We start from the raw sequence: 56357 nt of genomic DNA on the forward strand, positions 1-56357 counted from the left end.
CGGCAAAGCTCAGCGGCTGGGTTAACGCCGTCTCGGCGTGGGGGTCGGCACTCGCTGCCGACGTGTTCTGATCTTGCTGGGGTGGCGCATCCTGCACGGTTTCGACGGCTTCGTCCAGTGCGACATGCGTCGCAGCGGGCGGTTCCTCAGCCAATGCTGCTTCGTCGGCGGCCACCAGCGTGTGCATGGGCGGCAAGGCATCCAGCGTCTTGAGCCCGAAGTCGTCCAGAAAGCTGCGCGTCGTGGCATACACGGCGGGACGCCCCGGCACGTCGCGGTGACCGACGATGCGTACCCAGCCCCGCTCCATCAGCGTGCGAATGATCGAGCTGCTGACGCTGACGCCCCGCACTTCTTCGATATCGCCCCGGGTCACCGGCTGGCGATAGGCAATCAGCGCCAGGGTTTCCAGCAGGGCACGGGAGTAGCGCTGGGGGCGCTCATCCCACAGCCGCGACACCCAGTGCGACAGCCGCGGGCGAATGCGCAGCTGAAAACCCGAGGCCGTTTCGACCAGTTCCAGCGCCCCCTCCTCGTGGCGCCGGGCCAACCGCGCGAGGGCGTCGCGCAGCGCCTTGCGAGACGGGCACTCATCCGCCAGAAACAGCGTCTCCAGCCGCTCCACGGGCAGCGGTTCTCCGGCCGCCAGCAGCGCGGCTTCGACAATATCGTCCAACGTGGTGTCTCTCACCGTGACTCCTCGTCAGGTTCGAAGGCAGACTCTTCGTCCGCAGGGTCATCACTTTCCCGCGCAAAGGGGTCCTCGTCCTCATCGGCCAGCGCCGCCTGCCGAGCACGCACATGGATCGGCGACAGCGGCGCGTTCTGGACGATTTCGATCATCGACTCCTTGGCCAGCTCCAGAATGGCCATGAACGTCACGACGACCCCTGCCCGCCCCTCCTCCAGGGAGAACAGCGCTTCAAAGGGGGTATAGCGCCCATGGGTGCCATCTTCGTGCAAGCGCTCCATGATCTTCAGCATGCGCTCCCGGGTCGAGAGCACCTCTCGACTGATCTGGTGGGCCTGAGCCAGCTCGGCCCGCTTGAGAATGTCCGACAGCGCGCCCAGCAGTTCGTCCAGCTCGACATCGGGATGAATCACGCGGGTTTCCAGCGGTGGCAGGCCCGCCTGCACGCTGAACCAGTCCCGGCCCACCCTGGGCAGGGCATCCAGCGCTTCAGCGGCCTCCTTGAGACGCTCGTACTCCTGCAATCGGCGTATCAGCTCCGCCCGGGGGTCCTCTTCTTCCTCGCCTTCCGCCTTGGGGGGGCGCGGCAGCAGCGTGCGTGATTTTATCTCGGCCAGCATGGCCGCCATCAACAGGTACTCGCCGGCCAGCTCGATCTCCATGGCCTTCATCATCTCCACGTACTCGATGTACTGATGGGTGATCACCGCCACGTTGATACGCAGAATGTCGAGATTCTGCCGACGAATCAGATACAGCAGCAGATCCAGCGGCCCCTCGAACGCTTCCAGGAAGACCCGTAGCGCCTCGGGGGGAATATAGAGATCTTCCGGCAGCTGCGTAATGGGCTCATCGAACAGGCGCCCAAGGGCCTCCACGGTGGGCTCCACCGTAGAGGGCATCGCGTCTTGATCCGGCACGGCGCTGGGCGTCTCGCTCACGCGGGTCGAGTCCTTGTCAGTTGAAAACGGCAGTGTAACAGCGCTCCATCAACGCGGCATCTCGGCCGCCTCGGCGGCTTTACGATAGCGGCCCTGATAGTCGAACAGCTTGTCGCGGATTTGAAAGTGGCGGCCTACCTTTCTGCCCACCACAAAGTCGGGATGGCGCAGGCGAGACTGGGCAGCCACCACGTCGTCTGGCGTTGCTGGCTGCCACGGCACGCCCGGCGCGCGCAGGTGGGCGCGCAAGAAGACCGCATAAAAGGCACGGCGCTGGGCGGCGGTTTCCAGGGCAAACCATTCGCTCAGGCTGGCACCGTCTTCGTCATGGTAGGTCACTTTGAGGCGCGGCAAGCCGCGCCCGTTGGTGGTCGCCTCCAGCTGCATGCCGCTCACCCGCAGCACTTTGGCGTCCTTGAGCCGCAGCGCTTCCTTGAGCTTGTCATCGGCATCCACCAGCAGCTTCTCGCAGCCATGGCAGCGGCGGGCAGCGATATCGTTCTCTGCCCCACACGCATCGCAGACCTTGAAGCGAAAGCGAAAGGTGCACTGGCTACGGCGTCCGGCGTCGTCCTCCACCAGCCCCTGGCAGCGGCGGCCAAAATGCTCGATCACCAGCTCGCCGTCGCGCTTGCCCCAGAACAGGTTGGCATGCCCACACTCGGGGCACTCGACCTGCACCGGCTCGCTATCGCTGTCGGGACGCGGCTCGCCTACCTCAGGGGCATAGAGGTCCCAGGGGTTGCCTGCATAATCCAGGATCAGGCACGCCTCCTTCCCCGGCGAGAGGCGCAGTCCGCGCCCCACGATCTGCTGATAGAGGCTCACCGACTCGGTGGGGCGCAGGATCGCGATCAGATCCACATGGGGGGCATCGAACCCGGTGGTTAATACCGCCACGTTGACCAGATACTTGAGCTTGCGCGCCTTGAACGCATCGATCAGCGCGGTGCGCTCGGCGGAGACCGTCGCGCCGGTGATCAGCGCGGATTGGTCGGCAGGCAAATACCCCATGATCTCTTCGGCGTGGGCCACCGTCGCGGCAAAAATCATCACGCCCTGGCAGTCGGCCGCCTGCTCGACCACTTGGGCAATGATGCCCGGCGTGGCGCGACTTCCGGCCACCACCCGATTAAGCTCTTCTTCCCGAAACAGCCCGCTGGAAGAGGGAGCAAGCGCCGAAAAGTCGTACCCCTCAATGGCCATGTCCAGCCGCCGAGGGGCAGTCAGAAAACCCTGCTTGACCATCAGGCGCAGCGGCTGTTCGAACACGCAGTCGGTGAAGAAACTCTCTTCTCCTCCGCGCACCATACCGTGGTAGTGGCGGTGGTAGATAAACCCCTGGCCCAGCCGAAAGGGCGTGGCGGTGAGGCCGAGAATCTTCAGCTGCGGATTTTGCCGCTGCAGATGGTCGATCACCTGGCGGTAGCTGGAATCCTCCTCCAACGACACCCGATGGCACTCGTCGATTACCAGCAGCGTGAAGCTGGCGTCGTTGAACTGCGCCAGGTTGCGCACCACCGACTGGACCGAGCCAAACACCACCTGCCGACTGGCCTCCTTGCGCTTCAACCCGGCACTGAAGATATCCGCTACCAGGCCATAGGCCTGGTACTTGGCGTGGTTCTGCTCCACCAGCTCGCGAACGTGGGCCAGTACCAGCACCCGCCCACGGGCCAGCCTTGCCAGCTCGGCAATCACCAGCGACTTGCCGCTGCCCGTGGGCAGCACGACCACCGCTGGGTCGCTGGTGGCGCGAAAGTGGTGAACCACCCGCTTGACCGCTTCCTGCTGGTAGGCGCGCAGCTGCGGCGGCGCCTCAGGCGAGAAAGGCGGCCCGGAGGCCGCCTTTTCAGGGTATGTCATGGCACACCAGCCTCATGCTGCGCCTGCTCATCAACCCAGCCATACCCGCGCATTGCGGAACAGCCGCAGCCAGGCGCCATCCTCGGTCCACTCTGCCGGACGCCAGGAGTTGGTCACTGCCCGCGTCACCCGCTCCGGGTGAGGCATCATGATGGTCACACGGCCATCTGGCGTGGTCAGCCCCGTGATCCCCGACGGGGAACCATTGGGGTTGGCCGGATAGCGAGTGGTGACCTGACCGTAGTTGTCGATGTAGCGCAGGGCAATTTGGCTGCTCGACTGCATGCTGCGCAGGTGCGCCGTATCGCGGAACTCGGCACGCCCTTCGCCGTGGGCCACGGCGATGGGTAGCGTCGAGCCTTCCATGCCGGCCAGCAGAATCGAGGGGCTTTTCTCTACCCGCACCATGGCCACGCGGGCTTCGAACTGTTCGGATTCGTTGCGCACGAAGCTGGGCCAGTTTTCGGCGCCCGGGATCAGCGTCTTGAGCTGCGACAGCATCTGGCAGCCATTGCACACCCCCAGCGAGAAGCTGTCGTCCCGGGTGAAGAACGCCGCAAACTGCTCGCGGGCGCGTCCGTTGAACAGCACCGACTTGGCCCAGCCGCCGCCTGCCCCCAGCACGTCGCCATAGGAGAAGCCCCCACAGGCCACCAGGCCCTGGAAGGTATCCAGCGAGACACGACCTTCCAGGATGTCGCTCATGTGCACATCCACCGCATCGAACCCGGCCTTGTGGAAGGCCCAGGCCATTTCCACTTGGCCATTGACACCCTGCTCACGCAGGACGGCCACCGCTGGCTTGGCAGTGTTGACGTAAGGCGCGCTGATGTCGTCATTGACATCGAAGGTCGGCGCAGCGCTGAGACCGGGGTCACGCACGTCGAGCAGGTTGTCGAATTCGTTCTTGGCGCATTCGGGGTTATCGCGCAGCGCCTGCAACCGGTAGCTGGTCTCGGCCCAGGTGCGCTGGGTCAGCTGACGGGTGGTTTCCAGCAGCGGCTCTTCGAACAGCGTCACGCGCACCTGATCGTCGTAACGCGGGCGGGCAATCACCCCGCAGGTTTCGATACCGGCCATGGCGAACTGGGTCAGCACTTCTTCGGTGTGCTGGCGATTGACCTGGATCACCGCCCCCAGCTCTTCTGCAAACAGCGCATTGAAGGCTTCCACCGGCTCGTCGATCAGCCAGTCGAGCTTGATTTCAAGACCGGCATGTCCCGCAAAGGCCATCTCCAGCAGCGTGACCAGCAGGCCACCGTCGCTGCGGTCGTGGTAGGCCAGCAGCTTGCCATCCCGGTTCAGGCCCTGAATGACCTCGAAGAACGCTTTCAGGTCCTCCGGGTCGTCCACGTCGGGGCATTCGTCGCCCACCTGGCCATACACCTGGGCCAGCGCCGAGCCGCCCAGGCGGTTCTGGCCGTTGCCCAGGTCGATCAGGATCAGGTCCGACTCATCCTGCTCAAGGTTGATCTGCGGGGTCAGCGTGGCCAGCGCATCGGTGACCGGCGCAAAGCCAGTGACCACCAGCGACAGCGGCGAGGTGATGCTCTTCTCTTCGGCATCATCGCCCTCCTGCCAGGCGGTACGCATCGACATGGAGTCCTTGCCCACCGGCACGGCAATCCCCAGCGCCGGGCACAGCTCCATACCAACCGCATGCACGGCGTCGTACAGCGCCTGGTTTTCGCCGGGGTGGTCGGCGGCACTCATCCAGTTGGCGGAGAGCTTGATGTCCGAGAGCTTGGCGATCGGCGCGGCGGCCAGGTTGGTAATCGCTTCTGCCACCGCCAAACGGGCGCTGGCGGCCGGGTCGATCAGCGCCACCGGCGGGCGCTCGCCCATGGCCATGGCTTCACCGGCATGGGTATCGAAGCTGGCGGTGGTCACTGCCACGTCGGCGACCGGCACCTGCCAGGGGCCGACCATCTGATCACGAGCCACCTGGCCTGTGATCGAACGGTCGCCGATAGTAATCAAAAAGCTTTTCGAGGCCACCGTGGGCAGACGCAGCACCCGGTCCATGGCTTCGCGCAGGTCCAGGTTGTCGAGCATCACGCCGGAAAGCTCGGGCGTCTGGCGCTCGAACGAGCGGGTCATCTTCGGCGGCTTGCCGAACAGCACGCTCATGGGCAAATCGACGGGTTTGGTTTCGAAGTGGCCATCGCGCACTTCCAGATGGTGCTCTGCCTGAGCTTCGCCCACCACCGCATAGGGGCAGCGCTCGCGTTTGCACAGCGCCTCGAAGGTGTCGAGGTCTTCCGGGGCCACGGCCAGCACGTAACGTTCCTGGGCTTCGTTGCACCAGATTTCCAGCGGGCTCATGCCCGGCTCGGCGTTGGGCACGGCGCGCAGGTCGAACAGGCCGCCACGGTTACCGTCCTTGACCAGCTCCGGCAGCGCATTGGAGAGACCACCGGCACCCACGTCGTGGATGAAGCGAATGGGGTTTTTCTCACCCATTGCCCAGCAGCGGTCGATCACTTCCTGGGCACGGCGCTCGATTTCCGGGTTTTCCCGCTGCACCGAGGTAAAATCCAGATCGGCGCTCGACTCCCCCGACGCCATGCTGGACGCCGCACCGCCGCCCAGACCGATCAGCATCGCCGGACCGCCCATCACGATCAGCTTGCCGCCCACCGGAATCTCGCCCTTCTGGACGTGCTGGGCACGTATGTTGCCGTATCCACCGGCAATCATGATCGGCTTGTGGTAACCGCGACGTTCGATGCCATTGGCACTGAGGGCATCCTGCTCGTAGGTGCGGAAGTAGCCGGTCAGGTTGGGGCGGCCGAACTCGTTATTGAAGGCCGCGCCACCAATCGGGCCTTCCAGCATGATGTTGAGCGCCGACTGCATGCGCTCGGGTTTGCCGTAATCGAAGGCCTCCCAGGGCTGCACGAACTCGGGGATACGCAGGTTGGAGACGGTGAAACCCGCCAGGCCCGCCTTCGGTTTGCCGCCGATACCGGTGGCGCCTTCGTCGCGGATCTCGCCGCCGGAGCCGGTCGCCGCCCCCGGGAAAGGCGCAATCGCCGTGGGGTGGTTGTGGGTTTCCACCTTCATCAGGATATGGATCGGCTCCTGATGAGCGTCGTAGTGAGCGCGCTCACCCTCTGCGCCGGTCAGCGGCGTGGGGAAGAAACGACCGCCGTGACTGCCCTTGATCACCGCCGCGTTGTCACTGTAGGCCGACAGCACGTTGTCCGGTGAGGTGGCAAAGGTGTTCTTGATCATCTTGAACAGCGAATGGCTCTGGGCCTCGCCGTCGATGATCCAGTCCGCGTTGAAGATCTTGTGGCGGCAGTGCTCCGAGTTCGCCTGGGCAAACATCATCAGCTCCACGTCGCTGGGGTTGCGCCCCAGCTCGACGAAGGCCGCCACCAGATAGTCGATCTCGTCGTCTGCCAGCGCCAGACCCAGCTCCCGGTTGGCGACTTCCAGCGCGGCACGCCCGCCCTCCAGAATATCCACGCTGCCCAGCGGTGCCGGTGAGTGGTGGGCAAACAGCTGGCTGGCCGCCGCCGTGTCGGCCAGCACGTTTTCGGTCATGCGGTCGTGGAGCAGTGCGCCGATGGCGTCCCACTGCTCTGCCGTGGCCGTGCCACGCAATGCGACGCGGTAGTCGACGCCGCGCTCGATGCGATGGATCTGGCTCAGCCCGCAGTTATGGGCGATGTCCGTGGCTTTGGAAGACCAGGGCGACTGGGTGCCCAGGCGCGGCACCACCAGAAAACGCTGGGCTTGTTCGAGGGGTTCCTGGGCGGCTTGGCTGCCGTAATCGAGCAGCCTGGCCAGCCGTTCCTGGGAGGCGGTATCGAGCTCTTCGTGGTGGTCAATGAAGTGGACGTAGTGGGCGGATAGCGCTTCCACCTCTGGAACACATTCACGCAACACCGTTAGCAGCCGTTCATGACGGAAGGCAGAAAGGGCGGGCGCGCCTCGAAGTTCGAGCATATCTGGGAGCCTCTAAAGCAGGAAGAGTCGAGCAGGAAATCACCGGGCCGCTAAGCGACCGACACACGGACTGCGCACTATGATACTGGAAAGCGGCGGCCACACGAAATCAACAAGGTGACACGGCGATAAAGGCTGGGTATCGTGGCAGCTCGTCCCACGCCGACAAGACACCATGCCGACATTGATTTGCCGACATTTTAGCGCCTTTTATCGGGCATATTTCGCGATGATCGCGACTTTGTTGCTGGTTTTGACACCGCGCCCATCGACCTTTCCCGACGGCGAACACCTCGCCCGCGTGCTGGCCAAAGACTTCATCACCGTACATACCCGCAATACCCCCACCACCTACTACGAAGGCCGCCAGGGGCCAACCGGGTTCGAATATGAACTGATGCACCGTTTTGCAGACGCCTTGGGGGTCAGCCTCAACCTGAACGCCAGCCACCACCCGGATGGTGTCTTGCCTGCCGTTCGCGAACAGGGCGACCTGGGGGCGGCGTCGCTGCCGCTGATGGCCGATACCCCCGGCATTCACTACACCCGTCCGATCATCGAGATGCAGCCACTGGTGGTCTACCGGCGCGGCCTCTATGGCATCAACGCACCCGAAGATCTCGTCGGCCTGTCCATTGGCACCCAGAGCGAAGCGGGCACCAGCGGTGCTCTGAAAGCCCTGCAAAGCGACTATCCCAACCTGAGCTGGAAAGAGTCCAACGAACTGGAAGTGGCCGAATTGATGGCCAGGGTAGAAAACGGTACCCTGGATGCGGCCATCATCTTCGATCACCAATTTCGTTTGAACCGGCTGTTCTTTCCCAATGTCGAGCGCGGCTTTTATCTGGGCGAGCCCCTCTCGCTGGTCTGGGCGCTGCCCAGCGGGCGCGGGCTGGGGCTACTCGAGGCGGCCAACCAGTTCCTGCAGGAGCTGCATGAAAACGGCACCCTGGACCGCCTGATCAGCCGCTATTTTGGCCATGACGATTACCTGGAGTACGTGGGCACGCGCACGTTTCTGGACCATCTGGATGAGCGCCTGCCCCGCTACACCGAGCTCTTCAAGCAGGCCGCCCGAGACACGGGGTTCGACTGGAAACTGCTGGCCGCCGTGGGCTACCAGGAGTCCCACTGGGACCCTAATGCCGTCTCCCCCACGGGGGTGCGTGGCCTGATGATGCTGACCAACCCCACGGCCAGTGAGATGGGCGTCACGGACCGCACCGATGCCGCCCAGAGCATCGACGGCGGTGCCCGCTATCTGCGCAGCATCAAGGACCGCTTACCGGACAGCATCACCGGCGAAGATCGCCTCTATATGGCCATGGCGGCTTACAATGTGGGGCTTGGCCACCTGTATGATGCCCGCAACATTGCCGAGCGACGCGGCGGCGACCCCAACCTGTGGCAGGACGTGCGTGCCGCGCTGCCGCTGCTGCAGCAACGCGAGTGGCACAGCCAAACGCGCCACGGGTACGCCCGTGGCGGGGAGCCGGTGATCTACGTGCGCAACATTCGCCGTTACTACGAAATGATCGAATACGTGGAGCGCAGTCGACAGCAGTTTTTCCAACTGGAGCAGACACCGGCCAGTGAAGAGCCGCTGCTGCTGTTCGAGATCGTGCCACCGCTCACCCCGTGATACCGGGACGGCGCTAGCGCTTGTCGGCAAAGAACTGCTTGAGCAGCTTGCTGGCTTGCGCCGCCAGCACCCCGCCGGTGACGTCGATATGGTGATTGAACCAGGGCTGGGCGAGCAGATTGGCCTTTGATTCCACCATTCCTGCCCGTGGCTCGGCGGCAGCGTACACCAGCCGCTGAATGCGGGCATGCACCATGGTGCCGGTGCACATCATGCAAGGCTCCAGGGTCACGTAGAGCGTACAGCCCTCCAGACGGTAGTTGCCCAGCCGCTGCCCGGCATCGCGCAGCGCACGCACTTCCGCATGACCACTGGGGTCGCAGCTGGACAGCGGCGCATTGTGGCCCACCCCGACGATCTCCCCCCCGGCGTCCACCACCACGGCCCCCACCGGTACCTCTCCGGCGGCCATCGCCAGGTGCGCCTGGTCCAGCGCGCGGTGCATGTAAAATTCATCGCTGCGTATCAAGACAAACTCCGTTAAGGTAGCGAAACGATCGTTTCAATGGCGTGATCGCCAAACGCTGAGGGCGGCCTCCTCAGTGATCAAGCAGACAGCACCAAGGATACCGAGAATGAACGATGCGCTGAAGTCACTGGTTAGCTTGCTGGAGCTGGAACCCCTGGAAGAGACGCTGTTTCGCGGCCAAAGCCAGGACCTTGGGTTTCCCCAGCTGTACGGTGGGCAGGTACTTGGCCAGGCGCTGGCCGCCGCCGCCCGCACCGTCCCCGAGGAGCGTCGCCCTCACTCCCAGCACGGCTACTTTCTGCGCCCCGGTGACCCCCATCGCCCGGTGGTTTACCAGGTCGATACCATTCGCGACGGCGGCAGCTTCACCACCCGCCGAGTCACCGCCATTCAAAAGGGGCGGCCCATCTTCTTCTGCAGCGCCTCGTTTCAAAGCCCGGAAGAGAGCATCAGCCATCAGCGCGCCATGCCTGACGTGCCCACACCCGAAGCGCTGCTGGAGAGCGGTGACGCCAAACATGCTCGTTTCCCAGGCCACCCCATCGAGTTCCTGCACCTGAAGAACAATCCGGACAGCGCCTCGCCTGCCGGGCAGTGCCTATGGTTCCGGTTCGCTGGCGGCCCGCTGCCCGACGACCCCGCGCTGCATCGCCACCTGCTCTCCTACGCGTCGGACTTCAACCTGCTGACCACCGGGCTGATCCCTCACGGCATCAAGTACACGGACCCTAAGCTGCGCATCGCCAGCCTCGACCACGCGCTGTGGCTGCACGAAGATACGCGGCTGGACGAGTGGCTGCTGTACGCCATCGACTCTCCCTGGAGCGGCAGTGCCAGAGGGCTGGCGCGAGGCCATATCTATCGCCGCGATGGGCAGCTGATTGCCTCGACGGCACAAGAGGGGCTGGTACGCTACCCGCTCACCTGATACCCGGCACCCATACGAACACCACACACGACAACGCCCGCAGAAAGCGGGCGTTGTCGTCATGGCGTCTCGAACAGCCAATCTCGTGTCGAGCGGCGCTTAACTGCCGTAGACATCGTCGATGGTCTTGAGCGGATAGTGCGCCGGGTAGGGCTTGCGGGCAACCCCGGAGTCCACCGCCGCCTGGGCCACCGCCGAGGAGACACGCTCCAGCAGGCGAATATCGACCGGCGTGGGGATGATGTACTCACGACCAAAGCTCATCTCGGTACGCTCGTAGGCGTTCAGCACTTCCTGGGGCACCGGCTCGCGGGCCAGATCTTTCAGCGCATGCACGGCGGCCAGCTTCATCGCTTCATTGATGCGCGTGGCGCGTACGTCAAGCGCCCCACGGAAGATGAACGGGAAGCCCAGCACGTTGTTGACCTGGTTCGGGAAATCCGAGCGGCCGGTGGCCATGATGACGTCCGGGCGCGCTGCCCGAGCCACATCCGGATGAATTTCCGGGTCCGGGTTGGTGCAGGCAAAAATGACCGGATCCGCCGCCATCTTCTTCACCTGCTCGGCAGACAGCAGCCCGGGGCCAGACAGGCCGATGAACACGTCGGCACCGTCGATGGCGTCGTCCAGGGTGCGCATGTCGGTATCACGGGCGAACTCGGCCTTGTACTCGTTGATGCCATCGCGGTCGGTGTGAATCACGCCGCGACGGTCGAGCATGACCAGATGCTCTTTTTTGGCGCCACAGGAGATCAGCAGGCGCATGCAGGCAATCGCCGCCGCACCTGCGCCCATGCAGACGATCTTCACGTCTTCGATGCGCTTGCCGGCGATATCCAGGGCATTGAGCATACCGGCAGCGGTGACGATGGCCGTGCCGTGCTGATCGTCATGAAACACGGGAATGTTGCAGCGTTCGATCAGCGCCTTTTCGATTTCGAAGCACTCGGGGGCCTTGATGTCTTCCAGGTTGATACCGCCCCAGGTATCGGCGATGCGTGCCACGGTATCGATGAACGCCTGCGGATTCTCGGCATCCACTTCGATGTCCACCGAGTTGATGCCCGCAAAGCACTTGAACAGCACGCCCTTGCCTTCCATCACCGGCTTGCTGGCCAGCGGCCCCAGATTACCCAGGCCCAGAATGGCACTGCCGTCTGAAATGACCGCCACCAGATTTCCCTTGCCGGTATAACGGTAGGCATTTTCCGCTTCGCGAGCGATTTCGCGAACCGGTTCAGCCACCCCCGGGCTATACGCCAGGGCCAGATCCCGCGCCGTCGCGGTGGGCTTGGTCAGCTCCACGGAGAGCTTACCGGGGATCGGTTTAGCGTGATAATCCAGAGCTGCCTGCTTATTTGCATCCGTCATGGTCAAGGTCCAATCAGCCTAAAGTAGAAAAGTCATATCAGAATATAGAAAAAACCCAAGCGTCTCAAGCAGGTAGTCAACCAGCCTCTGAAACGTGCGTTTTAGCGGCTTTTCCCATCCATTCGGAACTTTTCAGCTTCATTTGCTGCAACTTATGCATAGCACCCTGACCCATAACGGTTTCGTTATGGATGCACTGCAGCATAAGCTGGAAATAGATTCCAAAACTGCACACGAACTTATCCACACCCGCCGCGCGATAGCGGCTGTGGACAACGTCGCAACAGGAGGCTCAGGGCCATGGCTTCATCACACAGCGTTCGGCCAGCGTTCAGATGCCGGTGCCGCCAGGGAGCGGCCAAATAAGGCAGGGACAAAAAACCCACGCCGTAGCGTGGGTTTTTGCACAGGGCACATGGCGTGCCTGCGATGGGCTGAATCCGTCGGGATCAGCCGCGCTTGACGGCAGCGCCAAAACGCTTGTTGAAGCGCTCTACGCGGCCACCAGTGCTCGCCTGCTTCTGCTTGCCCGTGTAGAAGGGGTGGCAGTTGGAGCATACGTCCAGAGAGAAGTCCTGACCAGAAGTAGAACCAACCTGGAAGCTGGCACCGCAAGAGCAGTTGGCGGTGACCGTGTTGTAATTCGGGTGGATACCTTGTTTCATCTTGAGCCTCATGAGCTATATGCCGCCACCTGATCCGCTGCCAGGCACCGCATACGGGTGTGAAAAACTGCTAACCGGTTAACCGCTCGATCCGATAGATTGAGAGCGGCCGCGCATTCTAGCAAACTAAACGCCGGAGGCCAATTGTCTGATTCTGTTTCTTCCCCGCCCGTCACGGCAGAGCGTACTCCGGGCGCTTTTCAGGTGCTGAAAGTGGCCTTGCCATCGCCGCTGCGCCGCCTGTTCGACTACCTGCCAGCACCCCGCGCGCCCGCCTGCGGCTGGCTGCCGGGGCTGCGGGTGCGGGTACCGTTTGGCCGCCGCGACGTGGTGGGGGTCGTCGTTTCTCTGGCTTCCGGCAGCGAGCTGCCCCGCGCCCAGCTGCGCGCGGTCAGTGAAGCGCTTGACGACGCGCCGCTCCCCGAAGACTGGCAGTGGCTGTGCCAGTTCACCGCCCGCTATTACCAGCACAGCCTGGGCGACACCATGCAGCACGCCATGCCCGCACGCCTGCGCCAGGGCCACCCCATGGCGGGCCGCACGCAAACCCTGTGGCATGCGCGTCAGGGCGATGACACGCCGCTACAGCGCGCGCCGCGGCAGGCCGAGCTCTACCGCCTGTTGCGCCAGCACCCCCACGGGCTGGCAGGGCGGGCCATCAGTGCCCACGGGTTCACCCGTGAACAGCTCCAGGCGCTGCAAAAAAAGGGCCTGGCCGAACCCCAGGAGATCACCCTGACGGCGGGGCAGCCCGTCTCCGGCAGCTTGCTGGCAACGCCGTCATTACCCCTCAACCGTGAGCAGGCCACGGCCCTGGCAGCGCTGCACGAAAAGCTGGACGGCTACCACCCGTGCCTGCTGGAAGGCGTGACCGGCAGCGGCAAGACCGAAGTCTACCTGCAGTTGATCGAGGCGCTGGCCGCCAAAGGCAAGCAATCGCTGGTGCTGGTACCCGAAATCGGCCTGACGCCGCAAACCCTGGCGCGCTTCAAGAGCCGCTTCCGGGTGCCCGTGGTGGCCCTGCATTCGGGCCTCACCGACCCGGAGCGCCTGGACGTCTGGGAAGCCGCCGCCAGCGGGCGCGCCATGGTCATCATCGGCACCCGCTCGGCCATTTTCACACCGCTGGCCAAGCCTGGCGCGATCATCGTCGACGAGGAGCACGACGGCTCTTACAAGCAGCACGACGGGCTTCGTTACCACGCTAGGGATCTCGCCGTGGCCCGGGCACACCACCACCAGATCCCACTGCTGCTGGGTAGCGCCACCCCTTCGCTGGAAAGCCTTCAGCAAGCGCTCTCGGGCGTCTATCGGCACCTGCGCCTGACCCAGCGCCCCAGCCGCCACCCGCCCGCCAAGCTGGAACTCCTGGACATGCGCCATCAGCGTCGCCAGGGAGGCCTTCTGCCCGGCGCGCTGCAAGCCATCCGCCAGACGCTGAAAGCCGGCAAGCAGGCGCTGGTCTTCATCAACCGGCGCGGCTTTGCCCCCAGCCTGGCGTGCCACAACTGTGGCTGGCTGGCCGAGTGCCATCAGTGCGATGCCCGCATGACGCTGCACAGACAGCCCCCTCTGTTGGCCTGCCACCACTGTGACAGCCGACGCGCCCTGCCTGATGCCTGCCCCGAGTGCGGCAGCGGCGACCTGCGCGCACTGGGGAGCGGCACCGAACGTACCGAAGAGACCCTGCAGGGGCTCTTTCCTGACACCGTCGTACACCGTATCGACCGCGACAGCACCCGCAAGAAGGAGAGCTTCGAGCAGGTGCTCAAGGAGATCCATCGCGGCGAGCCCTGCCTGCTGGTGGGCACGCAAATGCTGGCCAAGGGCCACCACTTGCCCCATGTCACCCTGGTCGTGGTGGTCAATGCCGATGGCGGCCTTTATGCCGCCGACTTCCGCGCGCTGGAGCATAGCGCCCAGCTGCTGGAGCAAGTCGCTGGCCGAGCCGGGCGGGCCGCTCATCCAGGCCGCGTGCTGGTGCAGACCCTGCACCCCGACGACCCCCATCTGGGCCAGCTGGCCGAACATGGCTATGGCGCCCTGGCCCGCAACCTGCTGGAAGAACGAAGGCTGGCACAGCTTCCCCCGTTCTGTTTCATGGCGCTACTGCGCGTCGAGAGCCCCCAGGAGCCTGCTGCCATGGCGCTGGCTCAACAGGCTGCACAGGCCTTGCGCCAGTGGCTCACGGATGCCAACCTGCCGGTACGCTGCCTGGGGCCAGTGCCAGCCCCCATGGAGCGCCGCCAGAATCGCTACCACCTGCATGTCATGATCACGGCCCAGAAACGCAGCCACCGACACACGGCGGCCCACTGGCTGGTACAGTGGCTGGAAGCTCATCGCGATGCGCGCAAGGTGCGCTGGTCCGTGGACATCGACCCGCAAACACTGGCCTAGCCATGGCAACGCCCGCGACGCCCAGCCTGCCCCGGCCTGGAATACGGCTTTGAAACTGCGCGCCAATTGCCGATAATGGCCGCTTTGACGCTGCACCATTTGGGCGCTTGCACACGCCGCCACCGAAGACACCCGGATATTGACATGAAAGACACGATTATTGCTTTGCTCGAAGGCGCCGTTGATGCGCTCAAACACCAAGGCGTGCTGCCCAACGATGTACAGCCGGCCATCAAGGTCGACCCCACCAAGGACAAAGCCCACGGCGACTACGCCACCAACCTGGCCCTGATGCTGGCCAAACCCGCCAGCATGAAGCCCCGAGAGCTGGCCGACGCCCTGGTAGCCGCCCTGCCCGCCAGCGACGCCATTCAGAAAACCGACATCGCAGGCCCCGGCTTCATCAACTTCTTTGCCGCCGCCGATGCCGCCGCCCAGATCGTTGCCCAGGTGCTGGATAGCGGCGACGCCTTTGGTCGCAGCCTGATCGGCAAGGGTGAAAAAGTGCAGGTGGAGTTCGTCTCGGCCAACCCCACGGGCCCGCTGCACGTGGGCCATGGCCGCGGCGCGGCGATTGGCGACTGCCTCTGCCGCCTGCTGGAAGCCAGCGGCTATGACGTCACTCGGGAGTTCTACTACAACGACGCGGGCGCGCAAATCAACAACCTCGCGCTCTCCGTGCAGGCCCGTGCCAAGGGGCTGGGCCCCGAGGATGAGAGCTGGCCTGCCGATGGCTATCGCGGTGAATACATCGTCGATGTGGCCAACGATTACATGGCCGGAAAGACGGTCACCGCCGACGACCGCAAGGTGACGGCCAAGGCCGATGCCGACGACCTGGAAGCCATTCAGGCGTTCGCCGTGGCCTGGCTGCGCCGCGAACAGGATCTGGACCTCAAGGCCTTCGGCGTCGAATTCGACGTCTACTTCCTCGAATCATCCCTCTACGAGGACGGCAAGGTCGAGGCCACTGTCGAGACGCTGGTCGCCAACGGCCACACCTACGAGCAGGATGGCGCACTATGGCTGCGCACCACCGACTTCGGCGACGACAAGGACCGCGTCATGCGCAAGCGTGAAGGCGGCTACACCTACTTCCTGCCCGACGTGGCCTACCACCTGAACAAGTGGCAGCGCGGCTTCAAGACCGTGATCAACGAACAGGGCGCCGATCACCACTCTACCGTTACCCGCGTACGTGCGGGCTTGCAGGCACTCGGCGTGGGCATTCCGCAGGGCTGGCCCGACTATGTGCTGCACCAGATGGTCATGGTGACCCGCTCGGGCGTGGAAGTGAAACTGTCCAAGCGTGCAGGCAGCTACGTCACCATACGCGACCTGATCGACGAAGTCGGCCGCGATGCCACCCGCTTCTTCCTGGCCGCGCGCCGCGCCGACTCGCAGTTGACCTTCGATATCGACCTGGCGCGCTCCCAGTCCAACGATAACCCGGTGTACTACATCCAGTATGCCCATGCTCGGGTATGCAGCATGCTGCGCAAGGCCGAAGAGGCAGGCCAGCCCTTCGACCACGGCGTGGCGATGGCCAACCTGGCGCTGCTGGATAGCGATCAGGAAAAAGCCGTGCTCAACCGCCTGGCCCGCTACCCGGAAGTGGTCGAACATGCGACCCGCAACCGCGAGCCCCAGCAGGTGGCCCAGTATCTGCTGGATCTGGCGGGCGACTTCCACACCTGCTACAACGCCGTCAAGGTCATGGTCGAAGACGACACGCTGCGCAACACCCGCCTGGCGCTCGGTCTGGCCACGCGTCAGGTGCTGCGCAACGGGCTGGATCTGATGGGGGTCAGTGCCCCAGAGGAGATGTAATTCATGGCCAGCCCGCGTAACAAGCCGTCCCGTCGAGGCGCCACCTCGCAGCGTAAATCTGCTCGCCGCTCCGGCGACGGGTGGCGTATTCCCGGCTGGCTGTGGGGGGTGGCCGGGGTGGCCGCTGGCTTCTTCCTGGCGCAGCATCAGCACGGCACCGCCCCGTGGCAGGAGCAGAGCAGCACGCCCCAGGCCACGGTGCTGCCCAAGCCCTCCAGCGATGAGCGCGGAGACGCCCAGGGCACTGGGCAGGCAGCCTCGGCAGAGCCTGCCATGCCCACCTTCGAGTTCTACACGCTGCTCCCCGAAACCGAAGTCATCGCTCCGGGCGGCGCCATTCCGGCCAATATCACTCGGCCGGAAATCGCCGAGACTGCCGCAGAGGCCGCCAGCGACGCAGCAGCCTCGGACGACACGTCGCCAGGCAGCAGCGCCAACGACCCGATTGCTCAGGTCATTGCCGCCAACACGCGGCCCAACGAGCAGGCCGCCGTGGCGGCTACCCAGCCGCCTGCCGCTAGCAGCACTAGCACCAGCAGCAGTTCCAGCACGCCGAATCGCTACATGCTGCAAGCCGCTTCGTTTCGCGACCTCAGCGACGCCGAGCAGCTGCGCGGCCGGCTGCGCAACCTGAGTTTGCTGGCACAGATCAGCGAAGTGCAGGCCAATGGCGACACCTGGCACCGCGTGCAGGTGGGCCCTTACGAGGATACCCGGGAGCTGAACCGCGCCCAGGACCTGATGAGCACTCAAGGGATCGAACCCCTGCTGATACAGCTGCAGAACTGATCCATCCCCTGACCGCGCCTGAAGGCGCGGTTTTATCACCTGGCTTTCTCGAGCGGGCGGTTGATTTTTCATCAGCCGCCCGCATTTTGTTGGGAATCGCTTTTTTTACGGCCACCCAGGGTGGCCGATCAGTCATCGGGAGCGCGTCTCCCCCAAGGAGTTATCTCCATGACCACCATTGTCTCCGTTCGCCGCGGTAACCAGGTCGCCCTTGCTGGCGACGGCCAAGTATCGCTGGGCAACACCGTGATGAAAGGCAACGCCAGCAAGGTTCGCCGCCTCTATCGCGGCAAGGTACTGGCCGGTTTTGCCGGCGGCACAGCAGATGCCTTTACACTGTTCGAACGTTTCGAAGCTCAGCTGGAGAAGTACCAGGGCCATCTCACCAAGGCGGCCGTGGAGCTTGCCAAGGATTGGCGCACCGACCGCGCCCTGCGCCGCCTGGAAGCGCTACTGGCCGTGGCCGACCACAGCGCCTCGCTGATCATCACCGGCAACGGTGACGTGGTCGAACCCGAACGCGGCATCATCGCCATCGGCTCGGGGGGCAACTACGCTCAGGCCAGCGCCCGCGCGCTGCTCGAAAACACCGATCTCTCCGCCCGTGAAATCACCGAAAAATCCCTGCAAATCGCGGGTGACATCTGCGTATTCACTAACCACCACGTCACGCTCGAAGAGCTGAACATCGACGACCGTTGAGGCCCCTTTATGACTCAGATGACACCCCGTGAAATCGTCCATGCGCTGGACCAGTACATCATCGGCCAGCAGGATGCCAAACGCGCCGTTGCCATCGCGCTGCGCAACCGCTGGCGGCGCATGCAGCTCGACGATGACCTGCGCCCGGAAGTCACCCCCAAGAACATTCTGATGATCGGCCCCACCGGCGTGGGTAAAACCGAAATCGCTCGCCGCCTGGCCAAACTGGCCCGTGCGCCCTTCATCAAGGTCGAAGCCACCAAGTTCACGGAAGTGGGCTACGTGGGTCGCGACGTGGAATCGATCATCCGCGACCTGATGGAAGCCGCCATCAAGATGGTGCGCGAGCACGCCAAGGAAGAAGTCGGCCACCGCGCAGAAGATGCCGCCGAAGACCGCGTTCTCGATGCGCTGCTGCCGCCGCCCCGCGGCCAGGAAGAGCAGCCCCGGGACGATAACAGCACGCGCCAGCTGTTCCGCAAGAAACTGCGCGAAGGCCAGCTGGACGACAAGGAAATCGACATCGAAATCACCGCCCAGAGCCAGGGCATCGACATCATGACGCCGCCGGGCATGGAGGAGATGACCAGCCAGCTGCAGAGCCTGTTCTCCAACATGGGCCAGCAAAAGCGTGAAAAGCGTCGCGTTACCGTCAAGGAAGCCCTGGTGCTGCTGCGTGACGAGGAAGCGGGCAAGCTGGTCAACGAAGAGGAGATCAAGGCCCGCGCCGTCGAGGCCGTCGAGCAGCACGGCATCGTCTTCCTGGACGAGATCGACAAGGTGGCCAAGGGCAGTGGCCAGTCCAGCGGTGGTGAAGTATCACGCGAGGGCGTGCAGCGCGACCTGCTGCCACTGATCGAAGGCTCCACGGTGTCGACCAAATATGGCATGGTGAAGACCGACCATATCCTGTTCATCGCCTCCGGTGCTTTCCACTTGGCGCGGCCTTCCGACCTGATCCCCGAGCTGCAGGGTCGCTTGCCCATTCGCGTTGAGCTGGATGCCCTTACTCCCGGCGATTTCAAGCGCATCCTCACCGAGCCTTCCGCCTCGCTGACCAAGCAGTATCAGGCGCTGCTGGGCACCGAAGGGCTGGACGTAGAGTTCACTCCCGACGGCATCGAGCGCATTGCGGAGATCTCCTGGCAGGTCAACGAAGGGACCGAGAACATCGGCGCGCGCCGCCTGCACACGGTCATGGAGCGGCTGCTGGAAGAGGCCTCGTTCAAGGGCGGCGATATGGATAGCCCGCTGGTGATCGATGCAGATTACGTTAACGCGCAGTTGGGAGAACTGGCGGTAGACGAAGATCTCTCCCGCTATATTCTGTAACCTCTGCCGCACCCCGACACCTGGCCACCCCGGCCAGGTGTCGCTCGTGCCTGAGCGACGTCACGCCAACCATGAGTGCCCCGACCATGAACGCCTCCAACACCCACACGTCTACCCACACCCCCTCTACTCCCGATGCCCCGGTCCCCACCCGAGTGCACTACCACAAGCAGGCCCGCGAGTTGGAACTCGGCTACGCCTCGGGGGACACCTACCGGCTGCCCGTGGAGCTGCTGCGCGTCTACTCTCCCTCTGCCGAAGTGCGTGGCCACGGTGGCGACACGGCGGTACTGCAAGTGGGCAAGAAGGACGTCGGCCTGCAGAACATCACCCAAGCGGGTAACTACGCCCTCAAGCTGCACTTCGACGATGGCCACGACAGCGGCCTCTACAGCTGGAACTACCTGCACGACCTCGCGACGCATCAACACGCTTACTGGAACAACTACCTCGAGCGGCTGGAAGCAGCGGGTGCCTCTCGCGAGCCTGCGGGCATTCAATTCAAGCAGCTGTGACGCCACGCCCCAGTTGAGGCGCAGACAAAGCAGGCTCGAGAAGGCTACAATGTTGGCCATCAATGATTGCGATGACCTTATGGTCGACTACTACCGCCTCGAACTCGGGAGCTGAAGCCCCATGAGCCCCACGGAAAAACGCACCACCCATTTTGGCTACCAGGAAGTCCCGGTCGACGAAAAAGCCTCACGCGTCGCCGATGTTTTCCACTCGGTCGCCGCCCGCTACGACGTCATGAACGACCTGATGTCCCTGGGCATCCACCGTGTGTGGAAGCGCCTCACCATCGAGCGTGCTGGCGTTCGCCCCGGCCATCATGTGCTGGACATCGCTGGCGGCACGGGGGACCTGACCCTCAAGTTCTCGCGTCTGGTCGGCCCCCGCGGCAAGGTCGTGCTGGCCGACATCAACGCCTCCATGCTCAAGGTAGGCCGCGACAAGCTGATGGACAACGGCGTCGGTGGCAACGTCGAGTACGTCCAGGCCAATGCCGAGTGTCTGCCCTTCCCGGACAACAGTTTCGACTGCATCACCATTGCCTTTGGCCTGCGCAACGTGACCGACAAGGACGCTGCGCTGCGCTCCATGGCACGGGTACTCAAGCCCGGCGGCCGCCTGCTGGTGCTGGAGTTTTCCAAGCCCAACAACCCGCTACTCTCCAGGGCCTACGATGAGTACTCGTTCCGGCTGTTGCCCAAGATGGGCGAACTGGTCGCCGGCGACGGCGAAAGCTACCGCTACCTGGCCGAATCGATCCGCATGCACCCCGACCAGGAAACCCTGAAGGGCATGATGGAAACCGCCGGGCTCGATCGAGTGGAGTACACCAACCTGACCGGCGGCATCGTCGCCCTGCACCGCGGCATCAAGCTATGACGCCTCGCACGCTGACCCACCGAACGATGAGGCCCGCATGCTAGTCACCCCGACCCTGCTGCTGGCCGGTTGTGAACGCACGCTGAACGCACTGCTTGCCCGTGACCCTGCTGCCCCTGGGCGGCTGGCCGCGCTGGCGGGCAGCCGCCTGCTGGTGCGTCTGGAAAAGCCACAGCTGGCGCTGCTGCTTTGCTACCACAATGCCGGACTGGATCTGCAGCACGGCGACGACGTCGATGAAAGCGACGTGGATGCGGTGGTCGAACTGACCCCGGAAACCCTCTCGGAGTGGCTCAGCGGTGCCTCCGTGGAGCGGCTGATGTTCGAGGGCAAGCTGGCCATTCGGGGGCATGTCCACTTATTGGAAGCTACCCGAGAGCTGCTGCTGGACCTGGAGGTCGACTGGGAAGGTGAGCTGGCACACTGGCTGGGCGACATGCCTGCCCATTCGCTGGCCGAAGGGCTGCGCCGCGCGGCACGCTGGGGGCTACGCGCCAAGGACGAGCTACTGCAGGATGTGTCGGAGTATGTCTTCGAAGAGGCACGCCTGCTGCCAGGCCGCCAGCAGCGCGACGTGCTGCGCGACCACCTCACCGAGCTGGAAATCGCCACCGACCGCCTGGATGCCAGACTGCAGCGCCTGAATCGGCGTCTCACGCAGTTGGCCAAGGCCAATGCGCCCGAGGAGCCGAGCGAATGAGCCTGCGGCTGTTCAAGATTCTCTGGGTAGTGACTCGGCATCGCCTGGATACCCTCGTACCTGCCGAGCGCATGCCGCTCTGGCTGCGGCTACTGACTCGCTTTTCGCCCCTCCAACTGGTGCCGGTGGGCAAGCGCAGCCGCGGCGAGCGGCTGCGGCTGGCGTTGGAGGCACTGGGCCCGATCTTCATCAAATTCGGCCAAATGCTCTCGACCCGCCGCGACCTGCTGCCGGAAGACATTGCCGACGAGCTGAAACGTCTGCAGGATCAGGTGCCGCCCTTTGCTGGCGAGCTGGCAGCGGCCCGAGTGGAGAAAGAGCTGGGCATGACCCTGGTGGAGGCCTTTGCGGCCTTCGACCGCGTGCCCCTCGCCTCGGCCTCCATCGCCCAGGTGCACGCCGCCACCCTGCACGGTGGCGAAGAGGTCGTGGTCAAGATCATTCGCCCCGGCATCGACCGAATCATGCGCCAGGACATGGGGCTGATGTACCAGGTAGCGAAGCTGCTGGCCAAAGTGCCCGAAGCCAGACGCCTGCGCCCGGTAGAAGTCATTCGCGACTATGAAGCCACCCTGTTCGACGAGCTGGACCTCTACAAGGAGGCGGCCAACACCTCTCAGCTCAAACGTAATTTCAAGGACTCGCCGCTCCTCTTCGTGCCCACCATCTACTGGCCCTACACCCGGCGCCACGTGATGGTGCAGGAGCGCATTCGCGGCGTACCGGTGGCCGACCTGGAGACCTTGCGGGCCCGCGGCACCAATCTGAAAAAGCTCGCCGAGCGCGGCGTGGAACTATTCTTCACCCAGGTATTCCGGGACAACTTCTTCCACGCGGACATGCATCCCGGCAATATCTTCGTCAACTGTGACGACCCGGACGACCCCCAGTACATCGCCATCGACTGCGGTATCGTGGGCAGCCTCACCCGGGAAGACCAGGATTATCTGGCGCGCAACCTGCTGGCTTTTTTCCATCAGGACTATTACGAGGTCGCTTCCCTGCACATCGAGTCGGGATGGGTGGGCGAGAACACCCGTGCCAACGAATTTGCCGCAGCCATTCGTACCGTGTGCGAACCGATTCTGGAAAAGCCTCTGAAGGATATTTCCTTTGGGCAGGTGCTGCTGGGGCTGTTTCAAACGGCGCGACGCTTCAACATGGAAGTTCAGCCGCAGCTGGTGCTGCTGCAGAAAACCCTGCTTAACATCGAAGGGCTGGGGCGTCAGCTCTACCCGGAGCTGGACCTATGGAGCACCGCCAAGCCCTACCTGGAAAAGTGGATGAGAGAGCGCGCGGGTATCGGCGGGCTCTGGGCATCGCTCAAGCGCCAGGCGCCGGAGCTTTCGCATCAATTGCCAGAGCTGCCGGCGCTGGCACATCAGGCGCTCAGCCGCATGGAACATGAACACCGCCAGCGGCATCAGCAGGTCACCGCGCTCAGCCAGATGCGCCACCAGTTGAAACAACAGGGCAAACGCCAGCATCGGCTGCGCATCGGTTTGGCACTCGTGGCCATCGCGCTTGCCTGGCAGCCGCTGAGCAGTTGGGCCGCCACCCAGGATTGGCCGATTCTGGCAGCTGCCGGGGTCGGGTTGCTGCTGCTGATCTGGCAGTGAGCCTTTCCAGCACGTGCCGGATGACACTCTATTGCGATGAATAACGAGAACACCATGACAGATGCCAACCAAGCTCCCGTACTGGACGCTCTGGCCGACGTTTTGAAACAGCGTCGCCATGCCCAACCAGAAGAATCTTATGTTGCCTCCTTGCATCATAAGGGTTTGAACAAGATACTCGAGAAAGTGGGCGAAGAGGCCACCGAAACGCTGCTGGCCGCCAAGGATGCCGAGCATGGCGATGAGCAGGCCCGCCAAGCGTTGATCGCCGAAACGGCCGACCTGTGGTTTCATAGCCTGGTCATGCTGTCGCATCTGGATCTGGACCATCAGCCCGTGCTGGACGAGCTTGCGCGACGGTTTGGAATCTCTGGTCACGACGAAAAAGCGTCCCGATCACAACGTTAACCCTGCATCCATGAGGAAACGCATATGTTAGGTGGTATCAGTATTTGGCAGCTGCTGATTGTTCTGGGCATCATCATCCTGATTTTCGGCACCAAGAAACTGCGTAACGTGGGCACCGACCTGGGCGGCGCGGTCAAGGGCTTCAAGAAAGCCATGCACGAGGAAGAGAAGGACGGCGACAAGCCCTCTGACCAGCCTCAGGCCAAGGTCGCCCACGAAGAGAACGGCAACACCTACGACGTTCAAGCTGAGCAGAAGCCAGCGGCAGACGTTCACTCTGGCGACCGCAACGAAGAGCGCAAATAACCCATGCTGGATATCGGCTTTCTTGAACTCATGCTCATCGGCGTCGTGGCACTGCTGGTGCTGGGCCCGGAACGCCTGCCCAAGGCGGCGCGCACGGCGGGTCTATGGATCGGCAAGATCAAGCGCACGGTATCCGGCATGCAGCGTGAAATCAGTGCCCAACTGGAAGCCGAAGAGCTGCGGCAAAAGCTGAATGAGCAGCAGAAAAAGCTCGATGACAGCCTGAAAAAAGCCAAGCAGGATGTCGAGAGCATTGCTGACGCCCCTTCAGCCGTGCCTGCCCAGCCTTCCGCCCAGGCAGACACCGAACAGCGGGTGGCCAGGGCCAGCGCACGACTGGATGACGCTTTGCAGACCGTGCGTGAAGACCTGCCGAGCGACACCGATACGGCCGATCAAAAGGATAGACCCCACTCATGAGCATGTCTGGCAACTCCCAGCCACCGCACAACGACCAGGGCCAGGCGCCTCTCATCGAGCATCTGATCGAGCTGCGCTCGCGCTTGATGAAGGCGGTCGTGGTGATCCTGGTGATTTTCCTGGGGCTCTATGCTTTTGCCAACGATATCTACACCTTCGTGGCCGAGCCGCTGATGGCACTGCTGCCCGAAGGTTCCCAGATGATTGCCACCGAGGTCGCCTCGCCCTTCCTGGCACCTTTCAAGCTGACACTGGTAGTGGCGGTCTTCATTGCCATTCCTTTCGTGCTGCACCAGGCCTGGGCCTTCGTGGCGCCGGGGCTTTACGATAACGAGAAAGCGCTGGCCATTCCGATTCTCGTTTCCAGCGTGGCGCTGTTTTATGCCGGGGCAGCGTTTGCCTATTACGTGGTGTTTCCGCTGCTGTTCGAGTTTTTTACCCAAACGGGGCCGGAAAATGTCGCGGTGATGACCGACATCAACCAGTACCTGAACTTCGTGCTCAAGCTGTTCTTTGCATTTGGCGTGGCCTTTGAAATACCCATCGCCACGTTCCTGCTGATTCTCTCCGGCGCGACGACCGTGGAAAGCCTGTCGAAGAAGCGCCCGTATATCATACTGGGCTGCTTTGTCGTCGGTATGCTGCTGACGCCGCCCGATGTGATTTCTCAAAGCCTGCTGGCGATTCCCATGTACTTGTTGTACGAAGTGGGGTTGCTGTTTGGCCGTCTGGTGCGTAAGCCAAAAACCACCGAGGAAGAGCAGACCGACTAGCGCTCCTGTATGCTCAAGGCCATTAAAAAGCCTCTGTCATCCCACGATGACAGAGGCTTTTTCCCTACGGGCTTGCCAGCCAGCCTAACCCATCATTTCATCGATACGCTCCACTAGTTTGAAGATGCCCGTGGCAGCTTCACTGATGCGCGTTGCCAGCATATAGGCAGGCGTGGTGACCACGCGATGCTCGAGATCCACGACGATCTCTTCCACGCCGCAGCTACGGTGCAGCCCGCCCATGGCACTGATCGCCCCGGATACGCCCGGATCATGACCTACCGTGACGGCGATGCCATCCCCCAACAGCCGGGGCACCATGACCGGGGAAATGCACATCAAGCCAATCGGCTTGGCGTCTTTCTTGAATCCTGCCAGCGCCTCCTTGACGCTTTCCAGCACCTGCATCTCGTCACCTTGCATGGCAAAGTCACACAGGTTCTTGGCAACGCCAAAGCCACCGGGCACGATCACTGCATCGAAATCATTGGACACCAGCTCGGTGATCGGACTGATCTCGCCACGCGCCAGACGGGCCGACTCCTGCAGCACATTGCGTCGCTCACCCTCCACCGGCGTCTGATCCAGGTGGTTGATGACGTGATGCTGCTCTACATCGGGTGCAAAGCAGCGATACCCGATGCCCAACTGATCCAGACGCAGTAGTGTCAGTGTCGTTTCGTAGATTTCCGAACCGTCGAACACGCCACAGCCGGCTAATACCACCGCTACCTGCTTGGTCATACCTCTACTCCTTGTCGAAGCCATGCGAATGGCTGAGTGACTCACTTTAGTCAGTCTGCCCTGCGGCCACAAGGCGGCTTTCGCTGCATGGCATGACTGATATACTCAACCCACGCCCAGAGAGTTGTCCGCGCTATTGGCCAATGCTCGTGGGGCATCCTTTTCGAGACTGTCTGGAGAGAGCCGTTGAACACCTCAAGCCCGCGCCACTTCCCCGCCACCCGCATGCGCCGCATGCGCCGGGACGACTTCTCACGCCGTTTGATGCAGGAGTCGACCCTGACGCCCAACGACCTGATCCTGCCGGTGTTCGTGCTGGAAGGCGAAAATCAGCGTGAAGCGGTGGCCTCCATGCCCGGCGTGGAGCGTCTGTCCATCGACCTGCTGATCGAGCAAGCCAAGGAGGCCCATGCCCTGGGCATACCGGCCCTGGCACTGTTTCCGGTGATCGGCGCCGAGCAAAAAAGCGAGCTGGCCGAAGAGGCCTACAATGCCAGTGGCCTGGTACAGCGCACCGTGCGTGCCCTCAAGGAAGCCGTGCCAGAGCTTGGCATCATCACCGATGTGGCGCTGGACCCGTACACCAGCCACGGTCAGGACGGCATTCTCGATGCCCAGGGCTACGTGCAAAACGACCGTACGGTGGACACGCTGCTCAAGCAGGCTCTTTCTCATGCGGAAGCCGGCGCCGATGTCGTGGCCCCCTCCGACATGATGGATGGCCGGATTGGTGCGATTCGCCAGGTACTGGAGCAGGAGCAGCTGCACAACGTGCGCATCATGGCGTACAGCGCCAAGTACGCGTCGAACTACTACGGCCCCTTCCGGGATGCCGTCGGCTCCGCCGCCAACCTGGGCAAGGCCGACAAACGCACCTATCAGATGGACCCCGCCAACAGCGACGAAGCACTGCACGAAGTGGCGCTGGACATCGCCGAAGGCGCCGACATGGTGATGGTCAAGCCAGGCATGCCTTACCTTGACGTGGTGCGGCGTGTCAAAAGCGAGCTGCAGGTGCCGACCTTCGCCTATCAGGTGAGCGGTGAGTACGCCATGCACCGCGCGGCCTTCGACAACGGCTGGCTGGCCGCAGAGCCGGTGATTCTCGAATCGCTGATGTGTTTCAAACGGGCAGGTGCCGACGGCATATTGACCTACTTCGCGTTGGAAGCGGCGCGTCTTTTGCAGCGCTGACGCCATCAAGATGACAAATCGGTGACACCTGTTTGTCATCTTCCCCCTGCATACTTGACGCAATTCGCGTTATAACAAGCAGCATGGGCAAGCGCCATTACCGCAGGGGGCCAGCATGGAAGACAACTCAGCCGATTCCAACACCGATGTCAGCAGTGCAGTGCCCGGTAACGAGACTTTCGTTAGCGACAGTACCGAGGTACTGCCTTTACGGGTCAACCGTACACCGACAGGAGTACAGGCCCGTGAAGTACTCCCGGAAGCCAACCTGGATGACCCACAGCTCTACTTCAATCGAGAGCTTTCGCACCTGCAGTTCAATATTCGCGTGCTGGAGCAGGCGCTGGACGATGCGCACCCGCTGCTGAACCGTCTCATGTTCCTGCTGATCTTCTCGTCCAACATGGATGAATTCTTCGAAATCAGGGTCGCAGGGCTCAAACATCAAATGGCGCTGGGCGATGACACCACCGCCGCCGATGGTCGCTTACCCAAGGCCGTGCTGGGGGAGATTTCCACCATTGCCCACCAGCAAATCGCCCGCCAATACGCGATCCTCAATGACACCCTGCTGCCTGCCCTGGAAGCCCAGGGGCTACGTTTTCGCCGCCGCGATCAATGGACCGAGGCGCAGAAGGCCTGGGCGCGGGAATTTTTCGATAACGAGATCATGCCGGTCATCAGCCCCATCGGCCTGGACCCCTCTCATCCGTTCCCTCGGCTGGTCAATAAAAGCCTCAACTTCATCGTCGAGCTCGATGGTAAAGACGCCTTTGGCCGTGCTGGCGGCATGGCGATTCTGCCCGCCCCACGCTCGCTGCCACGGCTGATGGCCTTGCCCAGAGAGCTGTGTGCAGAGGGCTACACCGAGTATGTCTTTTTGTCTTCGCTCATACATGCCCATGCCGAAGAGCTGTTCCCCGGCATGCGCGTGCGCGGCTGCTATCAGTTCCGCCTGACCCGCAATGCGGACATGACCGTCGACCCGGAAGAGGTCTCAGACCTGGCATCGGCGTTACGCGGCGAGCTGCTAGCACGGCGCTATGGCAGCGGCGTACGCCTGGAGGTCGCCGATAACTGCCCGGATGAGCTCATCAACTTCCTGCTACGCCAGTTCGAGCTGGACAACGACGATCTATACCGCGTACAGGGGCCAGTGAACCTGACCCGCATGATGGCCGTGCTGGGCGACGTGGACCGCCCCGAGCTGCTCTATCGCCCGTTTACCCCCAGCGTGCCCAAGGGCTTGAAGGGCGGCAGCCTGTTCAGCGCCATTGCCAACAACGACATTCTGCTGCACCACCCCTTCCAGGCCTTCTCCCCCATCGAAGACCTGCTGCGCGAAGCCGCACGCGACCCGGACGTACTGGCCATCAAGCAGACGCTCTACCGTACCGGTGCCGACTCCTCCATCGTCAGCGCGCTGGTGGATGCCGCCAGCCAGGGCAAGGAGGTCACCGTGGTCATCGAGCTACGGGCACGCTTCGACGAAGCAGACAACCTGCAGCTTGCCTCGCGCCTACAGGAAGCCGGGGCCATCGTCATCTACGGCATCATGGCCTACAAGACCCACGCCAAGATGCTGCATATCGTCCGCCGTGAGCGGGGTGAGCTGCGTCACTATGCACATCTGGGCACCGGCAACTACCACGCCAGGACCGCCAAGCTGTATACCGACTACAGCCTGCTGACTGCCAACAAGGCGCTGTGTGCCGACGTGCACAAGGTCTTCCAGCAGCTCTCGGGCATGGGCCGCGCGCGTAAGATCGATACGCTGCTGCACGCGCCGTTCACGCTGCACGAGCGGCTGGTGGAAATGATCGATCGGGAAGCCCAGGTCGCCCGCAAGGGCAAACGTGGCCATATCATCATCAAGTGCAACTCGCTGACCGAGCCCAAGCTGATCAAGGCGCTTTACCGAGCCTCTCAGGCGGGCGTGGAGTGCGACCTGATCATTCGCGGCATGTGCTGCCTGAAACCCGGCGTGCCGGGCGTATCAGACAACATTCGCGTACGCTCGATCATTGGCCGCTTTCTGGAACATACCCGAGTCTTTCACTTCCATAACGACGGCAAACCGGAAACCTGGTGCTCCAGCGCCGACTTCATGTCGCGCAACATGTTCCACCGCGTGGAAACCTGCTTCCCGCTGCTGGACAAGAAACTCGCCACCCGGGTGCGCAAGGACCTGGAGACCTACCTGGTCGATAACTGCCAGAGCTGGCTACTGCAGAGCGATGGCAGCTACCAGCTTCAGGACCCGGGCCACGGCGATGCCATCAGCGCCCAGGAAACACTGCTCTACGCTTACGCCACGAAGAGCTGACGCCGAGGCCGCCGCCCAGCCGGGGCGGCTCAGGCACACTTCCCTCTCACGTGTGTTGCTGGCGCAGCTGGCGGGCAGCTTTCACCATATTGGCCAGGGCCGGCTCCACATCGGCCCACTCACGGGTTTTCAGCCCGCAGTCAGGATTGACCCATAGCCGTTCAGCGGGAATCTTTTCCAACGCCTTCTCCATGAGCGCGGCCATCCAGCTCACCTCGGGAGTGTTGGGCGTGTGAATGTCGTATACCCCAGGCCCAATTTCATTAGGGTAAGCAAAGTCCTGGAAAGCATCCAACAGCTGCATGTCAGAGCGCGATGTTTCGATGGTGATCACGTCCGCGTCCAGGGCCGCAATGGCACCGATGATATCGTTGAACTCCGAGTAACACATATGGGTGTGAATCTGGGTACTGTCGGCAACCCCGGCCGCACTGAGCTGAAAGCTCTCGACGGCCCAATCCAGGTAGGGCTGCCACTCGCTCTGGCGCAGCGGCAAGCCTTCACGCAGGGCGGGCTCGTCAATCTGGATCACCCGAATTCCCGCGCTTTCCAGGTCACGAACTTCATCACGCAGTGCCAGGGCTATCTGGCGACAGGTGAGGGCTCGGGGCTGGTCATCACGCACGAAGGACCATTGGAGAATCGTCACCGGGCCGGTCAACATGCCCTTCATCGGCTTTTGCGTCAGCGACTGGGCGTACTCACTCCAGCGCACCGTCATGGGCGCGGGGCGGGCTACATCACCATAGATGATCGGCGGTTTGACGCAGCGTGAACCGTAGCTTTGTACCCAGCCAAATCGGGTAAAGGCAAAGCCGTCCAGCTGTTCACCGAAGTATTCCACCATGTCGTTACGTTCGGCTTCGCCATGTACCAATACATCCAGCCCCAGAGCTTCCTGGCGTGCGATGACATAGGCAATTTCCTGCTCCATTCTCGCGTCGTAATCGGACTGTCCAAGCTCACCGGCTCTGAATGCTCGTCGTGCTTCACGAATCTCGCTGGTTTGCGGGAAGGAGCCAATGGTAGTGGTGGGAAACAGTGGGAGCGCCAGCGCACGCCGCTGTTCCAGCGCGCGTTGGGGGTAAGCTGACCGTCGCTGGCTATCTGCTGGTGTGATGCCTGCGAGGCGCGTGCTTACCTCGAGCTGGTGGATACGCCGCGACTCACGCCGCGTGTCCAGCGCACGTGTGGCCTCGTTCAAGCGCTGCTCATCGGCAGGCGTGGCGCGGTTGTCGATCAGACGCGCTAGGCTGACCACCTCGTCCAATTTCTGACGAGCGAAGGCCAGCCATGATCGCAGCTCCGGGTCCAGGCTATCTTCCTGGGCCAAATCCACGGGCACATGGAGCAGCGAGCAGCTGGGCGCCAGCCAGAGCCGCCGGCCGAGACGCACCTTGATGGGCAGCAGGCGTTCACGCAAGGCGGCCAAATCGGCCCGCCAGACATTGCGGCCATCGACCAAACCGAGCGAAAGAATCTGGTGCGGACTCAAACGGTCAATGACACTTTCGACCTGCTCTGGAGCACGCACAGCATCGATATGCAGCCCAGCGACCGGCAGTCGAGTGGTCAAGGCAAGGTTATCGCCCAGGGCGCCAAAATAGGTCGCCAGCAACAGTTTCGACGGTGCCGCCTGAAGGCGATGATAAGCGCGTTCGTACGCCTGCTGCCAAGCCACGGGCAAGTCCTGCACCAGAGCAGGCTCATCGAGCTGCACCCACTCCACGCCCTGGGTCGCCAAGCGCGCCAGGATATCGCTGTAGACATCCAGCACGCTATCCAACAGCGTGAGTCGATCAAAACGGCTGCCCTTGGTCTTGCCCAGCCACAACCAGGTCAGAGGCCCCACCAGTGTGACCTTGGGGGTGAACCCTGCCTGCAGCGCTTCATCGACCTCATCGAACAGCCGCTCCGAGGCCAGTGTGAAGCGTTGGCCCTGGTGAAGTTCGGGCACCAGGTAGTGATAGTTGGTATCGAAATACTTGGTCATCTCGCAAGCGGCAGCGGGCTTTCCGCTGGGTGCTCGCCCGCGAGCCATACGAAACGCGGTATCCAGGTCTACCCTACCGTGACTGACTTCATCGGCAGCATCAAAGCGCTCGGGTACCGCCCCCAACATGGCCGAGACATTCAACACCTGATCGTAAAAGGCGAAGTCACCGACGCTGACCATGTCCAATCCAGCCGCCTGCTGAATTTGCCAATGATGGAGCCGTAGCGCCTGAGCGGTGCTCTCCAGGGCTTCTCGGGTGGCGTCACCGCGCCAGTAGGCCTCGGTGATTTTCTTCAGCTCACGTTGTGCACCAATGCGGGGGTAGCCGAGTATATGAGACACTGTCATGATGAATCCTTCCCATGCGAATGATGTCACTCAGTTTGCTCACCGCACCAAAGTGAATCAAACTAAAGATTCTAATATAAAACATGAAAACCACTCACCATGATTGAGCTACGCCATTTGCGCACGCTGCTGGCGCTAAGGGAGACAGGATCGCTGGTGGAAGCCGCCGAGCGCGTGCACCTCACCCAGTCGGCGCTTTCCCACCAGCTGAAAGACCTGGAAGGCCGTATCGACAGCGCGCTGTTCGTGCGCAAGACGCGCCCCGTGGAATTTACTCGCGCCGGTTTGCGCCTGTTAGCGCTGGCCGATGATATTTTGCCCGAAGTACGCAAGGCCGAGCGGGACCTGGCGCGTTTGGCAGGCACAGAGCAGGGGCGCCTGCACATGGCCATCGAATGCCACAGCTGCTTTCAGTGGCTGATGCCCACCGTGGACTATTTTCGTGACCACTGGCCGGAAGTGGAAATCGACATTCCCAGCGGCCACCATTTCGACCCTCTGCCTGCCCTGGCCCGCGAACAGCTGGATCTGGTCATCACCGCCGACCCACAGCCACTGGAAGGGGTCCACTACGAGCCGCTGTTTCGTTACGAGGGGTTGTTGGCCGTGGCCCGTCAGCATCGGCTGGCGGGCAGTGCGTATGTTCTGCCCACCGCGCTGGCCGAAGAGACGTTGATCACCTACCCGGTGGAACAGTCACGACTGGACGTCTTCACCCAATTCCTGACGCCCGCCAATGTGCGCCCCAGGGAGATTCGTACGGCCGAATTGACCATCATGATGATGCAGCTGGTGGCCAGCGGCCGTGGGGTTTGCGCGCTACCCAACTGGGCCTTGACCGAGTATCTGGAGCGCCACTACGTTAGTGCCGTCAAGCTGGGAGAACAGGGCATCTGGAGCACGTTGTACGCGGCCATTCGTGAAGAGACCATGGAGGCGCCGTGGATGCAGGACTTTCTACGCACGGCTCAGGAGACTTCCTTTGCGGTGCTCTCCGGGATCAGGCCGGCGAATCGCGACGAGGAATGAGCAGGGTAAAGCGGGCGCCGCCCAGCGCTGGGCTGCTGTCCACGGTGACGCTGCCGCCATGACCACTCATGATTTTCTGCACGATGGACAACCCGAGGCCATACCCGCCCGAGCTGCGGGCTCGGCTATCGTCCAGTCGGGCAAACGGCTTGAAGATATCGGCCCGGGCTTCCAGCGGTATGCCCGGCCCATCGTCTTCCACATCGATGCGTACGAGATGGGGTTCATCCCAGAGCCGAATGACCACCTGTGACTTGCTGTAGCGGCAAGCATTTCCCACCAGGTTCTGAAGCGCCCGCTGGAGGTAGCGAGGCTCGGCCAGCAGTTCGATGTCCGGACCCGAGTCGAGGGCAAGGGTCAGCCCACCATGCAGCGGCGCCAGAGTCTCGATGACTCGATGGGCCATGGCACGGCAGTCGACCAGGCTCATTTCAAGCTCGGCACCGTGCAAGGTTTCTCCCCCCAGTCGTGCATAGGTCAGAATCTCATCGACCAGTTCATCCAGCTCGGCGATATCGGCATCGATGCCCTGTAGCTGCCTCTGAATGGCTGGCTGGTCGGTCATGTCTTCCACCATCTGCACGGCAAAGCGGATACGCGCCACCGGGGTACGCAACTCATGGGAGACCGCGCGGATCATCTCCTGCTGGCCTCGCAGCAAGCTCTGCACCTGATTGGCCATACCGTTGAACGCCATGCCGACACGACCGAGAAAATCACCGCTTTCCACTTTTACACGGGTTTCCAGGCGGCCACTGGCGATGCGGGTTGCCGCCAACTCCAGTCGCGCCATGCGTGATTCGATACTACGCATGATCAGATAAACGATCAGACTGAGCACGGCCATCAGGCCAACCAGTAAAGGAAGATGCAAGTTGAGCGGCAGGGTGTCGCCCCGGGTCACCGGTCCTGCCTGTAGCCACTGGGGAGCGTCACCCGGCGGGACGGGGAGCTGGTAGAGCAGCGTGATGGCGAGCTTGTCGGACATCAGTCGGGTAATGACGCCCCCGAGCGTCATCTGAAAGCGCTGTTCGGCAGTCAGGTCCTCTGGCGGTGCGCTCAGCAGCGTCAATGGCCAGCTACCAGGGCGCAAGTGGCTGAGGGTATCGGCCCGTTCCTGAGGCGGCATGCTAGCCAGCCACTCGCCCAACGCCACCAGGCTACCCTGCCATTGGCGCTCCCCCCAGGCCGCAAAATTCGCTTCCAGCAGCCATACCTCATGCTGGCGTGGAGAATCCGGCAAACGTTGGCGCAGTTGCCAGGGGGATTCCGCCACCAGCACACGACCCCGCTCGATGCGTGATCGTTCGAAATAGCCCAGCGGGGTATCGGCCATGCGACGCAGCGCTAGCTGCATGCCCAGGCGCTCGGAGAGCTCGCCCAATAGCGCGTCACGCTCCTCCTCAGCCACGCTGGCCAGGCGCTGAGTCATCATCGACATGGGCAACGCAGCCAGCTGTTCTCGGTAATCCTCTCGACGCACTTGCTCGATGAACGAGCGCCCACCCAGGGCAATCAGAAACACCACGCATAGCGCTAACCCGAGGAGCAGGTAGAAGCGTAAAAACGAGCCGTGACTCAGCACTCGCCGCATTGGGCGACCTCTCCTGGTTAGCTGTCCTTGACGAACAGATAGCCCTTGCTACGCACCGTCTTGATGCGGTGAGGCTGATTGGGGTCATCGCCAATCTTGGGGCGAATACGGGAGACCCGCACATCGATCGAGCGATCCTGGCCATCGTACTTGATGCCGCGCAAATCGCTGAAGATCTCTTCCCGCGTCAACACCCGCCCCGCATTGCGGGCAAGCAACCATAAAAGGTCGAACTCAGCGCTGGTCAAGTCGATGCGATCACCTGCCAACCAGGCCTCGCGGGTGGCGTTGTCGATTTCCAGATTCTCGAACTTCAGGCGCATTTCACCGTCGGGAGCAGGGCCGTCGGCACGTCGCAACAGGGCACGCATACGGGCCAGCAACACCCTCGGCTGTACCGGCTTCGGTACGTAGTCATCGGCGCCCATTTCCAGCCCCAGCACCTGATCCAGGTCGTCGGTGCGCGCGGTGAGCATCATGATCGGCCCGGCGAAATTGGGCCGCACGCGGCGGCAGATGGCCAGGCCATCCTCACCGGGCAGCATGAGATCCAGAATCACCAGATCCGGCTGCAGCGTCAGGATACGATCTACCCCCTTGGCACCATCCGCCTCGATCGTCACTTGAAAGCCGTTGGCTTCCAGGTAGTCACGGGTGAGCTCCGCCAAGCGCTGATCATCTTCAATAATCAGCACATGATCCTGGTCGGGGTAGTCGGGCGTTACCGCCTCCTGCGACCCAAGTGCTTGAAATTGCTGTTCCAAGTGATCCACCATCCTTTTCCTTCACTCCGCTTAGGCAGTTTGTGTTGTCACCCGCACACCCCTTTGCAACCGCAGGTTGTGACCGCTTTCAGGATACCCTAAAACCGCGGTAACGCCTGCCCTTTGATCAACGTTCAGTACCCATCTTCCTGACGTTTCCGTGGGTGGCTTGATTCTTCCACCATCAAGCGCTAATGTGAAGGCGCAACTGTCGACAATGTGGCAGGAGGATATCGCCATGGAAAATGGCAAGGCAAAAAGTGTGATCAAGCGTGTTTATGTACCCACCCAGGTGCGCGATCTGCCCAACGGTGAGAAGTTAAAAATCCCGGGGCATTACAAGGCCCCACCCAGCGATAGTAACAGCTGACTCGAGCGCGTCCATCGCACTGATCGCAAAAAGGCAGGCCCATAGGGCCTGCCTTTTTTAATATCTGCCTGTTCAACAGTGTTAGCCGTTGGTTACGCTACCCTTTGGGCCCCAACAAAAACCAGGCAATCAGGCCCACCAGCGGGAACATCAACAGCACGATAATCCATAGCAATTTGGCAAGGCCGCCCGCCGAACTCTTGGCGACCTTGACGATGGCCCACACGACAATGACGAGCCAAATCAAACCTAACAAACCGCCGACTTCAATACCCATGGTAACTCCTTGTTGGGTTGCATCCGTGAGCATTTAGCTAAGCACATGTTAGGCAAGCGCACAAGGTTGGTTCAAGGTTCTGGCACACGTAGAATCATTTCACCACCGCGAATCTCGATGGCCAGGTGATTCAAAAAGCTCATGCCCAACAGGACGGTATCCCGCTCCATGCCTGGGCTGATGGAGCCTTGCACGTTACTCATGCGGATGCCGCCCAGCGCCACTTCATCCAGCTGAGTCAGGCTGCCTTCGACACGGCCATTGGCAGTATTGAACCAGGCACGCCGACCAGGCTCCAGGCCCAGCTGCGCTGCCAACTCCCCGGGCACGGCCACATAGGTCGCGCCGGTATCCAGCAGGAACGTAACGCTTTCGCCGTTGATCTCACCCGGCGCTTCAAAGTGGCCGGCACGGTTGCGCTTGAGCGTGACAGGGCCATTCTCCGGCGACGTATTCATGATCTGGGCATTGGGGTACAGCATCTGCTCGAGCCCGCCCTGGACCCACCAGGTGCCGACACCGATCAGCAGCACCCAGAACAGCAGCATCATGACGATACCGCCCTGCTGTGACTTGGCTGTCGTCATGACGTACCTCACGAGTTCAGGAGCTTTTCCAAGCCGCCGCGGCATCGCGACCCCGTCGTTCGTTCACGAACATACAAATCAGCATAGCCGTTATGAACAGCACCACACACAGAAGAATGGAGGCCTGAAGGCCTATCAGGGCCTGCAACACCCCCAGCATGACGATGCCCATCACCCCTGCGAGCTTGTTGGCCAGCCCCCAGAAACCAAAAAATTCGGCAGATTTCGGCAACGGGGAAAAGACCCCCACCAGGGCACGGCTGGCGGACTGGCTGGATCCCAGGCTCAAGCCCGCCAGACAGCCTACCCACAGGAAGAGATGCTGCGCCTGCCACTCCAGCCCGAAACGGCCATTCAACCAGGCCGTGAGTTCAGGCGTGGCCCAAATGGCGACGATGGCGGCTACCCATAGCCCCAGGGTGATCTGATAAGTGCGTTTGGCGCCCAGGCGATCCTGCAAAAAGCCAAAACCGATGGCCCCGGTGGCCGCGGTCACCTGGACGATGATGAACATGATATTGCGTACGCTCTCATCCCAGCCAATGACCTGGGCCCCGTAAATAAAGGCAAAAGCGATGATGATGTAAACACCGGCCATGGAGAACAGCAGCGACACCAGAAAAATGCTCAAATCCTTGAAGTAACGCAGCTCATGAAAGGTGCCCATGATCCGCTGCCGAGCAATCTGACGGTAAGGGACGCCAGCGGGCTGCGGTATGCCACGCTCTTTCAGCCACAGGAACGTAGGGATTGCCGCCACCAGGAAGAACCCGGCTGCGAAGGGCCCCACCCAGCGGATCTGCTCGAAATTATCCGCCGTCGCCTCGCCCAGCACCATCAGCGTGAAACCTGCAGCCACCAGTCCACCCACATAGCCTAACGCCCAGCCAAACCCGGAAATCCGTCCCAATGCATCCGGTGGGCCCAACTCGGGAAGAAAGGCAGCAATGAACGATTCGCCCATGGAGTAGGCATAGTTCGAAAGCACGATCAGCAGCAGCCCCAACACCACGTAGCCTGGCGTCACGAAATAGAGCATGGCGGTGGTCAGCACCGTGGCCAGATAGCTGAAGAACAGAAAGCGCTTCTTCTCGGCACGATAATCCATGATCGCGCCACACAAGGGAGCCGTGATCACCACCATCAGATAACTGATCGCCAGCGCAAGGCTCCACAAAAAGTTGGCCAGGCGAAAGCCGTCATTGCGGTCCCCCACAATGACGGTGGTAAACAGCTCGCCAAATACCACGGTAATAATTAATAACGTATAGGCCTGATTGGCAAAATCGAACATTGCCCAGCCGAAAATTTCCCGGCGGGAAGCATAAGGCGTTTTAATCACTGGCGCAGCACTGGGCAGCATATAAAGGACTCACAGGAAAAGAAGCTCAAGATTAGCAGTGGCAACGCGGTGCACGCCAGCATCAGTCCTTGTCGGTGATTTTTATCGATATCGACAACTTCAAGGAGTTCAACGATCACTATGGCCACGCCATGGGTGACGACACGCTGCGTGCTGTCGCTGAGGCGCTCAATGGCTGCATCACACCGCACCGCGACCTGCTGGCACGTTACGGCGGGGAAGAGTTTGTGTGTGTGCTTCCCGGCGTGGATGCCGATGAAGCCATGCAAACCGCCCACTGCCTACGTCAGGCCATTCTTGCCTTGGCCATTCCCCATGCTTATTCCACCACGCATTCGCACTTGACCGCCAGCATGGGCATTGCAACGACCACCCCTGACCATCCCTTGGGTCATGACGAATTGCTCAGCAGGGCCGACCAGCAGCTCTACCATGCCAAGCGCCGTGGCCGAAATCGCATCGAAACGCAAAAACGCCCGGCTTAGCCGGGCGTTGCTCGAAGGCACTCAGCAGCTCGTTACAGCAGCCAGTGCGCCAGGACGGCGGAGAGTCCCACCACCATAGCGGTCACTACGGCGACGGTTACGATACGATCCAGCCAACGGTCGAAGGCAACGCCTTTGGGCTGCCTTCGCGTGGCTCCGTGACGTCCCTGTCGGGCCATTAGCACGCCTGTTCCATCGGTGCGTCCTCTATCGACACTGTTGATTAGCTATTGATACGCCGGTTCACTACGCTGGGCGCACGACGCAGTCGCTCTTCTTCACCCAGCTGCTCGGCCTCGAAAGCATCGGCTCCCACCGGGGTTTCACCATGACGCCGATACAGCTGGGTCAGCATGGCTTTACGATCGGCACGCAGCTCCCGTACCAGGACGACAATCATCATATACAAAATGAACGTAAACGGTAGCGCCGCAAGCACGGCTGCAGACTGCAGCCCCGAAAGCCCGCCTGCCACGATCAGCGTCAGGCAAATCGCGGCAATCAAGACGCCCCAGATAATGCGCTTGTAAAGGGGCGGGTTGATCGAGCCATTGTCAGTCATTTGCGCCACGATGTACGACGCCGAATCCGCCGAAGTCACCAGAAAAATGAAGATCAACATCATGGCAATGACCGAGAGCAGGCCAGAAAACGGCATCAGGGCAAACATCTCGAACAATGCCACCGTGATATTCGCTTCCGTGGCCGCCGCCAGCCCCACATCACCGTTGAGCTCCAGGTTCAAAGCGGCACCGCCAAACACCCCGATCCACAGGCAGGCCAACAGCGGCGGCACGAAAAGCACCCCAAACACGTACTCCTTGATCGTACGCCCACGTGAAACACGAGCCACGAAGGTGCCGACGAAGGGAGACCAGGCAATCACCCAGGCCCAGTAAAAGATCGTCCAGTTGCTGGCCCACTCGTTATCACTATAGGGGGAAATACGCAGGCTCATGCCAATGAAGTTCTGCAGATAATCACCGATCCCCAAGGTGATGGTTTCCAGGATGGCCACCGTCGGCCCCGTGACCAGTACATAGACCATCAAACCGATGCACAGCACCATGTTGAGGTTGGATAACCGCTTGATGCCTTTATCCAGCCCTGACCAGGTGGAGGCCATGTAGGCACAAAACATCACCAGCAGGATCACGAACTGCCACCAGCCGTTTTCAGGCAAGCCAAAAACGGCGTTCAAGCCGCCGTTCATCTGCAGTACGCCCAACCCTAGTGAGGTAGCGACCCCCATGACGGTAGCCACGACCGCAAACACATCCAGCCAGGACGCGTAGGGGCGCACTCGTGGATGTTTTGCGGTGACCGAAGAGAGAACCGACGATACGAGCCCCGCCTGGCCCTTGCGAAACTGAAAATAGGCAATGATCAGGCCCACGACCGAAAACGCCGCCCACTGGTGGATACCCCAGTTGAAATAGCTGTACTGAATGGCATAACGGGCGGCAGCTTCGCTTTCGGCGGGCACATCGCCGTAAGGTGGGTTGATGTAGTGCGACATGGGTTCGGCCATACCGTAAAACACCAGGCCTACCCCAAAACCAGCCGCCAGCAACATACTGATCCATGAAAAGAAGCTGTAGCTGGGCGTACTATCCTGTGGCCCAAGGCGCACTTTGCCGTATTTACTCAGCGCAAGACCAATCAAGAACACGACAAAGCCAAAGACCGAAAACAGATAAAACCAGCCAAACAGTTCCGTAACGGTTGCCAGTGCCGTTTCCGCCGCATTGCCAAAGGCCTCTGGAAACGCTGCGCCAATAATGACCAAGCCGAAAATAATGATCGCCGAAGCGATAAATACCGACTTGCCTCCATGATTCGTCATATCACCACCCTGGTTAATGAACTTGGTTGGCACTCTCCTGGTGCGTTCTCATAAATCCTAACACTCAACGGGGGAAGCCGCATGTCAGGTGTTTAACGCTGCATAATTAGCCTTTACTGATTTTCAAATCGGATAAACGGCGAGCACAAGAGTGAACTTGCCCATCGGGGTATGTTCCAATAAGGCAAACGAACGATGGAGGCATATATGCCACAGATGAATCGCGATCAACGTAATGCTGCTTGGCAAGCTGCGCACCAGTGGCGCGCCCGAGCTGCTCAGTCACGCCCCACTGGCGTCATGGGCAGCGTCAAGCTGCTGCTGACCTGGCTTGCCTTCGGGGCGCTGATGATCGTCGGCATGGTACTGGGCCTGATATTTTTGCTGATCGGCTGGGCCATGATGCCCTTCGTACGCCACAAGATGAAAAAGCGCATGGAACAAATGCGTGCCGAGCAGGCTCAGGATATTGGTGGCGGCTATGCCTCTCAACGTCATGCTTCTTCACAAAGCCAGGCATCTCATGGCCATCGCCCGCACCAGAACGTTCTGGAAGGCAGCTATGAGGTGAAAGACGAGCCGCGCCACTGAGTCGGCACGTCACCTGGTCAGCACGTCACCAGGGTGGTGCTTGTATCCAGGCAAAGGCCGCTGCCAGCGCCAGCGGCATGACCACCAGACTGCCCAGATTACCGATCAGTACCAGCGAAGCCACCTTGTGGGGTTCCAGCTTGTACTGTTCCGCGACCAGATAGTTGAGCACTGCCGGAGGCAGCACTGCAAATACCAGCAGCACGGCGGTCTGCAGCGGGTTCAAAGGCAGTAGCCACATCAAGGGCAAGGCGACCACCAGCCCCGACAGCGGGCACAGCACGGCACCCAGCAACCCTGTGCGCCAGTCGCTGAAATCGATCTCCAGCAGCCGTACCCCCAAGGCAAACAGCATCAGCGGGATACAGATACCTCCCAACATGTGCATGGCTTCCAACAGCCAACTGGGCAGTGCCACTCCCCCCACATTGACCAGCAGCCCTGCCACGCTGGCAGCCACGATGGGCATGCGCAGCATCCGCCACAGGGAAGTACGCGGGTCCAGCATGTAGAGCCCTACCGAAAAATGCAGCAGCATTTCGATGATGAACACCACCACGGCAGCGGGCAGCGCCTCGGGCCCAAAGGCAAGCACCAGTAGCGGCACTCCCATGTTGCCGGAGTTGTTGAACATCATGGGCGGCAGGAAGACCTTGATGTCCAGCGAGAGCCACTTGGCCACCGGCCACAGCACCAGGCCGGAACCCAGCACCACCAGGGCAGCCGCCGTTGCCAGCCAGGCATAGTCGGCCAGCGGCGCCTGGCGGTCAGCCAGTACGGCAAATACCAGCAGCGGCACGAACAGCTCCATGTTCAGGGTATTCAAGCTGCCAATGTCGGGGCTGCGGTAGCGCCCGTAGGCAGCGCCGCAGCCAGCAATGAGGAATACCGGCAGCAGCGTGGCGAGTATGTGGCCAGTCATGGGCGGCCCTGCCGAACCGGCGAGCCCGCTGGGGTTGTGGCATGCATGTCCTGTCGTCCTTGTTGTTATCAGGCTACTGCTTATCAGGCTATCTTTTTCAGGCTATCTTTTCAGCAGGGCGGCTGCCCATTAGCCCTTGGTGGATCAGTCGCCCAGAAAACGCTGCCACAAGTCCGCCACCACGCGACGATGGCTCGCCAGCTCGCGGGCACTTCCTTCTGCCTTTTCGCCGGTCAGCGCGGCTCGGTGTGTACGGCTGCGGTAAGCCAGGTAAGCCTCTTTCAACTGTTCGGCTTCGTTGGGGGTGATATGCCCGCTATCGGCCAGGGTTTCCAGAATGCGGATATTGTCGCTGTAGGTCAGCAGCGCGGGCGTCTGGTGGGCAAAGGCCAGCACGGCATACTGGCAGAGGAATTCGATGTCCACCATGCCACCCGCATCGTGTTTCAAGTCGAAGGTGCCCTCGGTGCTCACGGTATTGGCCGCTCCCTTGCTGCCCAAATGGTCACGCATCTTGTGGCGCATGTTGACCACGTCGCTGCGCAAGGTGTCCTGGGCACGTTCGACGCCCAGAATCGCACCACGCAGCGTCTCGAAGCGCGCGGCCAGTGCGTCACTGCCCGCCACTACTCGAGCTCGCACCAGCGCCTGGTGCTCCCAGGTCCAGGCATTCTGACGCTGATAGTCGGCGAAAGCCTCCAGCGAGGTCACCAGCAGGCCAGCGTTACCCGAAGGCCTCAGCCGCATATCCACCTCGTAAAGGCTGCCCGCAGGCGTGATGGCCGTCAGCAGGTGAATGATGCGCTGCCCCAGGCGAGTAAAAAAGACCGGGGTGTCCAGCGGGCGCGGGCCATCGGTGGCGCCCTTGCCGTCGCTGTCGTGCAGGAACACCAGATCGAGATCCGAGCCGTAGCCCAGCTCGATGCCGCCCAGCTTGCCATAGCCAATGATCAGAAACGCCGGCTCACGGTTATTACAACCAGGGGGCACGCCATGCTTGCGGGCCAAGTGCTTCCAGGCCATGGCCAGCACCGCTTCCAGAATCACTTCCGCAATGAAGGTCAGGTAATCGCTCACTTTCATCAGATGCCGCGTACCGACCACATCCGATGCCGCGACGTGCAGCATTTGGGCGTGCTTGAAGACCCGCAGTGCTTCCAGCTGCGCCTCTTCGTCATCCTCGGGCAGGCGATTGAGCGTCTGGCGTAGCTCGTCGGCAAGGCGCGCCTTGTCGGCAGGCGTGTAGAGCGTGTCCGGGGTGAGCAGCTCATCGAGCAGGATGGGGTATCTGGCCAGCTGCTCGGCAATCCAGGGGCTAGCGCAGCAGAGCCGCATCAGATGCTCCAGCGCATGGGGGTTTTCACGCAGCAGCGCCAGATAGGCCGTCCGACGCAGCACGGCCTCGATCAAGGGCTGCACCCGCGCCAAGGCGGTATCCGGCGCGTCACTGCTGGCCAATGCCTCCAGCAGCAGCGGCATCAGGGCGTCCAGCCGCTCGAAGCCAATGCGCTGCATGCTCTGCACTGCCCGTGAGTGGTAGAAGCTGACCAGCCGCTTGTGGGCTCGCTCAGGCTCATGGAACCCTGCCCCGGCCAGCAAGGCCTGCGCCTCGTCGGGCTCCAGCTCTTCGCGCCACAGCAAGCGCCACTGCGCCAGGGCGTTTTCGCTCTGCGGCGCGTCGGCTTCTTCTTCGGGGTCGGCAATCACGGCATCGAAGTGTCGGCGCACCCGCTCACGCACGCGGTTCAACTGCTCCTGCAGGGATGACCAGCCGTCGTAGCCCAGCGCGAAGGCCACCCGCTCGCGATCATCGTCATCGGTGGGCAGTTGCTGGGTCTGGCGATCTTCCAGGGCTTGAATGGCATGTTCCAGATCACGCAAGAAGGCGTAATCCGGCAGCAGCTCGTCCACCACGGCAGTGGGCAGCAAGCCCAGTTCAGGCAGACGATTGAGGGCCGCGTACAGCGATGTCACTTGCAGCTCGGTATCCCGCCCTCCGCGAATCAATTGAAACGCCTGCACGATGAACTCGACTTCGCGAATGCCCCCGGGCCCCAGCTTGATATTGCTCTCCATGCCCTTGCGTTTGACTTCCCGGTTGATCATCGCCTTGAGTTCGCGCAACGACTCGATGGCACCGAAGTCCAGATAGCGGCGATAGACGAACGGGCGCAGGCTCGCCAGCAACGTCTGCCCGGCGTCGATATCCCCTGCCACGGGGCGCGCCTTGAGCATGGCGTAACGCTCCCACTCACGCCCTTGATCCTGATAGTAGCTGTCCAGCATCGAGAAGCTGCCCACCAGCGGTCCACCGTCGCCCAACGGGCGCAGACGCATGTCCACGCGAAACACGAAGCCGTCAGCCGTCATGGCATCCAGGGCAGCAATCAAGCGCTGGCCGAGCTTGGTAAAATACTCCTGATGCTCGAGGGGTTTGCGCCCTCCCTGGGTTTCGCCTTTTTCGGGGAACGCAAAGATCAGGTCGATATCGGAGGAGAGGTTCAGCTCGCCCGCGCCCAGCTTGCCCATGCCCAGCACCACCAGCCGCTGGGGTGAGCCATCACTTCGCACGTCAGGCAGCCCCCACCGAGAGGCGTAAAAATTTTCCAGCCAACCCAGTGCCGCCTCGATGCACACTTCTGCCAGCCAGGAAACCGACTGCGCCGTCTGCCACATGGTGGCGCCTGCAGGCCGGTTCAGGTCACGCCAGACGATGCCCAACATACGGGCACGGCGAAAGCGGCGCAGGGTACGCTGCAGGTTCTCTTCCTCCTCGCAGCCTGCCAGGGCGTCGTGCAGCCACTGCACGAGCGTCGCCTTGTCGGGAGCGCGGTCCAGCTCCCCAGAAGCCTCCAGCTCGGCCAGCCAGTGGGGAAAGCGCGCCAGGGTTTCCAATGCGAACGTCGAGACCGTCACCACGCGGGCCAGCGCTTCACGACGCGCCTCTGGCAGGTCATGCCATGGCCCAGAGGGCAGTGCCTTGCCGGTCATCGAGGCCAGGTTGTCGGCCTGTGTCAGGGCATCCACGAGACGCTGCCGAGCATCGGCGGCCGGGCCTGACAGTGCGTCAGGCAACGTGGTGGTGGAAAAGAGAGCCTGCGGTGTCTGCATATCTACCTCTGCGCCTAACGCACGTCGAAGTGACACGACTCATTGCTTGTCGGTCATTACGGGTCTGTCATTGCTGGCCTTTCATTGCTTGTCTGGGCCATGGGAGCGGGTCAGCCCAGCCACTTCTCCCAGCCTAACAGGCCCCAGGTGAGCCCCGCCATGATGAGTGACAGCATGACCGCCGCCGAGCCGATATCCTTGGCACGGCCAGAGAGTTCGTGATGTTCGGTGCCAATACGGTCCACCACGTTCTCGATGGCGCTGTTCAACAGCTCCACGATCAGTACCAGCAGCAGGCTGCCCACCAGCAGCAGCCAGCTGACCGGGCCCTCGCCGATCCACCAGGCAAACGGCAGCAGTACGGCGGCAATGGCCAACTCTTGACGGAAAGCGGCTTCGTTACGAAACGCGGCCTTCAGGCCTTTCCATGAGTAGCGCGTGGAGTGAACCAGATGGGTTAACCCGGTGTGTTGTGGCTTCATGCCCGTTGTCTCGTCTGCACGTTGATTAATGAGCCAGGATCATGGCGTCCAGATCCAGGGAGAGCGGGTCGAGGACTTCCGGCCAGCTCAGATAAGGGGTACTGCCGCTGCCGTTGACCAGTACGCTGAACACCCCCCAGCGCCCTTGCGCCGTGCGGAAATAGCCCGCCACTGCGCGCACGGCAAAGGGTTGATTCAGCGTGCCGGTCTTGAGCATGACGTTGTTCTGGAACGTGGGCGAGCCGCGGCGAATGAAGCGCATCACCCCGTTGGCAGGCGACTGAAACGATGCCACGAAGCTCGGAAACAGCGCGCTCTGACGATACATGTCTTCCAGCATCACGTTGGTACCATGGGCCGACGTGCGGTTGTCCGTGGTCAAGCCGCTACCGCTGGAAAGCGTGATCGGCCCGTGGCCAGACAGCCCCTGGGCATAGGCCTCGATAGCCTGGCCCGCCTGTCGCAGCTGCGCCTGGGGCGTTTCCACCAGGTTCAGCGCCAGCACATCGGCCATGTAGTTGTTGGAATAGTTCATCGTCCGCAGCAGCAGCTCCTGCAGCGGCTGTCCATCGACGGCCGCCAGGCGACGTGCTTCGCTGGGCGGACGCGTCGAGCCCACACGCCATGGGTCACGCACGGTGATACCGGCCTGATTCAGCATGGCCTGCAGTGTTTGCGCCGTTTGCTCAGCGGCATCGCCAGCCCCACGGTAGACATCCCGGGCCGCCGCGTTGGTGGAAATCTGCCCGGTCAGGCGCATGACGTCGCCACGCTCATCGGTGATTCGCTCGGCGCTGATTTCCGTGCCGCTATTGGCCGGGCGCGTGACGACCTGGTTGTCGATCACGATCAGCGGCGCGGCGCTGTCACACAAGCCCGTGCGCGCGGGCTGCCCAGCAGTGGTAGCGGGCGCCACGTTGACGCACCAGGTGCCAAAGTTGACCCCCGCCGAGGTCAGCGGCGCACTGTAAGCATTGGCGACCCGCGTGCGTGCGTTGCAGCGGTCGGTGGTGATGCACTCCACCGGGCCAAAGCGCCACTGGCTGACCACCAACGCACCGTCCACATGCTCGACGCCTGCCAGCTGCAGGCGCTGCACCAGCCGCCAGAGGTCTTCGCTGGTCAGCCCAGGGTCACCGCCGCCTTCGAACACCAGATCGCCACGGAGCACGCCATTCTCCACGGGCGCGGTGCTCACCAGCTGGCTGGTAAAGCGGTGCTGGGGGCCAAAGCGGTTGAGTAGCGCAGCCGCCATATAGGCTTTGGTCACCGACGCAGGCGACAGCTGACGCTCGGGGTTCAGGCTTCCCAACAGCAGCTCGCTGGGGCTCCCCCCCTCCAGCAGGCGCGCCTCGGCACTCACCGAAAACCCTTTGGCCTCCAGCTGGCTCAGCCGAGTGAAATCCGCCCACAGAGAGGTGCTGGCGCAGAGCGCGGCACTGGCAACGCCTGCCACCATACTGGCGCGCAGCCAGCGCGCAGGTAAATTAAAAAAACACGTCACGTTGGACTACCTCAGTACACAGTATCAATACAGATTCATCGTGGAAAACGCTGGCCATGCTCAGGAAGAAACTCGCTACGGCCGCTCTAAATCGATGGTCAAGCGCCATAGCGCCTGGCCACTTTGATCATACTTGGCTTCGAACGGCGTCAGATAGTCGCCGTTGGGCGTTACCTGGGCCACCGCCGCCTCACGCCCAGTGACCACCTGCACGGCTTGGGCAAACTCCTCCACGTAGAGGTCCCAGTTCGAGCGCAGCTCCAGCCGCCCACCCAGCGCCAACAGTGTGGGGAAAACCGGATGACCATGCCAGCGCATTTTCAAGTGGGCCGACTTGGGGTAAGGGTTGGGATAGAGCAGATAATGACGCGCAGGCGCCCACCGGGCTGCCTGCGCCAGGCGCCAGAAATCCACCAGGTCGGCACGCACCAGCAGCGCATTGCCCGGCAGCTCGCCGTGATCTCGCCCCAGCCGGTCTGCGCTGCGATCCACCCCGATCACACAGTGGTCGGGGAACCTCTGCGCCAAACGGCGGGTCGATAGCCCGACTCCGCATCCTGCATCGATGATCAACGGTGCAGCGTGCTGGCGCCGCCAGAGGTCCGCCTGTTCGAAAGCCAGGCGGGTATGCTCGGCAATGGGTTTGCGCAGCGGATGCGCCAGGGCACGCTCGACGCGCCGCACCACATCCTGGTGTGGTCCCGGTTGGTTGGAAGTCACCGATCGTGAGGTGTGCTGCATGACATCCTCTGCATGAAAAAAACGTGATTCTATCAGTCTCCCGGCTGCGCGGCATGACGCCGTTGCTCGCCCGGTGCTATGATCACGCCAGAGTCGCTATTAAGCTCACTATTAAGTTCAGGACAGGCGCTGTGAAACGGCCTCCTGGCGATAATTGTCATTAAACACCACCGCACCACGAGGAACCCGGCTTGTCACACTTACCGGTGATTGTCGGCATGGGCGGCATCAATCCCGCCGGCAGAACCTCGGGCCATCAGGCCTTCCGCCGCACCGTGCTTGATGCCTTACCCGCCGATCAGCAGCGCCAAACACTGGAAGGCTTGGCCGCGCTCATGCGTCTCGCCGAGCACTCCGACCATGGCTGGCAGGACAGCGCAGGACAGCCCCTTGACTCGCCTGCCAGCCTGCTGCGTGAGCAGGTGCTTGACCATACCCTGATCCGCCGTAACGAGGATCCACGCTTCCAGGCACCGGGCATGCCCGCCAACCGCCGTGCAGAGCTGGCGCTGGCCGAGCCCGTGCGCGTCACGCTGCGTCGCAAACAGCTGCCCGAGCAGCTGCCGGAAGGCTGGGAAGTACGCGAACTGGACGCCCGAGAAGTAGAAGTGACCCTGCCAGCGGGCATGCTGGAGGTCCTGCTACCCGATACTCAGGAACCCAAGGTGAAGGCCGCTGCCCAGCTGCCCTCCGGGTTCGACCCAGCCAGCCTGTACCGCAGCGTACACCACCCGCGCGGGCTGGCCATGGCCATTTTCGGGGCCAGCGACTGCCTTGGCGCCAGTGGACTTGACTGGGAGACCCTGCGCCAGCAGCTCAACCCTGACCATATCGCCGTCTATGCGGGCAACTCGATTGGTCAATTGGATGACGAAGGCTGGGGCGGGCTGCTGAAGAGTCTGGTCAGTGGCCAGCGCGCAACGTCCAAGCAGATGCCCCTGGGGTACGGGCAGATGCCGGCCGATTTCCTCAATGCCTATGTACTGGGCAGCGTGGGTGGCACCGGCGCGGCGCTGGGCGCCTGCGCCAGCTTCCTCTACAACCTGCGCCTGGGCATCGACGATATTCGCGCCGGACGCCGCCGCGTGGTCATGGTCGGCACCGCCGATGCGCCGATCACCCCCGAGATCATCGAAGGCTTTCGGGCCATGGGCGCGCTGGCAGACGACGCCAGCTTGAAAGCCCTGGACGCCCTGACGCTGCTCACCGATGCCGACTACCAGCGCGCCTGCCGCCCGTTTGCCCGCAACTGCGGCTTCACCATGGCCGAAGCCAGCCAGTTCGTGCTGTTGATGGACGATACGCTGGCTCTGACGCTGGGGGCCGACATTCTGGGGGCCGTCCCCGATGTGTTCGTCAACGCCGACGGCTACAAGCGCTCCATTTCGGCGCCGGGGATCGGCAACTACATCACGCTGGGCAAGGCTGCGGCGCTGGTCAGGAACATGCTGGGAGAGACCGCGCTCAAGGAGCGTACCTATCTGCATGCCCATGGCACCAGTACGCCCAAGAACCGCACCACGGAATCCCATGTGTTCGATGAGATTGCCCGTGCGAACGGAATCGAGCAGTGGCCGGTGGTGGCCATCAAAGCGTTCATTGGCCACTCCCAGGGCTCTGCGGCGGGCGACCAGCTGGCCAGCGCCCTGGGCAGCTTCGCCCACGGCCTGCTGCCGGGCATTCCCACTCTGGATGCAGTGGCCGATGACGTCTATGCCGAGCGGCTGCGCTTTTTCACGACGCCCCAGGCGTTCAGCGCCGATGCCGCCTTCATCAACGCCAAAGGGTTTGGTGGCAATAACGCCACCGGCGTGGTGCTGTCCCCCCAGGTCACCGAGCAGCTGCTGCTCCAGCGCCATGGCAGCGCTGCCGTGGAGGCCTGGAAAGCCAAGCGGGAAACCGTGCGTGCCCAGGCCGCCGCGTATCTCAGCGAGGCGGACAAGGGCCACTACGCCCCGCGCTACCAGTTTGGCGAAGCCGTGCTGGAAGGCCCGGAGCTGGATATCCGGGCCGACCGCATTCATATCCCCGGCTACCACCAGGCAGTATCGCTGAACGTCGACAACCCGTTTGGCTCACTGAACGGCGAGGGGCAGTCATGAGCGCCCCTCGCCGCAATATCGCGGTCTACCCCGGTACCTTCGACCCCATCACCAATGGCCACTTCGATCTCATCGAGCGTGGAGCGCGCATGTTCGATCAGGTGGTCATCGCCGTGGCGGCCAGCCCTGGCAAACGCCCCGCGCTGGAGCTGCCGACCCGCATCGCGCTGGCTCAGCAGGTGTGCGCCTCGCTGGAGAACGTGTCGGTGATCGGCTTCTCGTCGCTACTCACCACCATGATGCACGAACAGGGCGCGACGATCATTCTGCGCGGCCTGCGCGCCGTCTCGGATTTCGAGTACGAGCTACAGCTGGCCAACATGAATCGCGCCCAGAACCCCGAGCTGGAAAGTGTCTTTCTGACGCCTGCGGTGGAAAACTCCTACATCTCTTCGACCATCGTGCGTGAAATCGCCAAGCTGGGAGGCGATATTTCAGCGCTGGTGCATCCGCAGGTCGCAGAGGCGCTGCGTAAGCACTACACTGGTTAACCATCGCTATTGTTGAGTAAAATACTCGGGTATACCACCGCCCGAGTGCTCCGCCATTCGTGAGGTATGCCCATGGCCCTGATGATTACTGACGAATGCATTAACTGCGACGTCTGTGAACCCGAATGCCCCAACGATGCCATTTCTCCCGGCGAGGAGATCTATGTCATCGATCCCAACCTGTGCACCGAGTGCGTCGGCCACTTCGACGAACCTCAGTGCCAGCAGGTGTGCCCGGTCGACTGTATTCCCCTGGACCCGGAGCGCCTCGAGACCCAGGCACAGCTGATGGAGAAGTACCGCATCATCACCGCAGCCTGACCCGTGCGTATCTGGGCGTTAGCCTGGCCCATTATTCTCTCCAACATCACCGTTCCGCTGCTGGGACTGGTGGATACCGCCGTGGTGGGCCACCTGCCCGACCCCCGCTATCTGGCAGGCGTCACGCTGGGGGCCACCCTGTTCAGCTTTCTCTATTGGGGATTCGGGTTCCTGCGCATGGGCACCACTGGCCTGGTGGCGCAAGCCATGGGGCGCGATGCGCCCAGCGATGTACGCAACCTGCTGGGCCAATCGCTGATCATCGCCGCCGGGATTGGCGTGCTACTGATCCTGCTGGGCTCCCCGTTGATCTCGCTGGGGCTGTGGCTGCTGGACGGCAGCGCCGAGGCCACCCCGCTGGCCCGGGAATACGCTGAAATCCGACTCTGGTCGGCTCCTGCCGTGCTGGCCAACTATGCCATCCTGGGCTGGTTTCTGGGGCAGCAGAATTCCCGAGTGACGCTGATGATCCTGCTACTGACCAACGGTGTGAACATCCTTCTGGATGTTTGGTTCGTGGTGGGGCTGGGCATGACCAGCAACGGCGTTGCGCTGGCCAGCGTACTGGCCGACTACAGCGCGCTGGCGTTTGGCGGTTATCTGGTGATGCGCCAACTGGGGCTTCTCGAGGGCCACTTTCAGCGCCAGCGGCTGCTGGCATGGAGCGCCTATGCGGCGCTGTTCAATGTCAACGCCAACCTGTTCGTGCGCACCCTGGGGCTGCTGTTCGCCATGGCATTCTTCACCGCCCAGGGGGCTCGCCAGGGGGATACCGTGCTGGCCGCCAACGCCGTGCTGCTGCAGTTCATCATGCTGACCAGCTACGCCCTGGATGGCTTTGCCCACGCCGCAGAATCGCTGGTGGGCAGAGCCTACGGGCGCCGTGATTGGCCAGCGTTCGCCGCCACCGTCCGGGCCGCGGCACGCTTCTCCTTCTGGACCGCCGGGGCCGCCGCCCTGCTGTTTGCCCTGTTCGGCAACCAGCTAATTGCCCTGCTCACCGGGCTGGAAGAAGTGCGCGCGGTGGCCGCCGTCTATCTACCCTGGATGGTGCTGATGCCGTTGATCGCCGTGTGGAGCTACCTGCTGGACGGCGTTTTCATTGGTACCACCGCCGTCAGCCAAATGCGTAACAGCATCTTTGCCGGGCTGGCCGTCTACCTGCCCTGCTGGTGGTGGCTACAGGATGCTGGCAATCATGGCCTGTGGCTGGCACTCACCCTGTTCACCGTGACACGTTCGCTGGTGCTGATCCTCTATTACCGCCACTACCGGCGCACCCGGTGGTGCGACCATCCAGCTCGCTAAGCTAGCGTTGAAGCCCACAACGGGCGGCTTTGGCCAATTACGCTAACGTGAGCTTGAGGGGGCCGCTCCATGAGTCGTCGAGGGGTGAAAATTATGCCGCACCGCCGTATATTAGCCGCGCACTTCCTAATAACGAATAAAGAGAGCACTGCATGCTAAAACTCATCTCGAAACCGGCGGTCAAGCTGGTCGAACGCTATTTACCCGACCCGTATATATTTGTGCTGCTGCTGACCCTGGTAGCGGCGGTAGCGGCCATCGCCGTCGAGCGACAAACGCCCCTGGCCGTGCTGCGCATGTGGGGGGATGGCTTCTGGGGCCTGCTGACCTTCTCCATGCAGATGCTGCTGGTGCTGGTCACCGGCTTCATGCTGGCCAGCTCGCCGCCGGTCAAACGTATCCTGCAGAAAATTGCCGGTACCGCTAAATCGCCGGGCGGGGCCATCATTCTGGTCACCCTGGTATCGCTGGCCGCCAGCTGGATCAACTGGGGCTTCGGCCTGGTCGTCGGTGCCCTGTTCGCCAAGGAGCTGGCCCGCCTGATCAAGGTGGACTATCGCCTGCTGGTGGCCAGCGCCTACTCCGGCTTCGTGGTCTGGCACGGCGGGCTCGCAGGCTCGGTGCCGCTCACCATCGCCACCGAGGGGCATTTCTCCGCCGATCAGATCGGCGTCATCAGTACCAGCTCGACGATTTTTGCCTTCTTCAACCTGGCCATCGTGGTGTGTCTGTTCATTGCCGTACCGCTGGTCAATCGCCTGATGCTGCCGGATGAAAAGGACAGCGTGTATGTAGACCCCAGGCTGCTGGATGACGAGCCCGAGCCCGTCGGTCGCATTACCCGCCCCGCCGAAAAGCTCGAAAACAGCATGCCGCTGGCCCTGCTGGTGGGTGTACCTGGCCTGCTGTTCTTGCTGGACCACTTCCTGCTGCGCGGCGGCAGCCTGAACCTGAATGTGGTGAATTTCATGTTCCTGTTCCTGGCGATCGTGCTGCACCGCACGCCGCGCAACCTGCTTACCAGCCTGAACGAGGCCATCAAGGGCGGCGCGGGCATCGTCATCCAGTTTCCCTTTTACGCCGGTATCATGGCCATCATGGTGCAGTCGGGTCTGGCCCAGAGCATGTCCGAGTGGCTGGTCTCGTTTGCCACGGCTAACTCGCTGCCGTTCTGGTCGTTCATCAGCGCCGGTATCGTCAACCTGTTCGTGCCCTCCGGCGGCGGCCAGTGGGCCGTTCAAGCACCGGTCATGCTACCGGCGGCCGAAGCACTCGGAGCGGATATCGCTCGGGTCGCCATGGCGGTTGCCTGGGGCGACGCCTGGACCAACCTGCTGCAACCCTTCTGGGCGCTGCCGGTACTGGCCATTGCCGGGCTCAAGGCCAAGGACATCATGGGCTTCTGCCTGATCCAGCTGCTCATTACCGGCGCGATCATCTCGGTAGGGCTGGTCTGGTTCTAAGCCACCCACTACGCTGTTGACCACCCGCCTCACTCGGCCAGCGTGCCAGGGGGGCGGGTATTTTTTGGCTTTCACAAGGTGATCTCCATGACCGACACGACGCTTGAACACAGCCCACTGCCTGGCCAGCACGAACTGTCCATGACGGTCCTGATGACCCCCGACATGGCCAATTTCAGTGGCAAAGTACATGGCGGTGCTATCCTGAAGAAGCTGGACGAGGTGGCTTATGCCTGTGCCAGCCGCTACTCGGGCCACTACGTGGTGACGCTCTCGGTGGATCAGGTCCTGTTCAAGCAGCCCATCCATGTGGGTGAGCTGGTCACCTTTTTGGCCAGCGTCAATCACGTTGGCCGCTCCTCTATGGAGATCGGCATCAAGGTGGTGGCCGAAGACATTCGCGCCAAGCTGATACGCCACACCAACAGCTGCTACCTGACCATGGTGGCCGTGGACGAGCAGGGCAAACCGGCTCGCGTGCCGCCGCTGGCACTGGAGACGCCGCTACAGAAGCTGCGCTTCGAAAAAGCCGCCCTGCGCAAGAAGCTGCGCAAACAGGCCGAACAGGAAGAGGAGCGGGCCCAACAGTATCACCGGCAGCGCTAGTCGCTGCCCTATTCGTCATGACAAGGAGTCACCATGCCCATCAGGCGGCGCTACCCCCATCTGCCCAAGGGGGTCGAATACGCACATATCGGCTGGGATTTGCTGATCCTGACCGCAGTGGCCGTGAATTTGAGCCTGCTGCTGTTCGACTCGCTGTTTCTGATCGAGCCGCTCAATCAAGCCTTCGCCGCCATGGCCCCGAGCGCCCATGCGGCCTACGACACGGCGATCCATAGCCGCTTCACCACCATCGACCTGATGTTTGTCGGCCTGTTCGTGGCCGATGTCCTGCTGAGCTGGACGGTGGCCATCGCCGAACGGCGCTATCACCGCTGGTTTTTCTACCCGTTCGTCCACTGGTACGACGTACTGGGCTGTATTCCGGTGGGCGGCTTCCGGCTGCTGCGCATCCTGCGCGTGGTGTCGCTGCTGCACCGCTTGCATCGGCTTGGCCTCATCACGGTCACTCAGTGGCCGCTTTACCGCTTCTTTGCCAAGTATTACGACATTCTGCTGGAAGAGCTCTCGGACCGTATCGCTCTGCGCCTGCTGGGCAACGTTCAACAGCAGATCACGGCCAGCGACTCCCTCTCGGAGCGGGTCATCGAGCGGGTCATCATGCCGCGCAAACGCCAGCTGATCCATGAGATCACCCAGCGCCTGGAAGCCACCGCAGGGCAGGCCTATCAGCAGAACCGCAGCGCCATCCAGACCGCCATCAGCGAGCTGGTCAGCCGTACGCTGCGAGAAAGCCCGGAGATCCGTCGCCTGCAGCGCCTGCCCATGGGCCACGCGGCGTCCAGCGCTCTGGAAGCGTCGCTGAGCGGCGTTGCCCAGCGGCTGGTAGACGAGATTGCCCAGCAGCTGCACTCCCCGGCCTTTCGCCAACTGTTGGAGCAGACCGCCGACAGCGGCTTCGATAGCTGGCTGCAGGTCGACCAGAGTAGCCAGCAGGTAACCGAGCAGGTGCTGCTGGATATTCTGGAGATGCTCAAGGAGCAGGTAGCGCGACAGCGCTGGAAAGATCGTTACGAGTGAGGCGGCTGGCCACGGGCCCTGGCATCAAACGGTCGTGGTGGCCCCCTTGGGTCACCAGCAGCTCGTCGGCCGCCAGGGCCATGCCAAGCCGGCCCAGCCAGCGTGCCAGCAGCTGGCGATGGTGCTCGCTCCCTTGCGCGCCGGAGTAGGTAATTCCGCGTGTCAGTACCTCTGGGTCGCCGCTCAGGGCATGCAGCGCCGTACTCAGCGCCTGGGCTCTCAATGGATGAGGCGGCGGCAGGCTCAAGCTGAGGTCGGTCAGGCCGCTCTCCCGCTCATGGAGCGTATCGAAGACGAAGAGCGACCGGGCATGGCGGGCCTTCAACATCACCATGGGGGTGCTCACCGCTGCCTGCGTGTGGCTGATACTGCGTTAGCCGCAGCGCACGGCCTCGATCAGCTCGTCACTGCCCAGCACAATGTTCAAACGATCTTCCCGGTAATCCATGGTCGCGGCGCTGTCAGGCCGCAATACCCGTACATGACGGGAACCGCTCTCGTCGCGCAGCGCTTCGACAAGGGCCTCGTCAAAAGAGGCGCCAATGGCATGGGCCACGGCATCGGCATCACAGACCGCCTCGGCATCCACCGGCGTGCGGCCAACTACGGGAGGCTCGGTGGCTGGCTCACTGGGAGCCTGGGACGTACAAGCGGCCAGCAGCAAGGTAGCCAGCAGCGCCGTCAGGGCACGTGTATGTCGGAAGGTGAAACGGGGAAGTGGCATGCGTGTTCCTCAAGAAAAGCGCTTAATGGTCGTCCTCTAAAAGCAAGGGTCAGGCATGACTGCCTGACCCTTGCTTGCTCAAAGCCCGCCTTGATCAGCTAGCGGCATCCTGAACGGCACGACCACCTTCCTGAACATCCTGGCCTGCGCCTGCCACGGTATTACAGCCCGCCAGCGCACCGGCAGTGATCAGCAGGATAAAACTTGTCGCCAGTAATTTTTTCATCATGTTCTCCTTAACAAGTGATGTCGCCTTCGAGCCTCCCTTCGTCGAGAACGAAGCGGCTCCCGTCTTAACGTAACAGATTTTCGGTATTTCGCCTGCTATGCTGCAGCCTTGAACCTACGCTTGCCATCAAGCCCCACCTGGAGACGTCACTTGGCCGACCTGATTCTCGACCCTCGCCTGGAAGCAGACACTTTCCCACTGGCCGACCTGCCCCTGTGTCGTGTGCTGCTTATGAACGATGCCCGTTACCCTTGGGTGGTGCTGGTGCCCCGTGTTAACGACATCAGCGAGGTATTCGAGCTAAGCGACACAGACCAGGCACAGCTGTGGCGAGAAGCTTCGGCCCTGGGAGCGGTCATGAAAGAGGCTTATCACGGCGACAAACTCAATATCGCCACCCTGGGCAATGTGGTGAGCCAACTGCACCTTCACGTAGTGATCCGCTACCGCGACGATGCCAGCTGGCCAGCCCCGGTATGGGGCAACGGCACGCCTGAGCCGTATGAGCTTCCCGGCCAGGGCAAGCAGCGTGAACAGCTACTCGCCCTGATCAATGGCTTGAGCGTTTAGGCTGCCTCAGCCGCCGGGCAGTACACTGCG

At 62.2% G+C, this 56357-nt stretch carries 53 protein-coding genes and 2 pseudogenes (2 of these 55 only partly in view); 30 read left to right on the forward strand and 25 right to left on the reverse strand.

Annotated elements, in window-relative coordinates; genetic code table 11:
* The 4 genes in view from scpB to purL are tightly spaced (at most 48 nt apart) and all read right to left on the reverse strand, a layout consistent with a single transcriptional unit that may run on beyond the window.
* Window positions 1-691 carry the 5' portion of an SMC-Scp complex subunit ScpB gene (gene scpB / locus CWI66_RS04010; protein WP_100730988.1) on the reverse strand. 98 nt of this gene lie to the left of the window's left edge, so 691 of the gene's 789 nt are visible here — the first part of the coding sequence; the start codon lies at window positions 689-691; its stop codon lies off the left edge, out of view.
* Entirely contained in the window at window positions 688-1632 is a 945-nt protein-coding gene (locus CWI66_RS04015) for a segregation and condensation protein A (protein WP_081136334.1), read from the reverse strand. The genes scpB and CWI66_RS04015 overlap by 4 nt, the downstream gene beginning before the upstream one ends.
* 48 nt (window positions 1633-1680) lie before the next feature.
* On the reverse strand, window positions 1681-3498 hold the full coding sequence (locus CWI66_RS04020) for a DEAD/DEAH box helicase (RefSeq protein WP_100730989.1): 1818 nt from the start codon (window positions 3496-3498) through the stop codon (window positions 1681-1683).
* Window positions 3499-3528: 30 nt separating this feature from the next.
* Complete coding sequence (purL, locus tag CWI66_RS04025) at window positions 3529-7455, reverse strand: phosphoribosylformylglycinamidine synthase (protein WP_100730990.1); 3927 nt, start codon at window positions 7453-7455, stop codon at window positions 3529-3531.
* Window positions 7456-7630: 175 nt separating this feature from the next.
* On the opposite strand from purL, the gene mltF reads away from it, so the two are divergent.
* Window positions 7631-9097, forward strand: coding sequence for a membrane-bound lytic murein transglycosylase MltF (gene mltF / locus CWI66_RS04030; protein ID WP_081192684.1), 1467 nt, complete (start codon window positions 7631-7633; stop codon window positions 9095-9097).
* Window positions 9098-9110: 13 nt separating this feature from the next.
* Here mltF and tadA read toward each other — a convergent pair whose 3' ends face one another.
* Complete coding sequence (tadA, locus tag CWI66_RS04035; RefSeq protein WP_217806039.1) at window positions 9111-9563, reverse strand: tRNA adenosine(34) deaminase TadA; 453 nt, start codon at window positions 9561-9563, stop codon at window positions 9111-9113.
* Between the two features lie 109 nt (window positions 9564-9672).
* Here tadA and CWI66_RS04040 point away from each other — a divergent pair, with 109 nt between their 5' ends.
* Entirely contained in the window at window positions 9673-10494 is an 822-nt protein-coding gene (locus CWI66_RS04040; RefSeq protein WP_016916141.1) for an acyl-CoA thioesterase, read from the forward strand.
* A 99-nt stretch (window positions 10495-10593) separates the two neighbouring features.
* Here CWI66_RS04040 and CWI66_RS04045 read toward each other — a convergent pair whose 3' ends face one another.
* On the reverse strand, window positions 10594-11865 hold the full coding sequence (locus CWI66_RS04045) for a malic enzyme-like NAD(P)-binding protein (protein WP_081136444.1): 1272 nt from the start codon (window positions 11863-11865) through the stop codon (window positions 10594-10596).
* A gap of 449 nt (window positions 11866-12314) precedes the next feature.
* A complete protein-coding gene (rpmE, locus tag CWI66_RS04050) occupies window positions 12315-12530 on the reverse strand; it encodes a 50S ribosomal protein L31 (protein ID WP_016916139.1) in 216 nt (71 codons plus the stop codon).
* Between the two features lie 144 nt (window positions 12531-12674).
* Here rpmE and CWI66_RS04055 point away from each other — a divergent pair, with 144 nt between their 5' ends.
* From CWI66_RS04055 to tatC, 13 genes are all read left to right on the forward strand, one after another.
* Window positions 12675-14930, forward strand: coding sequence for a primosomal protein N' (locus CWI66_RS04055; protein ID WP_232710739.1), 2256 nt, complete (start codon window positions 12675-12677; stop codon window positions 14928-14930).
* A 144-nt stretch (window positions 14931-15074) separates the two neighbouring features.
* A complete protein-coding gene (gene argS / locus CWI66_RS04060; RefSeq protein WP_100730992.1) occupies window positions 15075-16760 on the forward strand; it encodes an arginine--tRNA ligase in 1686 nt (561 codons plus the stop codon).
* A gap of 3 nt (window positions 16761-16763) precedes the next feature.
* Window positions 16764-17549 carry an SPOR domain-containing protein gene (locus tag CWI66_RS04065; RefSeq protein ID WP_100730993.1) on the forward strand — a complete coding sequence of 262 codons (786 nt, stop codon included), beginning with the start codon at window positions 16764-16766 and terminating at the stop codon, window positions 17547-17549.
* 168 nt (window positions 17550-17717) lie between these two features.
* Entirely contained in the window at window positions 17718-18251 is a 534-nt protein-coding gene (hslV, locus tag CWI66_RS04070) for an ATP-dependent protease subunit HslV (protein WP_016916135.1), read from the forward strand.
* A gap of 9 nt (window positions 18252-18260) precedes the next feature.
* Entirely contained in the window at window positions 18261-19583 is a 1323-nt protein-coding gene (gene hslU / locus CWI66_RS04075; protein WP_081192694.1) for an ATP-dependent protease ATPase subunit HslU, read from the forward strand.
* An 86-nt stretch (window positions 19584-19669) separates the two neighbouring features.
* The gene (locus tag CWI66_RS04080; RefSeq protein ID WP_016916133.1) at window positions 19670-20098 is read left to right on the forward strand and encodes a gamma-butyrobetaine hydroxylase-like domain-containing protein; all 429 of its coding nucleotides are present in this window, start codon (window positions 19670-19672) and stop codon (window positions 20096-20098) included.
* 121 nt (window positions 20099-20219) lie between these two features.
* Entirely contained in the window at window positions 20220-20975 is a 756-nt protein-coding gene (gene ubiE / locus CWI66_RS04085; protein ID WP_100730994.1) for a bifunctional demethylmenaquinone methyltransferase/2-methoxy-6-polyprenyl-1,4-benzoquinol methylase UbiE, read from the forward strand.
* Between the two features lie 37 nt (window positions 20976-21012).
* Window positions 21013-21675: a ubiquinone biosynthesis accessory factor UbiJ gene (locus CWI66_RS04090; protein ID WP_039181658.1), complete on the forward strand. Its 663-nt coding sequence runs from the start codon at window positions 21013-21015 to the stop codon at window positions 21673-21675.
* A complete protein-coding gene (ubiB, locus tag CWI66_RS04095; RefSeq protein ID WP_081192698.1) occupies window positions 21672-23294 on the forward strand; it encodes a ubiquinone biosynthesis regulatory protein kinase UbiB in 1623 nt (540 codons plus the stop codon). Before CWI66_RS04090 ends, ubiB begins: the two co-directional genes overlap by 4 nt.
* 54 nt (window positions 23295-23348) lie before the next feature.
* A complete protein-coding gene (locus tag CWI66_RS04100; RefSeq protein ID WP_016916129.1) occupies window positions 23349-23702 on the forward strand; it encodes a phosphoribosyl-ATP diphosphatase in 354 nt (117 codons plus the stop codon).
* Between the two features lie 24 nt (window positions 23703-23726).
* Window positions 23727-24008, forward strand: a complete 282-nt coding sequence (tatA, locus tag CWI66_RS04105; protein ID WP_039181664.1) for a Sec-independent protein translocase subunit TatA — start codon at window positions 23727-23729, stop codon at window positions 24006-24008.
* Window positions 24009-24011: 3 nt separating this feature from the next.
* Window positions 24012-24428 carry a Sec-independent protein translocase protein TatB gene (gene tatB, locus CWI66_RS04110; protein ID WP_081192701.1) on the forward strand — a complete coding sequence of 139 codons (417 nt, stop codon included), beginning with the start codon at window positions 24012-24014 and terminating at the stop codon, window positions 24426-24428.
* Window positions 24425-25201 (forward strand): twin-arginine translocase subunit TatC, encoded by a 777-nt coding sequence (gene tatC, locus CWI66_RS04115; RefSeq protein ID WP_081192702.1) that lies wholly within the window; start codon window positions 24425-24427, stop codon window positions 25199-25201. Before tatB ends, tatC begins: the two co-directional genes overlap by 4 nt.
* A gap of 84 nt (window positions 25202-25285) precedes the next feature.
* On the opposite strand, the gene elbB is transcribed toward tatC, so the two are convergent.
* Window positions 25286-25945, reverse strand: a complete 660-nt coding sequence (elbB, locus tag CWI66_RS04120; protein WP_100730995.1) for an isoprenoid biosynthesis glyoxalase ElbB — start codon at window positions 25943-25945, stop codon at window positions 25286-25288.
* Between the two features lie 186 nt (window positions 25946-26131).
* Between elbB and hemB the strand changes: the two genes are divergently transcribed.
* Entirely contained in the window at window positions 26132-27139 is a 1008-nt protein-coding gene (gene hemB, locus CWI66_RS04125) for a porphobilinogen synthase (protein ID WP_016916124.1), read from the forward strand.
* A gap of 115 nt (window positions 27140-27254) precedes the next feature.
* A complete protein-coding gene (gene ppk1, locus CWI66_RS04130; protein WP_100730996.1) occupies window positions 27255-29465 on the forward strand; it encodes a polyphosphate kinase 1 in 2211 nt (736 codons plus the stop codon).
* Window positions 29466-29511: 46 nt separating this feature from the next.
* Here ppk1 and metE read toward each other — a convergent pair whose 3' ends face one another.
* Window positions 29512-31809 (reverse strand): 5-methyltetrahydropteroyltriglutamate--homocysteine S-methyltransferase, encoded by a 2298-nt coding sequence (metE, locus tag CWI66_RS04135; protein WP_100730997.1) that lies wholly within the window; start codon window positions 31807-31809, stop codon window positions 29512-29514.
* Window positions 31810-31908: 99 nt separating this feature from the next.
* Between metE and CWI66_RS04140 the strand changes: the two genes are divergently transcribed.
* Window positions 31909-32838: a LysR family transcriptional regulator gene (locus CWI66_RS04140; protein ID WP_100730998.1), complete on the forward strand. Its 930-nt coding sequence runs from the start codon at window positions 31909-31911 to the stop codon at window positions 32836-32838.
* On the opposite strand, the gene CWI66_RS04145 is transcribed toward CWI66_RS04140, so the two are convergent.
* Both CWI66_RS04145 and CWI66_RS04150 read right to left on the reverse strand, forming a co-directional pair.
* Window positions 32810-34432, reverse strand: a complete 1623-nt coding sequence (locus CWI66_RS04145) for an ATP-binding protein (protein ID WP_100730999.1) — start codon at window positions 34430-34432, stop codon at window positions 32810-32812. The two genes, CWI66_RS04140 and CWI66_RS04145, sit on opposite strands and share 29 nt — an antisense overlap.
* Before the next feature lie 17 nt (window positions 34433-34449).
* A complete protein-coding gene (locus CWI66_RS04150; RefSeq protein ID WP_016916119.1) occupies window positions 34450-35208 on the reverse strand; it encodes a winged helix-turn-helix domain-containing protein in 759 nt (252 codons plus the stop codon).
* 184 nt (window positions 35209-35392) lie between these two features.
* Between CWI66_RS04150 and CWI66_RS17950 the strand changes: the two genes are divergently transcribed.
* Entirely contained in the window at window positions 35393-35566 is a 174-nt protein-coding gene (locus CWI66_RS17950; RefSeq protein WP_157808948.1) for a hypothetical protein, read from the forward strand.
* 97 nt (window positions 35567-35663) lie between these two features.
* Here CWI66_RS17950 and CWI66_RS04155 read toward each other — a convergent pair whose 3' ends face one another.
* From CWI66_RS04155 to CWI66_RS04165, 3 genes are all read right to left on the reverse strand, one after another.
* Entirely contained in the window at window positions 35664-35843 is a 180-nt protein-coding gene (locus tag CWI66_RS04155; RefSeq protein WP_039181690.1) for a PLDc N-terminal domain-containing protein, read from the reverse strand.
* Between the two features lie 71 nt (window positions 35844-35914).
* A complete protein-coding gene (locus CWI66_RS04160; RefSeq protein WP_016916117.1) occupies window positions 35915-36430 on the reverse strand; it encodes a retropepsin-like aspartic protease family protein in 516 nt (171 codons plus the stop codon).
* 16 nt (window positions 36431-36446) lie between these two features.
* Window positions 36447-37793 carry an MFS transporter gene (locus CWI66_RS04165; RefSeq protein WP_081192717.1) on the reverse strand — a complete coding sequence of 449 codons (1347 nt, stop codon included), beginning with the start codon at window positions 37791-37793 and terminating at the stop codon, window positions 36447-36449.
* Window positions 37794-37840: 47 nt separating this feature from the next.
* Here CWI66_RS04165 and CWI66_RS04170 point away from each other — a divergent pair.
* Window positions 37841-38278: pseudogene (locus tag CWI66_RS04170) on the forward strand (GGDEF domain-containing protein); the annotation flags it as partial.
* A gap of 32 nt (window positions 38279-38310) precedes the next feature.
* On the opposite strand, the gene CWI66_RS18175 reads toward CWI66_RS04170, so the two are convergent.
* Window positions 38311-38457, reverse strand: a complete 147-nt coding sequence (locus CWI66_RS18175) for a hypothetical protein (RefSeq protein WP_016916112.1) — start codon at window positions 38455-38457, stop codon at window positions 38311-38313.
* A 44-nt stretch (window positions 38458-38501) separates the two neighbouring features.
* Window positions 38502-40124, reverse strand: a complete 1623-nt coding sequence (locus CWI66_RS04175; RefSeq protein ID WP_100731000.1) for a BCCT family transporter — start codon at window positions 40122-40124, stop codon at window positions 38502-38504.
* Window positions 40125-40331: 207 nt separating this feature from the next.
* On the opposite strand from CWI66_RS04175, the gene CWI66_RS04180 reads away from it, so the two are divergent.
* On the forward strand, window positions 40332-40715 hold the full coding sequence (locus tag CWI66_RS04180; protein ID WP_081136365.1) for a hypothetical protein: 384 nt from the start codon (window positions 40332-40334) through the stop codon (window positions 40713-40715).
* 25 nt (window positions 40716-40740) lie between these two features.
* On the opposite strand, the gene CWI66_RS04185 is transcribed toward CWI66_RS04180, so the two are convergent.
* From CWI66_RS04185 to trmB, 5 genes are all read right to left on the reverse strand, one after another.
* On the reverse strand, window positions 40741-41637 hold the full coding sequence (locus CWI66_RS04185; RefSeq protein ID WP_100731001.1) for an AEC family transporter: 897 nt from the start codon (window positions 41635-41637) through the stop codon (window positions 40741-40743).
* Between the two features lie 144 nt (window positions 41638-41781).
* Window positions 41782-44748 (reverse strand): bifunctional [glutamate--ammonia ligase]-adenylyl-L-tyrosine phosphorylase/[glutamate--ammonia-ligase] adenylyltransferase, encoded by a 2967-nt coding sequence (gene glnE, locus CWI66_RS04190; protein ID WP_100731002.1) that lies wholly within the window; start codon window positions 44746-44748, stop codon window positions 41782-41784.
* Window positions 44749-44858: 110 nt separating this feature from the next.
* Window positions 44859-45230, reverse strand: coding sequence for a diacylglycerol kinase (locus tag CWI66_RS04195; RefSeq protein ID WP_016916107.1), 372 nt, complete (start codon window positions 45228-45230; stop codon window positions 44859-44861).
* A 25-nt stretch (window positions 45231-45255) separates the two neighbouring features.
* Complete coding sequence (gene dacB, locus CWI66_RS04200; protein WP_232710743.1) at window positions 45256-46689, reverse strand: D-alanyl-D-alanine carboxypeptidase/D-alanyl-D-alanine endopeptidase; 1434 nt, start codon at window positions 46687-46689, stop codon at window positions 45256-45258.
* A gap of 120 nt (window positions 46690-46809) precedes the next feature.
* Complete coding sequence (trmB, locus tag CWI66_RS04205; protein WP_081136372.1) at window positions 46810-47475, reverse strand: tRNA (guanine(46)-N(7))-methyltransferase TrmB; 666 nt, start codon at window positions 47473-47475, stop codon at window positions 46810-46812.
* Between the two features lie 218 nt (window positions 47476-47693).
* On the opposite strand from trmB, the gene CWI66_RS04210 reads away from it, so the two are divergent.
* From CWI66_RS04210 to CWI66_RS04240, 7 genes are all read left to right on the forward strand, one after another.
* Window positions 47694-49577, forward strand: coding sequence for a beta-ketoacyl synthase (locus CWI66_RS04210; protein WP_100731003.1), 1884 nt, complete (start codon window positions 47694-47696; stop codon window positions 49575-49577).
* On the forward strand, window positions 49574-50068 hold the full coding sequence (gene coaD / locus CWI66_RS04215) for a pantetheine-phosphate adenylyltransferase (RefSeq protein WP_039182878.1): 495 nt from the start codon (window positions 49574-49576) through the stop codon (window positions 50066-50068). Before CWI66_RS04210 ends, coaD begins: the two co-directional genes overlap by 4 nt.
* Window positions 50069-50140: 72 nt before the next feature.
* The gene (locus tag CWI66_RS04220) at window positions 50141-50389 is read left to right on the forward strand and encodes a YfhL family 4Fe-4S dicluster ferredoxin (protein WP_100731004.1); all 249 of its coding nucleotides are present in this window, start codon (window positions 50141-50143) and stop codon (window positions 50387-50389) included.
* 3 nt (window positions 50390-50392) lie between these two features.
* The gene (locus tag CWI66_RS04225) at window positions 50393-51697 is read left to right on the forward strand and encodes an MATE family efflux transporter (protein WP_100731005.1); all 1305 of its coding nucleotides are present in this window, start codon (window positions 50393-50395) and stop codon (window positions 51695-51697) included.
* A 152-nt stretch (window positions 51698-51849) separates the two neighbouring features.
* Window positions 51850-53160, forward strand: a complete 1311-nt coding sequence (locus CWI66_RS04230; RefSeq protein ID WP_100731006.1) for a short-chain fatty acid transporter — start codon at window positions 51850-51852, stop codon at window positions 53158-53160.
* Between the two features lie 87 nt (window positions 53161-53247).
* A complete protein-coding gene (locus CWI66_RS04235) occupies window positions 53248-53766 on the forward strand; it encodes an acyl-CoA thioesterase (RefSeq protein WP_081192732.1) in 519 nt (172 codons plus the stop codon).
* Window positions 53767-53799: 33 nt separating this feature from the next.
* Window positions 53800-54804 carry a hypothetical protein gene (locus CWI66_RS04240; RefSeq protein ID WP_100731007.1) on the forward strand — a complete coding sequence of 335 codons (1005 nt, stop codon included), beginning with the start codon at window positions 53800-53802 and terminating at the stop codon, window positions 54802-54804.
* Here the strand turns inward: CWI66_RS04240 and CWI66_RS04245 are convergent.
* Entirely contained in the window at window positions 54758-55138 is a 381-nt protein-coding gene (locus CWI66_RS04245) for a hypothetical protein (RefSeq protein ID WP_198517441.1), read from the reverse strand. The genes CWI66_RS04240 and CWI66_RS04245 overlap by 47 nt on opposite strands.
* On the opposite strand from CWI66_RS04245, the pseudogene CWI66_RS18620 reads away from it, so the two are divergent.
* Window positions 55101-55181: pseudogene (locus CWI66_RS18620) on the forward strand (LysE family translocator); the annotation flags it as partial. The gene CWI66_RS04245 and the pseudogene CWI66_RS18620 sit on opposite strands and share 38 nt — an antisense overlap.
* Here CWI66_RS18620 and CWI66_RS04255 read toward each other — a convergent pair.
* Window positions 55178-55528: an I78 family peptidase inhibitor gene (locus tag CWI66_RS04255; protein WP_081136378.1), complete on the reverse strand. Its 351-nt coding sequence runs from the start codon at window positions 55526-55528 to the stop codon at window positions 55178-55180. The pseudogene CWI66_RS18620 and the gene CWI66_RS04255 sit on opposite strands and share 4 nt — an antisense overlap.
* Window positions 55529-55622: 94 nt before the next feature.
* Window positions 55623-55754, reverse strand: coding sequence for an entericidin A/B family lipoprotein (locus CWI66_RS04260; RefSeq protein WP_039182850.1), 132 nt, complete (start codon window positions 55752-55754; stop codon window positions 55623-55625).
* A gap of 153 nt (window positions 55755-55907) precedes the next feature.
* Here CWI66_RS04260 and CWI66_RS04265 point away from each other — a divergent pair, with 153 nt between their 5' ends.
* Window positions 55908-56327, forward strand: coding sequence for an HIT domain-containing protein (locus CWI66_RS04265; protein ID WP_100731008.1), 420 nt, complete (start codon window positions 55908-55910; stop codon window positions 56325-56327).
* A gap of 6 nt (window positions 56328-56333) precedes the next feature.
* On the opposite strand, the gene CWI66_RS04270 is transcribed toward CWI66_RS04265, so the two are convergent.
* Window positions 56334-56357, reverse strand: partial view of a nickel/cobalt transporter gene (locus CWI66_RS04270; protein WP_081136379.1) — the 3' end only. The gene runs 978 nt beyond the window's last position; only the last 24 of its 1002 coding nucleotides appear in the window; the start codon falls outside the window, past its right edge; its stop codon occupies window positions 56334-56336.

The sequence above is a fragment of the Halomonas sp. 141 genome (assembly GCF_002810305.1).
Classification (GTDB): domain Bacteria; phylum Pseudomonadota; class Gammaproteobacteria; order Pseudomonadales; family Halomonadaceae; genus Vreelandella; species Vreelandella stevensii.

Excerpts from the sequence above, each read along its gene's own strand:
- CWI66_RS04020 (WP_100730989.1), bottom strand. The coding sequence starts at position 3,498 with ATGACATACCCTGAAAAGGCGGCCTCCGGGCCGCCTTTCTCGCCTGAG.
- purL (WP_100730990.1), bottom strand. The coding sequence starts at position 7,455 with ATGCTCGAACTTCGAGGCGCGCCCGCCCTTTCTGCCTTCCGTCATGAA.
- mltF (WP_081192684.1), top strand. The coding sequence starts at position 7,631 with ATGCCGACATTGATTTGCCGACATTTTAGCGCCTTTTATCGGGCATAT.
- CWI66_RS04040 (WP_016916141.1), top strand. The coding sequence starts at position 9,673 with ATGAACGATGCGCTGAAGTCACTGGTTAGCTTGCTGGAGCTGGAACCC.
- CWI66_RS04045 (WP_081136444.1), bottom strand. The coding sequence starts at position 11,865 with ATGACGGATGCAAATAAGCAGGCAGCTCTGGATTATCACGCTAAACCG.
- rpmE (WP_016916139.1), bottom strand. The coding sequence starts at position 12,530 with ATGAAACAAGGTATCCACCCGAATTACAACACGGTCACCGCCAACTGC.
- argS (WP_100730992.1), top strand. The coding sequence starts at position 15,075 with ATGAAAGACACGATTATTGCTTTGCTCGAAGGCGCCGTTGATGCGCTC.
- CWI66_RS04065 (WP_100730993.1), top strand. The coding sequence starts at position 16,764 with ATGGCCAGCCCGCGTAACAAGCCGTCCCGTCGAGGCGCCACCTCGCAG.
- hslV (WP_016916135.1), top strand. The coding sequence starts at position 17,718 with ATGACCACCATTGTCTCCGTTCGCCGCGGTAACCAGGTCGCCCTTGCT.
- hslU (WP_081192694.1), top strand. The coding sequence starts at position 18,261 with ATGACTCAGATGACACCCCGTGAAATCGTCCATGCGCTGGACCAGTAC.
- CWI66_RS04080 (WP_016916133.1), top strand. The coding sequence starts at position 19,670 with ATGAACGCCTCCAACACCCACACGTCTACCCACACCCCCTCTACTCCC.
- ubiE (WP_100730994.1), top strand. The coding sequence starts at position 20,220 with ATGAGCCCCACGGAAAAACGCACCACCCATTTTGGCTACCAGGAAGTC.
- CWI66_RS04090 (WP_039181658.1), top strand. The coding sequence starts at position 21,013 with ATGCTAGTCACCCCGACCCTGCTGCTGGCCGGTTGTGAACGCACGCTG.
- ubiB (WP_081192698.1), top strand. The coding sequence starts at position 21,672 with ATGAGCCTGCGGCTGTTCAAGATTCTCTGGGTAGTGACTCGGCATCGC.
- CWI66_RS04100 (WP_016916129.1), top strand. The coding sequence starts at position 23,349 with ATGACAGATGCCAACCAAGCTCCCGTACTGGACGCTCTGGCCGACGTT.
- tatA (WP_039181664.1), top strand. The coding sequence starts at position 23,727 with ATGTTAGGTGGTATCAGTATTTGGCAGCTGCTGATTGTTCTGGGCATC.
- tatB (WP_081192701.1), top strand. The coding sequence starts at position 24,012 with ATGCTGGATATCGGCTTTCTTGAACTCATGCTCATCGGCGTCGTGGCA.
- tatC (WP_081192702.1), top strand. The coding sequence starts at position 24,425 with ATGAGCATGTCTGGCAACTCCCAGCCACCGCACAACGACCAGGGCCAG.
- elbB (WP_100730995.1), bottom strand. The coding sequence starts at position 25,945 with ATGACCAAGCAGGTAGCGGTGGTATTAGCCGGCTGTGGCGTGTTCGAC.
- ppk1 (WP_100730996.1), top strand. The coding sequence starts at position 27,255 with ATGGAAGACAACTCAGCCGATTCCAACACCGATGTCAGCAGTGCAGTG.
- metE (WP_100730997.1), bottom strand. The coding sequence starts at position 31,809 with ATGACAGTGTCTCATATACTCGGCTACCCCCGCATTGGTGCACAACGT.
- CWI66_RS04140 (WP_100730998.1), top strand. The coding sequence starts at position 31,909 with ATGATTGAGCTACGCCATTTGCGCACGCTGCTGGCGCTAAGGGAGACA.
- CWI66_RS04145 (WP_100730999.1), bottom strand. The coding sequence starts at position 34,432 with ATGCGGCGAGTGCTGAGTCACGGCTCGTTTTTACGCTTCTACCTGCTC.
- CWI66_RS04150 (WP_016916119.1), bottom strand. The coding sequence starts at position 35,208 with ATGGTGGATCACTTGGAACAGCAATTTCAAGCACTTGGGTCGCAGGAG.
- CWI66_RS04155 (WP_039181690.1), bottom strand. The coding sequence starts at position 35,843 with ATGGGTATTGAAGTCGGCGGTTTGTTAGGTTTGATTTGGCTCGTCATT.
- CWI66_RS04160 (WP_016916117.1), bottom strand. The coding sequence starts at position 36,430 with ATGACGACAGCCAAGTCACAGCAGGGCGGTATCGTCATGATGCTGCTG.
- CWI66_RS04165 (WP_081192717.1), bottom strand. The coding sequence starts at position 37,793 with ATGCTGCCCAGTGCTGCGCCAGTGATTAAAACGCCTTATGCTTCCCGC.
- CWI66_RS18175 (WP_016916112.1), bottom strand. The coding sequence starts at position 38,457 with ATGGCCCGACAGGGACGTCACGGAGCCACGCGAAGGCAGCCCAAAGGC.
- CWI66_RS04175 (WP_100731000.1), bottom strand. The coding sequence starts at position 40,124 with ATGACGAATCATGGAGGCAAGTCGGTATTTATCGCTTCGGCGATCATT.
- CWI66_RS04180 (WP_081136365.1), top strand. The coding sequence starts at position 40,332 with ATGCCACAGATGAATCGCGATCAACGTAATGCTGCTTGGCAAGCTGCG.
- CWI66_RS04185 (WP_100731001.1), bottom strand. The coding sequence starts at position 41,637 with ATGACTGGCCACATACTCGCCACGCTGCTGCCGGTATTCCTCATTGCT.
- glnE (WP_100731002.1), bottom strand. The coding sequence starts at position 44,748 with ATGCAGACACCGCAGGCTCTCTTTTCCACCACCACGTTGCCTGACGCA.
- CWI66_RS04195 (WP_016916107.1), bottom strand. The coding sequence starts at position 45,230 with ATGAAGCCACAACACACCGGGTTAACCCATCTGGTTCACTCCACGCGC.
- dacB (WP_232710743.1), bottom strand. The coding sequence starts at position 46,689 with ATGGTGGCAGGCGTTGCCAGTGCCGCGCTCTGCGCCAGCACCTCTCTG.
- trmB (WP_081136372.1), bottom strand. The coding sequence starts at position 47,475 with ATGCAGCACACCTCACGATCGGTGACTTCCAACCAACCGGGACCACAC.
- CWI66_RS04210 (WP_100731003.1), top strand. The coding sequence starts at position 47,694 with ATGGGCGGCATCAATCCCGCCGGCAGAACCTCGGGCCATCAGGCCTTC.
- coaD (WP_039182878.1), top strand. The coding sequence starts at position 49,574 with ATGAGCGCCCCTCGCCGCAATATCGCGGTCTACCCCGGTACCTTCGAC.
- CWI66_RS04220 (WP_100731004.1), top strand. The coding sequence starts at position 50,141 with ATGGCCCTGATGATTACTGACGAATGCATTAACTGCGACGTCTGTGAA.
- CWI66_RS04230 (WP_100731006.1), top strand. The coding sequence starts at position 51,850 with ATGCTAAAACTCATCTCGAAACCGGCGGTCAAGCTGGTCGAACGCTAT.
- CWI66_RS04235 (WP_081192732.1), top strand. The coding sequence starts at position 53,248 with ATGACCGACACGACGCTTGAACACAGCCCACTGCCTGGCCAGCACGAA.
- CWI66_RS04240 (WP_100731007.1), top strand. The coding sequence starts at position 53,800 with ATGCCCATCAGGCGGCGCTACCCCCATCTGCCCAAGGGGGTCGAATAC.
- CWI66_RS04245 (WP_198517441.1), bottom strand. The coding sequence starts at position 55,138 with ATGGTGATGTTGAAGGCCCGCCATGCCCGGTCGCTCTTCGTCTTCGAT.
- CWI66_RS04255 (WP_081136378.1), bottom strand. The coding sequence starts at position 55,528 with ATGCCACTTCCCCGTTTCACCTTCCGACATACACGTGCCCTGACGGCG.
- CWI66_RS04260 (WP_039182850.1), bottom strand. The coding sequence starts at position 55,754 with ATGAAAAAATTACTGGCGACAAGTTTTATCCTGCTGATCACTGCCGGT.